Genomic DNA, 57,671 nt, shown 5'->3' on the forward strand with positions numbered 1-57,671 from the left:
GTTTCGTTGTTTCCGGTGAACTCCACGAGAGTAGCGCCAACGGTGGTTCACTTGGCGACGAAGACGAGATCAGTGGGAGTACCGCTGAGGGCTACGTCTCTGGTGGTACCGACTCATACGCCTTCTCGGGTAATCTAGTCTCATTCACTCTCGACGGTGATGCCACCGTCATGCTGAACGGCGACGAAATCGACCCCGGTGCGTACAACCTCATTTCGATCACCGCTGACTCACGTGCCGACTACACGTTCTCCGTGACGAGCGGGCTCGAGAAGAGTACCGCCGGCAACGGGACGATCGATTCTGGCGACAAGATATCAGGATCGACGGCGACCGGCTACGTCAACGGCGGTACTGACGCCTACACCTTCGCCGGCGAACTCATCAACCTCGACGTCGATGGCGACGCGACGGTCAGAGTGAACGGTGAAACGATCGCCGACTCGGGACCATCGCCAGTGCTCGGTATCCACAGTGGCATCAGCGACACGAACTTCGCGACCATCGACCGGATCGAGGAGTGGCAGGACGCACAGTATCCCGTCCAGACGATCTTCATCCCGTGGAACTCGGACGAGGGGCACCTGAACTGGCTGTTCGACTATCTCCTCCCGCGGATATGGGATGCGGGGCGGATCCCGCTCATCACGTGGGAGCCGTACACGCCGGGGGCGAGCGCCGCGTCGGTCGACACGCAGGCTATCGTCGAGAACCAGGAGTACAGCGCCTACCTCGAGAGCCTCGATACCACCACACCGGACGACATCGAGGTTCGAATCGCGAACGGGGAGTACGACGACTACCTCAAGACGTGGGTCTGGCGGCTCCGGCAGTGGCTCGCGGGTCCCGACGGCGAGCAGGGCACCGACGACGACCGCCGGGCGTACATCCGCCTCGCGCACGAGATGAACGGTGACTGGTACCCGTGGTCGCCGACGGTCGGGAACTCCTCGGCGTCGAGCTACGTCGAGATGTGGCGGCACGTCCACGACCAGTTCCGGTACTCGGGGATCGACACCGCGAACATCGAGTGGATGTGGTGTGTCAACGCCGAGGACCAGGGCTCGTACACCGCCGAGGAGCTCTATCCCGGCGACGACTACGTCGATTGGCTCTCGGTCGACGGATACCAGTGGGGGACGAGTCAGGACTGGTCGAGTTGGCGCTCGCCCGATGCCGTCTTCGGGAACATGCTCGGTCGGGTCCGAAACCTCGGGGACAAACCCGTCTGTATCGCCGAGACCGCGAGCAGTTCGGCAACGAACTCCGGGTCCGACCCTGCCCGGAAAGACGACTGGATCCGCAGCGCGTTCGAGTACTTCGACGACGAAGGCGTCGACATGTGGTGCTGGTTCAACGAGGACAAGGAGACCGACTGGGCGATGTTCAACGGCAGGCACGGCACCGAGCGGGTGAGCTACGACGGCGAGCGGGTCAACGCCTACACGGCCTATCGGGAGGGTGTCGACGCCTACTCGGGAGCTGGCGCGGCAGCCTCGGGTACGACCCCGCTCACGTCCGCGTCGTTCAACGGGGAGTAGCCTCAGTACCGGGAGAAGACGGGGCGGCTCGGGAAACGGGTCTCGTCACACGGGGCTCGGTGGGGGTAACCCTCGTCACGGCCGCCCGGTCGGGTTATTCGGGATCCGGACTTGTGTCTTTTGTCCGGTCGGCGAGCCCCGCGAGCTCGTCGGCTCGGTCGGCGATATCGCTCGGGGCGAGTGGTCCGTCCTCGGTGACGACGGTGACGGTGTCGGCTGGGGTGCGGTCGAAGGTCGGGTTCGCGACGTCGATCGTCTCCTCGCCGTCGTAGACTGCGTCACGAGCCCCGTCCTCGAAGTCGGGGTCGCCGTCGTAACTGATCTTGTCGCTCGACGTGACGGCGTAGGTAGGAATACCCTCGTGAGCGGCGGCGAGAGCGAGGCCGCGCGTCCCGACCTTGTTCACGATGCTTCCGTCCGGCAGGACCGTGTCCGCACCGACGAGCACGCATTCGACGGGACGGGTCGCGAGGAGATGCGGGAGGGCCGCGTCCACCGCGAGCGTCACCGAGCGGTCGTCGGCGAGCGCTTCCGCGACACCGACACCCTCACGCGCGGGCCGTGACTCGCCGACGATCACCGATGTCCCGTCGGCCGTTCGGAGCGCGTCGAGCACCGTTCCCGACCGGGAGAGCGTGACCACGGTCCCCGAGAGCAGGGCGGCCGCCTCGCGTGCGGCCGCGGCGTCCGCTTCGAACGCGCGTTCGATGCCGTCGATGGCGGCCCGCTCGACCGCTTCAGCCGTCCCGCTCTCGTTCGCCGTAGCCATCGCGCGGTTGACCCGGTTCCGGACGACCGCCATGCTCGGGCGCGCCGCGCGGAGATCCGCAGCGAGCGCCACGAGGTCGTCCCACTCGTGTTCGCCGCTTGGGTCGTCAGCCGTCGCGAGCCCGCCGGCGCGATCCCGGAGGACGGCGAGGGCGCGGACCGAAAGCCAGGCCGACCCGTGGTCGGTGTCCGCCGCGACCGTTTCGACCGTGGGCGCGACGCGTTCGTAGGCCCGCCTGAGACCGGGGACCGTCTCGCGCCGCCGGATCTCGGTCGGAGGGACCCACTCGAATTCGACGACTTCGTCACCGGGTTCGACGGCACGCGAGTCGCACTCGAACAGAAACGGGAATGACTCGCGGGACCCCTCTCGTCCGTCCTCGATCGGGAACGGCTCGCCGGTCCGAACGGGCGAACAGTCGTTCTCCGGCCCGACCACCGACCGGATCGCGTTTCGTGCACCCCGTTGGGGGTCGTCCGAAATGGTGTCCGCGACCCCATCCCACCGTCCGGGTTCCCCGTCCGATCCGCGTGGCCGAACCAGCAGAACCTCGCCACGATTTCGGAGGAAGCAGACGGCGGAGCGGTTGGCACGGACTGACATGGGTTTTCCTACACTTCGTCCGGGTCGGTCGTAAACGGTTGGGTCGCGTCGGGGCTGGTTCGGTTCCCGGGAATGGACGAGCGATCGTCTGGAAGGTCCCCTCGGAGTACCGGAACCCATGTCGTGCATGGACAGCCTCAAGTCACGGTAGGCCCGAGTACGAACAAGGATGTACGAACACGACGTCATCGTGGTCGGCGCGGGCGGGGCCGGCCTCCGGGCGGCGGTCGCGGCGGACGAGGAGGGTGCGGACGTCGCCCTCGTCTCGAAGCTCCATCCGGTGCGCTCGCACACCGGGGCGGCGGAGGGCGGGATCAACGCCGCGCTCCGCGAGGGCGACTCGTGGGAATCGCACGCGCAGGACACGATGAAGGGGTCTGACTATCTCGGCGATGCACCCGCCATCGAGACCCTGGTCCACCAGAGTCCCGACGAGGTGATCCAGCTCGAACACTGGGGGATGGCCTTCTCGCGCGAGGACGACGGTCGGATGAGCCAGCGGCCGTTCGGCGGACTCTCCTTCCCGCGGACGACCTACGCCGGTGCCGAAACCGGCCACCACCTGCTCCACACGATGTACGAGCAGGTCGTGAAGCGAGGGATCACCGTCTACGACGAGTGGTACGTCTCGAACCTCGCCGTGACCGACCACGACGACCCGGAGGAGCGCGAGTGCCACGGCGTCGTCGCCTACGACATTCAAACCGGCGAGATCGACGCGTTCAAGGCCCGAAACGGGGTCATCCTCGCGACAGGTGGTCCGGGACAGGTCTACGATCACACCACGAACGCCATCGCCAACACCGGCGACGGTCAGGCGATGGCCTACCGCGCGGGCGTCCCGCTCGAGGACATGGAGTTCGTCCAGTTCCACCCCACGACGCTTCCGTCCACTGGCGTCCTGATCACCGAGGGCGTCCGTGGCGAGGGTGGTATCCTCTACAACTCGGAGGGCGAGCGCTTCATGTTCGAGGGTGGCTACGCGAACAACGTCGGCGAGCTCGCGAGCCGTGACGTGGTCGCACGGGCGGAACTCGACGAGATCAACGCGGGCCGTGGCTTCGAGGACGACTACGTCCACCTCGACATGCGTCACCTCGGCGAGGAGCGGATCACCGATAGGCTGGAGAACATCATCCACCTCTCGGAGGACTTCGAGGGCGTCAACCCCCTGGAGGCCCCGATGCGGGTCAAGCCGGGACAGCACTACGAGATGGGTGGCATCGAGGTCGACGAGAACGGCGAGACCTGTATCGGCGGGCTCTACGCCGCGGGCGAGTGTGCCTGTGTCTCGGTCCACGGTTCGAACCGGCTGGGCGGGAACGCCCTGCCCGAACTCATCATCTTCGGGGCGCGCGCGGGTCGCCACGCCGCGGGCAAGGAGATGAAGCCCGCGGAGATCGAGACCGGGCCCTCGGCGAGCATCGGCTCCGGCGAGGTCGATAGCCCCGTCACACCTGGTGCGGTCGACACCACCGACGACGACGTGGTGGCGGATGGCGGCACCGCCACCGACGGCGGCGCGGTCGTCGGCATGGACGAGACGGTCGAGCACGCGCTCGAAACCGAGCGCGCCCGTATCGAACGGCTGCTCGAAAAGGACGAGGGCGTCCAGCACGCCGAGGTCCGCACCGAACTCCAGAAGTCGATGACGGCGAACGTCAACGTCTTCCGGAACGAGGAGGGCCTGAAGCAGGCGCTCCGTGACATCCGGCAGGCCCGCGAGGACTACGAGGACGTCTACGTCACCGACCCCTCGCGGACCTTCAACACCGACCTCCAGCACACCATCGAGACCCGGAACCTCATCGACCTCGCCGAGGCCATCACGCTCGGCGCACTCGCCCGCACCGAGTTCCGTGGCGCGCACTGGCGCGAGGGCTACCAGGAGCGCGACGACGAGAACTGGATCAAACACACCATGCTCTCCTGGAACGAGGGCTCGCCGAACCTCTACTACGCCCCGGTGATCCTCGAAGGCGAAGAGGGCGAGTACGAGCCGGTCGAGCGGCACTACTAACACCCACCTTTTGCTGCGGTCGCTCGCGTTGCTCGCTCCCTGGCAAAATGTGGATCAAAAGCGCGTCGGGTTCCCTCCGGTCACCCTCGCGCCCGCTCACTCACTCCGTTCGTTCGCGGTACAATAAACTAACACCTCCGCAACCGCTCCGCATAGCACCGCCGAAGCCCTCCGCGCGCGCTCACTTCGTTCCCGTGAGCGAAGCGAACGGGAGCACGGAGCGCGCGAAGTCGTTCGAGAGAGCTTCGCTCTCTCGTGATGACGAAACGGCTTCGCCGTTTCGAACCACGTGCTCCGGAGTTCGCTATTCGTTCGGCCTTCGGCCTCACTCACGCGCTCCGCCCTTCATCCACCAGGCACCGCTCCGCAACTGCTACCACCACCGCGGCGGCCACCGCACCGCACCCGCCGGCCGCGCCGCCGCCATCAACCAGACGAGTTTTCGTCGCGGGCGAAAAATCCGGGGTAATGAACGACGAACTCCGCGAGCAGGTCGAGCACGAGGCCGAAAAACACGCCCTGCTCAACGCGGTCAAACACGACAGCGACGCCGACGTCGGTGCGGTCATCGGCCCCCTGATGGGCGAGAATCCCGACTTCCGCGAACACGGCGACGAAGTCCCCGGTGTCGTCGCACCGGTGGTCTCACGGGTCAACGAACTCGACACCGAGGGCCGACAGAAACGCCTCGAAGTCGTCGCGCCCGACCTCCTCGCCGAACTCCGGACCGACGACGAGGGCGACGACCATCCCCTCCCGGACCTCTCGAATGCCGAGAACTCGACCGTGCGAATGCGCCTCGCACCCAACCCCAACGGGCCCTGGCACCTCGGTCACGGCCGGATGCCCGCCGTCATCGGCACCTACAAAGAGCGCTACGACGGCTGGATGCTCTGTCGATTCGACGACACCGACCCCGAGACCAAACGACCGGACCTCTCGGCCTACGACGCCATCGTGGGCGCTATCGAGTACCTCGGTTTCGAACCCGACGAGGTGGTCAAGGCCTCCGACCGGATGGAGACCTACTACGACCACGCGCGCGAACTCATCGAGTTGGGCGGGGCCTACACCTGCTCGTGTCCCGCCGGCGAGTTCTCGGACCTGAAGAACTCCGGCGAGGCGTGTCCCCACCGCGACAAGAGTCCCCAGAAAACCCGCGAGGAGTTCGAGGCGATGGTCGACGGCGAGTACGGTGCGGGTGAGATGGTGCTTCGCGTCCGCACCGACATCACCCACAAGAACCCCGCGCTCCGCGACTGGGTCGCCTTCCGGATGGTCGATACACCGCACCCGCGCGAGGAAGCCGACCAGTACCGCTGCTGGCCGCTCCTCGACTTCCAGTCGGGCGTCGACGACCATCTTTTCGGTATCACTCACATCATCCGCGGCATCGACCTCCAGGACTCGGCGAAGCGCCAGCGCTTCCTCTACGACTACTTCGGCTGGGAGTACCCCGAGGTCGTCCACTGGGGCCACGTCCAGGTCGAAGCCTACGACGTGCAGATGAGCACCTCGACGATCAAGGAGCGCATCGACGAGGGGTCACTCGACGGCTGGGACGACCCGCGCGCACCCACGCTCGCGAGCCTCCGGCGGCGCGGCATCGAGGGCGGGGCGATCACCGACGCGATGGTCGAGCTCGGCACCTCGACCTCGAACGTCGACCTCGCGATGAGTTCGATCTACGCCGCGAACCGCGAACGGGTCGACGATGACGCCGACCGCGCGTTCTTCGTTCGTGACGGCGTCGAGAGGACCCTCGACGGCGGACCGGAGACCGGCGAGCCGCCCGTCCACCCGGACCACACCGACCGCGGCGTTCGCGAGATCCCCGTCGACGAAGCGGTTCTCGTCGAACCCGACGACCTCCCGGACGAGGGCGAGCGCGTCTGGCTGAAGGGCTACGGTTGTGTCCGACACAGCGAGAACGAATTCGAGTTCGTCGGTACCGACATCGACGTGGTCCGCGAGGAGGACGTGCCGGTGGTCCACTGGGTTCCGGCGAACGAGAACCGCCCGCTCACGCTCCGGACGATGGAGGGCGACGTCGCGGGTCACGCCGAGCCCGGTATCGGCTCCGCCGACCCCGACGACGTCGTGCAGTTCGAGCGAATCGGGTTCGCTCGGATCGACCGGCAGGGCTCGGACGAGACGGTGGCGTACTTCGCGCATCCGTAGCGGGGACGGTTTCAGTAGTTATTAATCGCTCCCGGACGGATCGTAACTCATGGAGATCATCGACCCGCACATGCACATGGTCTCGCGCTCGGCCGACGACTACCAGCGCGCGCGGATGGCCGGCGTCGAGTGCTGCATCGAACCCGCCTTCTGGAGCGGTACCGACAAGGAGTACGCGGGCTCGTTCTTCGATTACTTCGAGCAGATAATCGACTTCGAGACCCAGCGCGCGGAGCGCGCGGGTGGGATGAGTCATTATGTGACGATCGGTCTCGAACCAAAGGAGTCGAACTACCGCGAGATGGCCGAGGAAGTCCTGGAGGGGATCCCCGAGTACCTCGACCGCGAGAACGTCGTCGGGGTCGGCGAGATCGGCTTCGACCAGCAGACGGATGCTGAAGAATGGGCGCTCCGCGAGCAGTTGCGGATGGCCGACGAGCGCGAACTCCCGGTCATCATCCACACCCCACACACCGACAAACTCTCCGGCACCGAGCGGATCGTGGAGGTCATCGAGGACGAGGGCGTGACCCAGGAGCGGATCGTGATCGACCACAACACGGCCGAGACCATCGAGACCTCCCTGACGACCGACTGCTACGTCGGCTTCACGCTCTACCCCGGGAAGATCGAGGACGAGGCCGCGATCGACCTCCTCGAGGAGTACGGCACCGACAAGATGCTGTTCAACAGCGCCGCCGACTGGGACCCCTCGGACCCCCTCGCGGTCCCCAAAGCACGGGACAAGATGCTGGACCGTGGCTGGGATCGCGAGGACGTCAAGAAGGTCGTCTTCGACAACCCCTACGAGTTCTTCGACCAGTCGCCGAACTTCGACTACGAGCGCCCATGAAGTTCGGCTTCTCGGCCAACGCGTTCCGCGAGTATACACCTGTGGAGACCATCGAGATCGTCGCCGACGCGGGCTACGACGGGATCGAACTCCTGTTCGACCGACCCCACCTCTACCCGCCCGACACGGATTCGGAAACCGTCGAGCGGGTCCAGCAGACCCTCGCCGACAACGACCTCGCGATCAGCAACTGCAACGCGTTCATGCTGACCGCGATCGAGGGCTTTCACCACCCCTCCTACATCGAGCCGGGCACCGACTACCGGCAGCGGCGGATCGACTACACGAAGGGCGCGCTCCGGACCGCGGCGGCGCTCGACCACGACTACATCTCGATCGAGCCCGGCGGTCCGATCCCCGAGGAGAAGTCCCGCGAGTGGGCGCTGGAGACGTTCATCGAGAGCCTCGACGAGGTCATCCCGGTCGCGGAGGAGGTCGGTGTGGACCTCCACGTCGAACCCGAACCCGACCTCCTGATCGAGACGGTCGACGAGTACCTCGAGTTCGTCAACCGGATCGACCATCCTCGGATCCGCTGTAACTTCGACGCGGGCCACCTCTTCTGTGTTGGCGAGGACCCGGTCGAAGCGTTCGCCGCGCTTGCCGACTACGTCGACCACGTCCACCTCGACGACATTCCCGAGGACCGCCGGCACGAACACACCCAGCTCGGCGAAGGCGCGATGGACATCGACGGCTTCCTCGGGGCGCTCGACGACGCGGGGTACGAGGAGTTCGTGACGGTCGAGCTCTACCCCTACGAGGAGACGGCGGCCGAGACCGTCGAGGACGCGATGGCCTACCTCGAAACCCACGGGTGGGCCTGAGACGGGTGCCGCGCGGCGACCTCCGGGACCGGTTCGAGGCCTACGCGAGTCTAGTCCGGCTGCCGAACCTCTTCAGCGCGCCGCCCGACGTGGTGCTCGGCGCGGCACTGGTCGCCGCGAGCGGTGGTTCGGTGTCGATCCCCGCGCTCGCCGGCCTCGCGCTCGCCTCCGTTCTCCTCTACGCGGGCGGCACGACGCTCAACGACTATTTCGATGCTCCAGCCGATGCACGGGAGCGCCCCGAGCGCCCGATCCCAAGCGGGCGGGTCTCGCGCGCGAGCGCAGGTGTCCTCGGTGGCGGTCTGCTGACGGCCGGAGTTCTCGTCGGCTCCCTCGCGGCTGGCCCGTGGGCTGGACTGGTCGCGGCGGCGCTCGCCGGCGTCGTGCTCGCCTACGACGGCTGGTTGAAGGGGACAGGCGTTGGATTCCTCGCGATGGGCGGTGCACGCGGCCTCGACGTCGCGCTCGGGTTCGCGGCGGGCGGCTTTCGGATACCGACTTGGACCGTGTTCGTCCCGCTGGTCGTGGTCGGCTACATCGCGCTCGTCACGCGGATGGCGGCGAACGAGGCCACCACTACCGAGCGGGACGTCGTGGCGGGCGCGGCGGGCGGGGTCGTCCTCGGCGGGGCCGCGGTTGTCGCGCTGCTCGGGGTCGTTCGACCGCCGCCCGTCGAGATCTTCCTCGCGCTCGCGCTCGTCGCGGGGTTCTTCGGATGGACCGGGCAGGCGATCGGGCGGGCCTACGCGACACCCCGGCCGGACACCGTCGGGCCGGCGGTCGGGACCTGCGTGCTCGCGCTCGTCGTCCTCGACGCGGCGTTCGCGGCGGTCGCGGGGGTTCCGTGGGCGCTCGCCGCGCTCGCGTTTCTGGTTCCCGCTCTCGGCTTCTCGCGGGTCTTCGACGTCTCGTAGACCACGCCCGTCTCGGAAGGCGTTTGGGCGCGGCGACCGTTCTTCGACCATGGTCGACCTCGCGTTCTCGACGAACGCCTACACCCGTCACCCGCTCCCCGAAGCGATCGACCGCATCGCCGGCCACGGCTACGACGGCGTCGAACTCCTCGCCGACACGCCGCACGCCTTCTTCCCCGAGTTCACCGATTCGGACCGCGAGGCCACGCTCGCGGCGCTCGACGACACTGAACTACCCGTGTCGAGCGTCAACGCCAACACCGCCGCGGGCTACTACGACGACGCGCCGCCGTCCTCGTTCTTCGATCCGAGCATCGTGACCGACGACGACGAGGACCGCGAGTGGCGGATCGAGTACACGAAACGCGCCATCGAGTTCGCCGACGCCGTCGACGCGCCCGCGGTCAGCATCGGCACCGGCCGGCCGCTCGCCAACAACCCGCCCGAGCAGGCTCACGAGTACCTCCGCGACTCGCTCCACGCGATCCTCGACCACGCCGAAGAACACGACGTCCGGGTCGGGATCGAGTACGAACCCGAACTCCTCGTCGAGTGTACGGACGAGGTGCTCGCGCTGATCGGCGACGTGGGTCGGGATTCGCTCGGCGTCAACCTCGATCTGGGCCACGCGGCGGTCTATGGCGAGGATCCGGCCGAGGCGATCCGCCAGTGTGCGGGCCACATCACGGGGATCCACCTCGAAGACATCGCGGGCGGGCGACGCGGCAAACACTACCATCTGGTGCCGGGCGACGGCGACCTCGACTTCCGAGCGATGTTCGACGCGCTCGACGACGTCGGCTACGACGGGTTCGCGACGCTCGAACTCTACACCTACACCGCGAACCCCGACGAGGCCGCCGACCGGGCCGCCGACGCGCTCGCCGAGTTCCGATAGCGACCCGGCGGGCGGTCCGAAACTCCGATAACCTCAAACCCACGTCGAACGCGGTTCGGACATGGAGTTCCACGACGCGGCGAACTTCCTCTTCGGGCTTCGCCGTTACCCCCCGAGACCAGGGCTCGCGGCCACCAAGTCCCTGCTCGACCATCTCGGCGACCCCCACGAGGGACTGACGGTGGTCCAGATCGCCGGCTCGAACGGCAAGGGGAGCACCGCCAGGATGACCGAGTCGGTCCTCCGCGAGGCGGGGCTCGACGTCGGTCTCTACACCTCGCCCCACCTCGACTCGGTCCGCGAGCGGATCCGGACGAACGGCCGCCAGCTGACCGAGGCCGCGCTCGTGGAGTACGTCGAGACCGTCCGGCCGTACGTCCTCGACCGCGCGGCCGCGGGGACGTCGCCCACCTTCTTCGAGACGGTGACGGGGCTCGCGCTCTGGGCGTTCGCTCGAAACGAGGTCGACGTCGCGGTCCTCGAGGTCGGCATCGGCGGGCGCTACGACGCCACCAGCGTGACCGACCCCCTCGTGAGCGCGGTGACCAGCGTGACGCTCGAACACACCGACGTCCTCGGCGACACCGTCGAGGCGATCGGACGCGACCTGGCCCACGTCGCACCCGCCGACGGCCGACTCGTGACCGCCGCCGACGGCGACGCGCTCGCGGGGATCGAGGCACAGGCCGACGAGGTGGTTCGAGTCGGCGACGGCGGGGCCGTCGAGGTGTCCTACGGCGGCCGAACGGGGATCGAGGGACGCGTGCGGCTCTCCGGTTCGGACTGGCGCGTCGAAACCCCGATTCCACTGGTCGGCGCACACCAGGCCGACAACGCCGGCGTCGCGACGCTGCTCGCGAGACAGGTCTCGTCGGCGCTCGACGTTGACCTTCCGACGGACACCGTCGAGCGCGGGCTCCGCACCGCCCACTGGCCCGGCCGGTTCGAGGTCATGGAACGCGAGCCCTTGGCGGTGCTCGACGGAGCCCACAACCCCGGTGCGTGCGAGCGGCTCGCGAGCACCTTGGCGGAGTTCGACTACGACGACCTCCACCTCGTCTTCGGCGCGCTCGCGGACAAGGACCACGGGGGGATGGTCGAGGGGCTCCCGACCCCCGACAGCGTCGTGGCCTGCCGGCCCGACGTCGACCGGGCCGAGGACAACGCGGTGCTCGCGGGGGTCTTCGAGGACGTCACCGGGATCGACGTCGAGACGACCAGCGACGTCACCGACGCGCTCGCGAACGCGCTCGCGCGGGCGAACCCCGACGACTGCGTGCTGGTCTGTGGCTCGCTCTACACCGTTCGGGAGGCCAGAACCCGCTGGAGCCGGCTCGACGTTCCGAAGGACGTCGACGACGTGGCCGACGCCCGGCAGGCGCTTCGGGAGACCCACGTCACCGACCCCGGCGTCTACCGGATGCGCGGCAAGGCGGTCCACCGAACCCTGAAGACCCGTGTTCGGCCGCGGCAGGCCCAGTACTTGAAGGAGGAGCTCCTCTCGCTCGGTGGCGAGTGTGCGATCTCGGGGCTCAACGACCAGAACGAGGAGTTCCTCGACGTCCTCCTGATGGGCACCCTCGCGCAGTTCAAGCGGCTCACCCGGAAGCTCGACGCCCAGCCCTACGGCCTCGGGCCGCTGGCCGAGGGCATCGCCGACGCGCTTTCGCTGGCGGACGAGGGTGGGAACCGGAGCTACCCGTGGGACGACCGAACCGCTGTGATGGGCATCCTGAACGTCACCCCCGACAGCTTCCACGACGGCGGCGAGTTCGACACCACCGAGCGCGCCGTCGCGCGCGCCGAGGAGATGCTGGCGAACGACGTCGACGTCATCGACGTCGGCGGCGAGAGCACGCGACCCGGTGCGGACGAGGTTCCGGTCGCGGACGAGCGCGACCGGGTGGTGCCCGTCATCGAGCGGCTCGCGGATCTCGATGTCCTCGTCTCTATCGACACTCGGAAGGCGTCGGTGGCGCGCGCGGCGCTCGACGCCGGCGCGGACATCGTGAACGACGTCTCGGGGCTCGCCGACCCCGAGATGCGGTTCGTGGTGGCCGAGTACGACTGTCCCGTGGTGGTGATGCACAGCATCGACGCGCCGGTCGACCCCAGCACCGAAGTCGACTACGACGACGTGGTCACGGATACGCTCCGCGAGCTCCGCGAGACGATCTTGGTGGCCGAACGCGCGGGCATCGACCGTGAGAACGTCATCGTCGACCCGGGGGTCGGTTTCGGGAAGAGTAGAACCGAAAGCTTCGCCGTGCTCGGTCGGCTCGGCGAGTTCCGCGCGCTCGGTTGCCCGATACTGTTCGGTCACTCCCACAAGTCGATGTTCGACCTCGTGGGACGCGACGCCGACGAGCGCCTCCAGGCGACGGTGGCGGCGAGCGCGGTGGCCGCCGAACGCGGTGCCGACATCCTGCGGGTTCACGACGTCGCGGAGACCGTGGCGGCGGTCCGGGTCAGCGAGGCCGCGAACGACCCCGACGCGTTCACCACCGATTGAAGCACTCGGCGAGCGCGCCGTCGGCGGGCGGCAACAGCGCTTTCCACCACCGACCCGACCGTCGAGCATGGCCTTCGAACCCGTCGATCTCGACCACGTCGCGCTCCGCGTCGGCGACCTCGACGACGCGCTCGCGTTCTACCACGACCGCCTCGGGCTCGCCGTCCGGGACCGGGACGCCTTCGAACGCGACGAGGTCCCGTTCGTGGCGGTCGCCGCCGGCGGCCGACACCTCCACCTCGTGCCGACCGACGAGCCCTTCGACGTCGACGGCGAGCACGTCTGTCTGTTGCTCCGATCCGACGAGACCGACACCCGCGAGGCGATGGCGACGCTGCTCGACGAGCTCCGCGAGGCGGGCGTGACGGTCGAGTCGGGCGAGCCCCACGAACGGCTCGGGGCCTACGGTCGCGACTGGGCGGCCTACGTTCGCGACCCCGACGGCCGCCGGGTCGAACTCAAACTCCACTGAGACGGGCCGAATCCGTCCCGATCCTCCCCGTACGATCTAGCTACCTAGTGATATTCGTTACAATAGCAACCCGCATTGTCCTATGTAGATGACGTTCGCAACACAGTCGGTCCGGACCGAAAGAAACGTTACCGAGGTCTGTCACGCCCTGCTGGACGGCCGTTCGGACGACATCCTCGTGGTCGGCCCGTCGCCGGCGGTCATCGACGGTCTCCTCGACGCCCTCGACGACCACACCGACCCACCCACGATACGCCTGCTCGCGGCCGAGTCGGTGCTGAAGACGTTCGTGCGTGACTTCACGGACGCGGCGACCCTCGCGGACTTCGTCGCCACCGACGTGGTCTCGCTGAGCGTCTCGGCGGACCTCTTCGATGGCCCGCTCGTGCTGACCGACGACGAGGTGGTGTCGGTCGTCTCCACCGAGAACCGGAGTGCGATCCTGAGCACCGACGACGAGACGTTCGCCGCGACCGCCCGGGAGGAGTACACCGCGTGCTGGGAGAACGCCGAGCCGTTCAGCCTCCGAACCCCGCCGCTCTCGCGCGTCCACGAGACCATGAACGAGGAGTTCGGCTCCGAGACCACGGCGGACTTCGAGCGGATGCGCGCCTCGCTCGCCCGCGACGACGCCTCGGGCGATCTCGACGAGGTGGACATCAGCCTGCTCGCCGCGGCGAAGAACGAGGTGCTCCTCTACGACCTCAGTACGTGGGGCGAGAGCGTCGGTCTCGCCAGTCGCGCGACCTTCTCACGGAAGAAGACCCAGTTCGAGGACGCCGGCCTGATAGAGACCGAGAAGGTCCCGATCGACGTGGGCCGGCCACGGCTCCGGCTCCTGCTCGGGGACGACCGCCTTCGCGACGCCACCGACTTGGTCGCGACCGCCGAGGAGCTGCTCGCGGACGCCGACGTCTGAGGACGCACTGATTCGTTCGGTCCGATATCCTTCGAGCGCCGTCAGACCTGGCCGTAACCCTGGAGCGAGAGCCAGACCGACCCGACCACCAGCACGAGCCCGACGACGACGACCGCCCAGTCGACGGTGTCGAACGCCGGTTTGTCGTAGAACGTCCGGTCGCGTCGCGGGTCGAACCCACGGGCTTCGAGCGCCATCGCCTGGGTCTGGACCGACCGGACCGCGGTCATGAACACCGGGACGATCAGCGGGATGTAGGCCCGGAATCGGGCGATCGGGTTCGTCCCGCTCACCTCGTGGCCGCGGGCGGCCTGGGCCTGCCGGACGGTACCGGTCGCGCCGAGGAAGGTCGGGAACAGCCGGAGGGCGGTCCCGACCGCGAAACAGAAGGCGTAGGGGAGCCCCAGCGACCGGAGGCCGGTGACGATCTCCTCGTTCGAGGTGGTCGTGATGAACAGCAGCCCACCGAGGATGAACGCCACGATGCGTTCGCTCCGCCCGAGCGCGAACAGGAGCTCGTAGGTCGTGACGGCGAACCACGGGGTCTGGAGCACGACGGTGTCACCAGGTGGGGTGAACGCCGGCCAGAGCACGAACCCGACGAGGAACACCGCGACGATCACGAACGAGAGGCGCTTGACGTTGCGCCACCCGCCGGCGTACACCAGCGCGGCGAACAGCGCGACGAGTGGGACGGCGACCACGACGGGGTTCCCGAAGACGTAGGCGGTCGTGAGCACGCCGACCAGCAACGCGAGCATCGACCGGGCGTTGAGGCGGTGGAGCATCGTGGGTTTGTCGACGTAGAGCGAGGTCGAGCCGCTCATTCGAGGCCCCCGTCGTTCGCCGTTCCCCGCGGTGTACTGTCGGCCGAGACCGCGTTCTCGCCGCCGAGCCCGGCCACCACCTCGTCGACCGAGAGCGCCGGCAGGTCGCCCTCCCCCGCGAGCCGGTTCGAGAGCGCGACCGGTTGCGGGGACTTGAGGTCCCAGCGTTCGAGCGCGTCGGCGTCGGCGAACAGCTCACGGGTCGGGCGGTCGGCGACCTTCTCGCCGTCGGCCATCACCACCGTTCGGGGCGCGTACCGTGCCACCGTACCCATACTGTGGGTCACCATCACCAGCGTGAGCCCCTCCTCGCGGTTCAGCCGGGCCGCGAGGTCGAGGAACTGGCGTTGCTGTGCGGCGTCGAGCCCCGTCGTGGGTTCGTCGAAGACGATGACCTCGGGGTCGGTGGCGAGGATGCTCGCGAGCGCGACCCGCTGGCGTTGGCCCTTCGAGAGGCTGAACGGGTCGGCCTCCTCCAACCCGTCGAGTTCGACGGTCTCGATCGCGCGCTCGACTCGCCGGTCGAGGTCCTCGCCCTCCAGCCCGAAGTTCTCCGGGCCAAACCGAACCTCCTCGGCCACCGAGGTCGCGAAGATCTGGTGGTCGGGGTTCTGGAAGACGTAGCCGACCGACCGACCGACCTCGCCCATCGAGAGCGCGGAGACGTCGCGGTCGCGCCACCGCGCGCTCCCCGAATCCGGGGCGAGCAGGCCATTGAAGTGTTTCGCGAGGGTGGTCTTCCCGCTGCCGTTGTGGCCGACGATGGCGACCACCTCGCCCTCGCGGACCGTGAGGTCCACGCCGTCGACCGCCCGGACGACGCCCTGGTCGGTGTCGTAGGTATGCACGAGGTCGTCGAACTCGAAGACCGGGTCGCCGAGGGAGCCGCCGGTGCCGGCCGGCGCGCCCGGAAGCGAGCCGTCGCGGGTCGCGGGCGGGGTCCATTCGAGGTCGCTCCCGGCGACGCACTCGACCGCCTCCTCGACCGCCAGCGGGTTCTCGTCCGTCCAGCCCACCCGGTCGAACACGTCGACGACGGCGGGAACGCCGACACGCGCCTCGCGGAGCGCGTCGGCGTCGGTGAACACCTCGCGCGCGGTGCCGTGACGGAAGACCCGGCCACCGCGAAGGAGCACCGCCCGGTCGGCGAGCAACGCCTCCTCGATCTTGTGGGTCACCAGCACGATGTCGCTCGGGCTGCCCGCCTCGCCCGCGTGGTCGGCGAGCGAACGGACCACCGAGAGGGTGTCGCGGCTGCCGCCGGGGTCCAGGTCGCTCGTGGGTTCGTCGAGGAGCAGGAGGTCCGGGTGGTTCGCCATCACGCCGGCGAAGACGAGGCGCTGTTTCTGCCCGCCCGAGAGGGTGTCGGGCGAGCGGCGGCGGTCGAGGTCGGAGAGCCCCATCAGGTCGAGCGAGCGCTCGATACGGTCGCCGATCTCTTCGGGCGGGACCGCGAGGTTCTCGGGCCCGAAGGCCACCTCCGCCGAGATGCTCGTCCCGAAGAGCTGGTCCTCGTAGTCCTGGAGCACCATTCCGACTACCTCGGCCATCTCGCTGACACGGGCCTCGGTGGCGTCGCGACCGAGCACCGTGACGTCGCCCGAGAACGAGCCCGTGATGAAGTCGGGGATAATCGAGTTGAGGGTACGGAGGAGGGTGGACTTCCCACCGCCGCTCGCACCCATCACGACGGTAAACGAACCGGGGGCGAAGTCGAGGCTCGTGCCGCGGAGCACCGGCCCGCCGCGTTCGTCGGGGTCCGGTGCCGAATCGTCGGCGAAGGTCGCGGCATCCGGCAGGTCCACGCCCTGCTCGTAGGCGAAGACCACGTCTTCGAGCCGGGCTGCGGGGTCGGTTTCGTCGGTCGCTTCTCCCATTCTTATGGTTCGCTCGCTTCCCACACGGTTAAACGCAATTTTTTAGCTCACGATCGACGAGAGTCGTTCACCCGAGATCGCCGCGAAGGCGAACGCGAGAACGAGCCCGACCGCGCCGAGCACCAGCTGGACGGTCGACCCCGGAGGTGCGACGAACGTTCCGACCGCGATCCAGACGAACGCGACGACGAGGAGCCCGACGGCGGCGAGCTGCGTTCGCGAACTGCTCACGTTCGGGAGGTCCTCATTTCGCATCACGTCGGGGTAGAGGAGACCGAGGTCCTTGACCCGGCCCCAGAGCAGGAAGAGCAGGATCGGCCCGAGGATCGCCGACGTGAGGAAGTTGTTGATGCCGATCGAGACGCTGATCGCCGGGAAGGGCGCGAGGCCGAGGGTGTCGAGTCCCCACGCGATGGTCGACGCGGTGAGCGCCGAGGCGACCGCCGCGATGACGACGTACTCGGCGAGCTGTTTGCCGGTGTTCGTACGGAAGTTCGGTTCGTTGCCGCTCGACAGCGGCCCGAGGCTCCCCCAGAGCTTGTAGCCGATCATCCCGTAGAAGAAGTTGCCGATGAACCCGAAGATGCTCCCCGGCGAGAGCGTCCCGCCGAAGATATCGCCGATCAGGTTGCCGATCGCCGACCCCCAGGCCGCCGCGGGGCCGAACATCAGCCCGAAGATCACCGGGAACACGTTCGCGGGGCGAACGCTGACGAAGCCTGGGATGATCTGAAACGCCTTGAACGGGATCAGGATCGCGGCGTAGACGGCCGCCACCACCGCGACCAACATGATCATTCGGGTATCACGCCACATCGTGAATGCTTCTCGCATTATACGACGGTCCTCGAAGACGCTACGCTTAAAATATTTGCTTTCGCTTGGATGCCTGATCGCTTTCGCGCCGTATTCCGTCACATTCGACACAGCACTAGGGGAGCCTGATGATCCACGACGGACCGGGCGTCCCCGCCGACGACGGAGCGGTAGGTCTATTTCCCGCCCGCGAGTCGGCCGCGGTATGCAGACCATCGTGCTCGCGGCCGGCGAAGGCACCCGGATGCGACCGCTCACCGCCCACACCCCGAAACCGATGCTCCCGGTGGCCGACCGCCCGCTGTGTGCCCACACCGCCGACGCCGCGGTCGCGGCCGGCACCGACGAACTGATCTTCGTAGTCGGCTACGAGGCCGATGCCGTGCGCGAGCACTTCGGCGAGGAGTACCGCGGGGTGCCCGTCGCGTACGCCACCCAGGACGAGCAGTTGGGCACCGCCCACGCCGTCCGGGCGGCGCGCGAACACCTCGACGGCGAGTTCGCGGTGCTCTACGGCGACGACCTCTACGACCCCGCGAGCATCGAGGCGCTGTTCGCCTCGCGCCCCGGGATCGCGGCCTACCGCGCCGAGAACCCCTCGAACTACGGCGTGCTCGACACCGACGGCGACCGCGTCGTGGGCGTCACCGAGAAGCCGGAGGACCCCGAGACGGACCTCGTGAGCGCGGGCGCGTGCGTGCTGCCCGGCGAGGCCCGCGAGTGGCTCGACGTCGAGAAGAGCGCGCGCGGCGAGTACGAACTCACCGACGTGCTCGATAGGGTGTTCGCCGAGTATGAGGTCTCCTACACCCCGCTCGACCGCTGGATGGGGGTCGGCCGACCGTGGGAGCTCCTGACGGCGAACGAGTGGAAGCTCGCCGACCTCGAAGGACGCGTCGAGGGTGACGTCAGCGAGCGCGCGGAGCTCCGCGGGCCGGTCGTCGTGGAGGAGGGCGCGGCGATCGAACCCGGCGTGGTGGTCGAGGGACCGGCAATCATCCGGTCGGGTGCCCACGTCGGCCCGAACGCCTACGTCCGGGGCGCAACGCTGCTCGGCGAACGCGTTCGAGTGGGGCACTCCGTCGAGATCAAGAACTCAGTGGTGATGGCCGAGACCCACGTTCCCCACCTCTCCTACGTCGGCGACAGCCTGCTCGGTCGCGAGGTCAACTTCGGGGCTGGTACGACAGTAGCGAACCTCCGTCACGACGATGAACCCGTCGAACAGACGGTGAAGGGCGACCGGGTCTCCACGGGTCGACGGAAGTACGGCGTCGTGGTCGGCGACGGCGCGAAAACCGGCATTCACACCACACTCCACCCGGGTGTGGTGCTCTCGGCGGGGGCGCGAACGATGCCCAACGAGACGGTGGACCGCGACCGATAGACCGGGGTTCGACCGCTCTCAGTCCTCGACCTCGCCGTCCTCCCAGCCCTCGGAGAAGACCTGGTCCTCGGGGATATCGAGGTCCGCGAGGTGGTCCTTGGTGTCGACGACCATCTGGGGCACCCCACAGACGTAGAAGTGCCTGTCGAGGTCGTCGAGCACGTCCTCGACGTGGTCCTGGACGTGCCCGGTGCGACCGTCCCAGTCCTCCTCGGAGAGCGAGAAGGTGAGCGAGAGGTTGTCGTGTTCGCTCGCGAGCTGGTCGAGCGTCTCCGGTACATGAGGTTCTCCTGGTTCTTCTCGCCGTAGAGGAAGTGGGCCTCGCCGGTTCCCTCTTCGAGATACTGCTTCAGCATCGCCATCATCGGGGTGATCCCCGTCCCCGTCGAGACGAAGACGACGTCCTCGTCGGTGTCCCGGAGCGAGAGCTCGCCGTGGAACTCGGCGAGCGTGATGGTGTCGCCCGGGTCACGGTCGTGCATGTAGACCGAGGCGGTGCCGTCGTCGTAGCGCTTGATCGCGAGGGTGATCGCGTCGTTTCCGGGCGTGTTGGTCGCGGTGTAGGGTCGCGAGACCTCCGCGTCCTCGTCCTCGTCGGGGTCCGCCTGCTCGAACTCGACGTTCGTGTGCTGGCCGGGTTCGAACTCGAAGGGCTCGTCGCGCTCGACGACGAACTGCTTCACCCGGGGCGTCATTTGATGCACCGACGTGATGGTTGCCTCGAACGACATGGGAGCACCTCGCCGTGTATCGTTGTAAGCCCCGGGCTTGCGGTACGCGTGACCGAGTTCGCTCGATCCCTCCACGACCACGCCGGCCCGAAGTGGTGGAGTTATGCGGGCCGACTCCCTCGATAGCCCATGGTCGACCCAGTCTCCGACGTGGCCGAGGACACCGAAGAAACCGCGCCGACGTGTGCGACCTGCGGCGAGATGATCCTCAACAAGCCGACCCACCGTGTGACGACCGAGATCGCGGACGGAGCCGTGGTGACCACCCACTTCTGCGACGAGGACTGTCTCTCCGCGTACGAGGGCTGAATCAAACGCCGGACCACCCGTTCGACCCGACCGCGCCGCCGACACCGCAGCCGTATCCCGACCGGGCCATCGTGGACGGGCGGGCTACAGCCGACCGATGAGACGTTCGACGAGGCTCCGTTCGGTGGAGCGTTCGGCGATCACCACCGAACACGACACCCCGTCGACGACGTCGAACCGGAGCGAGTCCGAGACGAGCCGCGAGAGGACGCCCGCTTCGGTCGCCCCCAGCACCAACAGCGAGTGGTCCGCGACGACCCGCCGGATCACGGGGCCGACGTCGCCGGCTTCCACCACCCGCTCGGCGTCCGCGAGGTCGTGCTCGGTCGCCCACTCGTCGAGGAACGCCTCGCCCGCCTCGCGGTCGGCCGGCGTATCGACGACGCGAAGCAGTGTGACCGAGGAGCCCTTGCTCGACCGGTAGGCCCGCGCGACCTCGGCGCTCAGCTCGGGGGAGGGACCGTCGCCGACCGGCACCAGCACCCGCGAGGCGTCGGTGCCGCGGTCGTTGAGCACGAGGAAGTCCGCCTCGTGGTAGTGGGTGAGCTCGTCGAGCGGGCGCTCGGTGCGGGCGTCGGCCCAGGGCCGGTCCGAGCCCCAGCCCATCACCACGAGGTCGGCGCACATCCGGTCGGCGGCGTCGAACACCTCCTCGAACGACCGCCGTGAGACGATGGTCGAGGTCTCGGTCGCGACCTCGTAGGACTCGGCGAGCTCGCGGAGCGGTTCCATCCGGTCGGTCGAGTTGGCGACGATCCGCTCGCGGTCGGCGACCCGGTAGCTCGCAGGGGTGTCGGGCGTCTGGATGATGTGGACGACGTGAACCACCGCGTCGTCGTGGCGGCTGGCGAGCCGGCAGGCGAGGTCGACCACCGGCGCTTCGGTTCGCGGGTTGCCGATCGGCACCAGCACCCGGTAGGTCCCGTCGTCGGCGACCGTCGCGCTGGTGTCGACCATCGAGACGTACGACCGACCGGCGAACCCGCCAAGCAGCCACTCGCGGACCGAGAGCTGTCGTTGTGCGCCCTCGAACCGAGCGGCGTCGCGGCGCTCGGCGGAGGTCTGGAAGTAGTTGACCGCCGTCACCAGGACGATCCCGCCGACGGTGTTGCCGAGCAACACCGGGATCACGAACTGCGTCAGCCCGGCGACGAGTTCGAGGTTCCCCGCGAGCACGAGGTAGAGCATCTCGGTGAACGAGACCACGACGTGGAAGAGGTCCCCCATGGGTATCGCGAGGAAGGCGAGGTAGACCACGACGAGCCGGGAGATGGTGTCGCGCGAGGCGTAGACCACCCAGACCACGCCCGCGACGATCAGCCCGGCGAAGACCGCCTTCGAGAACAGCGCGGGGGCCGGCGTGTCGATGCCGTGCTGGGCGTGTTCGAGCGCCGCCTGGGTCGCCGCGGGCGAGAATACCCCGCCCCACGTCAGCGCGACCGCGCCCAGCCCGCCGCCGGTGAGGTTCCCCGCGAGTACGATCGTCCAGTGACGGAGGAGCCGGGGGAGGCTCACGAGACGTTCGAGGGTGAGCGCGACGGGAGGGAGGGTGTTCTCGGTGTAGAGCTGGTAGCCGCCGATGATGATGTAGATAAACCCCAGCGGGTAGAGCAGCGCACTCAGGACGGGGTCGTGGTCGGTCGCGGCCGTCATCGAGGAGTAGAGCAGGAAGGTGATCGTGATCGCGAAGCCCGCGGCGAGCCCGCTGAAAAACAACTCGCGCCGACCCGAGGTGACCTCCTCGTCGGCGGCGGCGATGATCCGCTGGAACACCTCGTCGGCCGAGAACCGGTCGCGCACCACGGCCCCCGCCGCCGGCACGCCGCTCCGCGAGCGGTCGATCGCGTCGCGAACCTGCCCGTCGTCGCCGGGGTCGTCTCGACTGGCCATTGCAGGTGGGTGTTCCGGCGAGAACTAAGCATTGGCGTTCGCCCCGGCCTCAATGCGGTGATTTACCATGGGGAAAATACATTACCGTACGCGTCGAAGGATGGGTGGAGTCACCACACATGTCCATGAGAGCCGTCGTCTACCAGGGCGCACACGACGTCGCGGTCGAGGACGTCGACGAACCGGAGCTCGAACACCCCAACGACATCGTGATCGACATCACGACGTCGTGTATCTGTGGCTCGGACCTCCACATGTACGAGGGGCGAACCGCGGCCGAGCCGGGGATCGTCTTCGGCCACGAGAACATGGGGATCGTCGAGGAGGTCGGCGAGGGCGTCTCCAGCCTCGAAGAGGGCGACCGTGTCGTTCTCCCGTTCAACGTCGCCTGTGGCCACTGTCGCAACTGCGAGAACGGGAAGACCGGGTTCTGTACCAACGTCAACCCCGGCTTCGCCGGCGGGGCCTACGGCTACGTCGCGATGGGACCCTACAAGGGCGGGCAGGCGGAGAAGCTTCGGGTACCCTATGCCGACTTCAACGCGCTCAAACTCCCCGAGGGCGGGAGCAACGAGGATTCGTTCGCGCTGCTCGCCGACATCTTCCCGACGGGCTGGCACGGCACCCGGCTCGCCGACCTCCAGCCAGGGGAATCGGTCGTGATCTACGGCGCGGGTCCTGTCGGATTGATGGCCGCCTACAGCGCGAAGATCCAGGGGGCTTCGGAGATCTACTCCGTGGACCGCGTCCCGAGCCGACTGGACCTCGCACGCGACCACTGCGACGCCACCCCGATCAACTTCGAGGAGGGCGACCCCGTCGAGCAGATCAAGGACATTCACGGTAGTGGCGTCGACAAGGGTGTCGACGCGGTGGGCTATCAGGCGGTGGACCCGGACAAGGAGGCCGACAGCGCCTACGACCCCGCCCGCGAGAGCCCCGCGAACGTGCTCAACAACCTGATCCGAACCGTTCGCCCGACCGGCCAGCTCGGCATCGTCGGGCTCTACGTCCCCGAGGACCCCGGCGCACCCGACGAGATGTCGGCCCAGGGTCGGCTCGGCATCGACTTCGGCCTGCTGTTCGAGAAGGGCCAGAAGCTCGGCACCGGCCAGTGTGACGTGAAGTCCTACAACCGCCAGCTCCGCGACCTCATCATCGAGGGCCGCGCCGACCCGAGCTTCCTCGTCTCCCACCGCGTGGGCCTCGACGAGGCTCCCGAGATGTACGAGCGCTTCGACAACCGCGAGGAAGGCGTCACGAAGGTCCTGCTCGAACCGTAGAACTCAAATCTCGATTTTTATCGACGACTGCGCTGGAGCGACGGCTACGGGAACAGCGAGTCCGCGACGTAGGCCGAGACGGTCCAGTTGGGCGCGTCGACCACTTGGTTCACCTTCAGGTCGACCGCGACCGAGGCGAGCACGTAGGCCTGCTCGCGCGTGAGCCCGCGTTCGGCTTCGAGGTGGTCGAGCATCCGCGAGGTCGCGAGCCGGCAGGCGTCCATGAGGTCGTCGCTGACCCCAACCGTGGCGTAGGCGGGTTCGTCTCGACCCGAGGACGTGAACGGCCCCTCGGTCTCGAACTCTGGGGCCGTGAGGTCGCGTTCCACCAATCGAAGGCGAGCGGTGACGTCCATCGGCGCTTCGATACCGGTGAGGCAGACCTCGCCGTCGCCCTGGGCGGCGTGGCAGTCGCCGATCGAGAACAGCCCGCCCGCGACCTCGACCGGGAGAAACAGTGTGCTCCCGGCGGTGAGGTGTTTGACGTCGAGGTTGCCGCCGACGTTTCGCGGCGGGGTTGTCGAGTGCGACCCCGGCTCCGCGGGCGCGAGGCCGAGGTTCCCCGGAAACGGCGCGAGCGGGACCTCGATCCCGCTCTCGAAGGGTGCGGTTCCGTCTTCCAAGTCCCAGTTGTAGCAGAACGGCTCGGGGAACTCCTCGGGGAGGAGGCCGGCTCCGCTGTCGCCGGGCGGGAAGTACGAGACACCGTGGCCGTGGTGGTCGAAATCGATCAGGTCGACCGCGAGGGTGTCGCCGGGTTCGGCTCCCTCGATGGCGACCGGACCGGAGAGTGCGTGGCCTTTCGACTCCATCGCGGCGACGTCAGCGCCGGTGGCGTCCCGCGGGAGCTGGTTGTCGGCGGCGTCGCGACACTCGAACCGGACGACCGCGCCGTCCGCGACCGTCGCGACCGGGTCGAGACCGTTGTCCCAGGTGTAGTGGATGTTCTCGTCCGTATCGGTAACGACGGTATCTGGGTTCACACCCACACGACAGCCGCCGATGTCTTCATCCTACGGGCGGGACCGCGATGCCGATCCGGCCGGTCGTCCGACCTCACCGCCGCAGTCGGTCGCGGAGCGCGGGAACGAGCGTCGCGGTGCCGAACGAGACGAGCGCGCCCGCAGCGACGAGGAGGCCGAGCCCCGAGAGCCCCGGTTCGGGTGAGGGGGGTTGGACCGTCAGATTCCGGATCTCAGGAGTTTCCGACGGAGTTCCGACCGGCTCGTCGGTACCCTGGCTCGCGGTACAGTCCGCGCCGTAGCCGACGTTTTGGGTCGTCACCCCGACGATGCTCGCCGGCCCCGCGCCGGGGAGGCGGACACAGCTATCCGCGAGCACGGAGTTCGGCCGGGAATCGGTCCCGCTGACGGCCGGGCCATCCGTCGCGCTCCCCCGTATCTCGACCCGGTCCATCCGTATCGCCTGCGGCCCCGTCGACGCCCGGTGTGGCCCCGTTCCGGGTGCGTCGATCCGGACCGCCGGCGTCCCGTCGATGTCGGTCGTCAGTCGGCAGTTGTGCAGCCGGCCGGTGCCCGCGCTCCCCTCGAAGACGACGAGACCGGGACAGCGCGCCAAACTTCTGGCCCGGACATCGAGATTTCGAAAGCGCGCGCCCTCCTTGTTGAGCGAGCCGGTCTCCGACCGCACGCCGCTCACGCCCTGGATCTCGCCGATCGTGAATCGGCCGGACTGGTCGTCGGGCCAGCGACTCGCGTCGAGGACGATCGTGGCCCCGTCGCAGAACGATTCCGCGCCGCTGATCCGGACGGCGGTGTTGTTGTTGTTGACGAAGCTGCCGCCGATCACCTGGACCGCGCCGGGGGTCCGGGAGGCGTAGAGACCGTTCTCCCAGCCGTGGAGGGTGGGTTCGACGAACTGGACCACACCCCTGTTGGCCGTGCCGACGAACGCAGCCGGCACCCCGCCGGCGACGTGGCCCGGCGGTGGGGACTCGGGCCGGACCCAGGCGTGCGAACCCGCGTTGGTGCCGCCGACCGCGCGGAGGTTCTCGATCCGGACGCTCGCCTCAGGGTTCGTCGCCACGGGGCGTACCAGCGCCTGCTGGTCGTCGCCGATGGCCTCGGCCGGCCCACGGAACGTGAGCCCGTGGGCGTCGAGGTGGTCGTCGGTCGAGAGGAGCAGCGAGACCGCGGCCCGGTCGGCGCGCTGGTCGATCGTGAACCCCTCGAACAGGCCGCGCGAATCGGTGTGAACGTTCAGCTCGCATCGAACCCCGGGGTCGACTCGAAAGACCGCCCGCGGGCCGACGATACCGAACGGCCCGGCGGGCGAGATGCTGACGTCGCCCGCGATCCGGTAGGTACCGGCGGGAAACTTCAATCGAACCCCGTCCAAGTCGCCGCCGGCGTCGGCGCGGTCGAGCGCCTCGTTCAGGGGGCCGTTCGACCCGAGCCCCAGGTACTCGACCGCGTTCACCGTCCGGTCGAGCCCGGACGACCCCGAGCGCTGGGTGACCTGGCGTTCGACCGTTGCGAGCGCGCGGTAGGCGGCCCTGGAGGGTGATCCCGGCGTTTCGAATCTCCCACGATGGGGTCGAGCGTCGTTCGTGACGGCCACCGAGTCGGGACCGGCGGTCGGTCGGGCCGCTACGGGACGGGACAGCGCACTCCCCGCGCCGACGCCGAGCCCCGCGCGCAGGAATCCCCGTTTGGTGCACTCGAAGTCCGACGACGGCTCCTCCACGATATGATACTGCTGGGGACCCGCGGCGTGATGAGCGTTATCCCCCGAAGTGGACGACGGGGACGCCGACCGCGGCGAACGAGACCAGACCGAGGCTGCCGAGGAGGTAGAGGAGTCCGACCGGGGGGAGCCAGACCATGAACCCGAGCGCGCTCGCGGCCGGCCAGCCACACGGGTAGCGAACCGCGACGAGCACGACCCAGACGAGGAGCGCCAGCACCGGACCGAGGACCGGGGTGGACGCGAGGAACAGGCTCACCGCGCCCCAGGCCACCGCACCGACCAGCGCGAGCACCAGCCCGTCGACGGGCTCGATCGCACTATCGACGAGCAAGCGAACTCCGGCGTAGATCCCCACCCCGCCGACCAGCGTGGCGACCAGAACGATGCTTACAGTATCGAGAAGCGCCACGGAAACGTCCGCCTCAGAACCCGTCGGCCAAGCTTCGGGTCCGTTCGCGCCCGAGGCTCGTCTCGCGGAGCTCCCGAACGCCGGCCGGGTCCACCTCGACCATCAGCCCCTCGTCGGTGTGTTCCTTCCGGACGGTTCGCATCGATTCGAGCGTGGTCGCCACCGTGGTGATCTCGTCCGTGCTCGACGCCCCGAGTCGGTCGAGGAGCGTGCGCTGGCTCACCGGGCCACCCGCGTCGATGAGCGTGGCGACGATCCCCTTCGCGTACGCTGGCGACGCTCGCGAGTGGTCCTCGGTTCGCGCGATCTCGTGGCGAACGATGTCCATGTCGAGCAGGTCGGCGGAGGACGGTTCGTCCGCTGGATCAGGATCCGACCCGCCGGGGCCACCAGGGTCGTCGGCGACCCTGATCGGGTCGGCTTCGCCCGTCTCGGACGCCGGTCCGTCGGCGGTCTCGTCGGTCGCTGGGACCTCGCTACCGTCGTCGGTATCGAGAGCGTTGTCGGCGTCGACCGTCCCGGCGATGTCGGCGGTGGTGGTCGTGTCGTCGGTCTTGTCGCCGGGAGCCGTATCGTCGGCTGTGGTGTCGGAGCTGGCGGTGTCGGTGCTACCGCCATTCGAAGCCTCGTCGTTCGCCTCGAAGTCGCCGAGTTCGTGGTGCGTCGGACCGTCGTCCGAGCCGGGTCGCCGACTCGCTGACGGTACACCGTCACCGGTCAGCGCGCGGGTGAACTGTTGGGCCATCTCGCTGAGGTCACGCGCCTGGGCGAGCTCGCGTTCGAGCTCCGCGATGCGCTCGTTCTTGCGTTCGAGGTCGGCTTCGAGTTTGGCGAGGCGGTTCTCGTGCTCGCGCTTCTGGTCCGATATCTCGGTGAGGTCGCCGAGCAGCCCCTCGCCGATCGACTTGAGTTCGGGGCGGTCGACGTCGCCGAGCCCCGGTGTCGAGCCCGCGTCGAAGGTCCGTTTCCGGCGGACCTGCACCCGGCGGCGGGTGCCGTCCCAGTCGGTCACGAGGATCGCCTCGCCGTCCGCGAGGTTCTGTACCGCTTCCGCGGCCTGGTTGTCGAGGACGCGCCCCACGACGGCGGTGTCGTTGTTCCAGGTGAGGCGGTGCCAGCAGAGCCAGTCACACTGGGTGATCACGTCCTTCTTGACGTTCGCCGGGCGCTGGGAGATCCCACAGAAACCGAGGCCGCGCTTGCGGCCGCGTTTGGCCACTCGGACGAGCATCTTCCCGGCCTCGGTGAGTCCTCCCGATTCCGGGATGAACTCGTGGACCTCCTCGACGAGGAGCAGGAACGGCCGTCGGGCCTCCTGTTCGCGTCGGAACAGCGCCTCGACGGTCGCCCGAACGATGTCGTGACCCCCGTCGTCGAGGTAGGCCGAGACGTCGAGGATCACCGGGACACCGCCGTCGAGCGCGAGTTCGGCGAGCTTGTCGGCGTGTTCGGTGCCGACCTGGACGTCACACTCGTCGTCGCCCCCCGCGTGGAGGACCTCGTAGCGCTCCTTCAATCCGTAATATTCGCCATCGGTGTCGACGATCATGAGCGGGTGGCCGTCGTCGAGGAGCTCCTCGGCGACCACGCTCGCGGTGTTCGACTTCCCGCCGCCGCTCTTTCCCGTGACGAACCCCCGACCGGTGAGGAGCTCGATGGTCGGGATCCGAACCTCGCCGTCGGCGTCGAGCGTGACCGTCTCCGTCGTCTCACTCGCCATTCGTCACCCCTCGTCGGAGGCGGTCCAGTGCTCCGTGCGTCTCACCCGGTCCGGGCGTGGCTCGACTCCCCATTCGTACCGGTTCTGCAACCGGCAGACACAAAATCCTAGCGGACGGGTCGACCCCACCGAGTCGACCGGAAAACACGGCGACGTGGGCACGACCGCTCGTCTCCGTACCGCGCAGGTATAAGTACGGACGGCGCGTAGCCGCCGACCGACCCCCGCCCACGATGAACGAGGACGAGCTCACGAACGCGCTGATCCGCCACCACAAACGAAGCGAGCGGGCCGCCCGTTCGCGCGGCGAGCGGGACGTCGAGACGAAGCTCTACCCCGAGGAACACTACAACCACTACGGCGACCGGGGCGTCGTCGACCTCTATCAGACCACCGGGAGGTCGAGCGGCCACCTCTACGAGGTCAAATCCGAGTCCGCGGTGCGCCACGCGACCGGCGCGAACGAGATCGTCCGGCAGTTCAACCGGATGCGCGGCCACTTCTACCCCGGCACCGACCACCCGGTTCCCGACGAGGTGCACTTCGAGCTCTGTTTCCTCCCGACCGCGCTCACCGCTCGGCACCTCGTCGAGAACGCCGAGATGTACGCCCAGTGCGTCGCGAACGACGTCTCGCGACTAGACGAGGTCGACCGGGTCGTCGCCAACGTCTGTTTTCGCCTGCCGGATCCGGAGAACGTTCGCCCGGTCGTCGCGTTCACCAGCACCTCGCGGTTCCACGGGATCACGAACGACAGTTTTCCGGCGTACGCGGTCGAGACCAACCCCGCGGTCTACGAGCGCATCCGGTCGTCGCTCGTGAGACGGTCCCCGCCGGAGTGATCAGGCGACGTCGACCACACACCGGAAGCCGATGTTCCCGGTCGAGCTGTCGGGCGTGTTCTGCGAGCGCGCCGCGACCCGGTAGCGATTGCACCACGAGCGGTGGCAGAGGTACGAGCCGCCGCGCATCACCCGTGAATCACCCTCGGGCGGACCCGTCGGGTTCGTCCGGGAGTACGCCTCGGTCGTGTGGTAGTCCGGGCTGAACCAGTCGGCACACCACTCCCAGACGTTGCCGGAGACGTTGGAGAGCCCGAACCCGTTCGGTTCGTAGGCGGTCACGGGTGCGGGCCCGAGATAGCCGTCGTCGCCGGTGTTGTGTGCCGGGAAGTCGCCCTGCCAGATGTTGCAGCGGTGCTCGCCGTCGGGCCGGAGTTCGTCACCCCACGGGTACCGCTTGCCCTCCAGCCCGCCGCGCGCGGCGTACTCCCACTCGGCCTCCGTCGGGAGGCGCTTGCCGGCCCACTCGGCGTACGCTTGGGCGTCGTTCCACGAGACGTGCGCGACGGGCTGTTTCAACCGGTCGTTCCCGACCACGCTCGAACTCGGCCCCTCGGGTCGGAGCCAGGTCGCGCCCTCGACGGCGACCCACCACGGTGCTGCCGCCACCGACTGCATCACGTGTGACTCGTCGGCGGCTGCGACGAAGTCCTCGAAGACGAACGACCAGCCGAACCGCTCGGCCTCGGTGGTGTACCCCGTCTCGCGAACGAACCGGAGGAACTCGGCGTTCGTCACGGCGAACCGGTCGACGTAGAACGGGTCGAGCGCCACCTCGCGTGCCGGCCCCTCGCCGTCCTCGGGGAAGCCGACCTCGTCGTCGGTGCCCATCGTGAACCGACCGCCGTCGAGGCGGACCATTCGCCTCGTGCGCTCGTCGTCGGCCGTCGCCGGGGCGGTTCGTTCGACGCCGTCCCGATCGGCCGCCGAGGGTCGCTCTCGCGATGACCGCTCCGGGTCACGTGAGGCCGCACAGCACGTCCGGTCGTCCCGTGCCATGGCCGCTCCTCGCGCCGCCGGAGTGAAGGGGTTACGGTCCGTCCGCCGACTCGTCCGAACACACTCGCGAACCGGCCTCGGGTCCGACGAGAGGGGTTTCGTCTGTCGACTGAACGGGATAAATAAGCCGACGAGTCGGTAGGTTGAAGGACGGCGACCGGGAGACGGTACCATGGCAACCCAGCGGCGACAGCGCTTCGTCTACGGGCAGACCGCCTGGATGCTCGCGACGGTGATCTGCCTGTCGCTGCTGGGCGCGCTCTCGCTGGAGCTCTTCTTCGTCCTCTCGCTCATCGGCTTTCTCGTCGTGGTCGAGCTCACCGCCCCGTTCGCCGTGACGCCGCGCTGGCGGTCCCGCCTCCGGTGGGTTATCCTCGCCGGGCTCGTCGTCTTCGCCTACGTCGTGATCCGACGGGTGCTCGCCATCCTCCCCCAGGGTGTGGTCTGATGGACCGGCCGGATTTCACCTATCCCCAGGTCGTGCTCGTCGGGCTCACGGTCGTCGTCGCCGTCGGCCTCGTTCTCGCGGCGACCACGTCGAGCGCGGCGTTCGGGTCGTTCAACCAAGGCTGGGATGGGGCCTCGCAGCTCCAGGACGAAGCCCGAGCCGTCGGGGCCGAGGGCGAGATCGTCAGGAACACCAGTCAGTACTCGAACGGGCCGGCGAACGGCTCCGTCGCGGTCGTGCTCTCGCCGGAGACGGGGTACGGCCCCACCGACACCGACCGTCTTCGGGCGTTCGTCCGGCGCGGCGGCACCCTCGTCGTCGCCGAGGACGTCGGACCGCACTCGAACCCGCTGCTCGCCCGGCTGGGCGCGAGCGCACGCGTGGAGGGCGACACGCTTCGCGACGAACGCTACAACTACCGCTCGCCGGCGCTGCCGGTCGCGCGGAACGTCTCGAACGTGGGCCTGCTGGCGGGTGTCGACAGCCTCACGCTCAACCACGGCACCGGCGTCGACCCCGACGGCGCGACGGTGCTCGCGAGTTCGTCCAGCGTGGCGTATCTCGACACCAACGCCAACGACGAACTCGACGACAGCGACCCGGTGGGGAGCTATCCGGTGGCGACGACCGAGTCGGTCGGAACGGGCCGAGTGGTCGTGGTCGGCGACCCGAGCCTGTTCATCAACGCGATGCTGGATCGGTCCGACAACCGGGCGTTCGTTCGGTCGCTGTTCGCCGACCACGACCGGGTCCTGTTGGACTACTCCCACGCCGGTCGGCTGCCGCCGCTCTCGGTAGCGCTGCTCGTCGTTCGGGACGCGCCACTCCTTCAACTGCTGCTCGGGAGCCTCTGTCTCGGCGTTCTCGGGCTCTGGACCCGTCCCCCGAGGGCGCTCCGGCGGCTCACCGATCGATTCGGGAGCGAGCCGGCCCCGGACCCGACCCTGGACGCCGACGAACTCTCGTCGTTCGTCCGGAGCCGGCATCCGGAGTGGGACGACGAACGGGTCGACCGGGTGATACGAGGGATTATGAGCCGGCGGGATGAGGACTAACCAATGACCGAACCGGACGAGATTTACACCGCCCTCCACGACGAGATGGGGTCGGTGCTCATCGGCAAGGAGGAGCTCGTCGAGGGGATGACGATCGCCCTCCTGACCCGCGGGCACGTGCTGCTCGAAGGGGTGCCGGGCGTCGCGAAGACCACCGTCGCCCGGCTGTTCGCCCGGGCCAGCGGGCTGGGGCACAACCGGGTCCAGCTCACCCCCGACGTGCTCCCGGCCGACATCACCGGCACCCACATCTACCGGGAGTCGACCGGCGAGTTCGAGCTCCAGCGCGGGCCCGTCTTCGCGAACCTCGTGGTGGCCGACGAGATCAACCGCGCGACGCCGAAGACCCAGAGCGCGCTGCTCGAAGCCATGCAGGAGCGCCAGGTCACGATCGACGGCGAGACCCTCGCGCTGCCGGAGCCGTTCATGCTGATCGCGACCCAGAACCCCATCGAGATGGAGGGGACCTTCGAGCTCCCCGAGGCCCAGCGCGACCGCTTCCAGTTCAAGCTCACGGCGGACCTCCCGACGAAGACCGAGGGCCGGGAGCTCCTCGATCGGTTCGATACCGACCCGACGCTCGGCCCCGACCGGATCGAACAGGTCGTCACGAGCGAGGATCTCCTCGACGCCCGCGAGACGGTGGCCGAGGTCTACGTCGACGGGACGGTGAAGGAGTACATCCTCGATGTCGTGAGCGCGACCCACGAGAACCCGCACGTCGAGTACGGCGCGTCGCCCAGGGCGAGCCTCGCCTTCCTCAACACCGCGAAGGCCCGCGCGGCCATCACCGGTCGCGACTACGTCATCCCCGACGACGTGAAGGCCCTCATCGAACCGATCCTCGTCCACCGGCTGGTGTTGAGCACCGACGCCTCGCTCAGCGACGTCTCGGTCGCGGACGTGCTCGACACCATCGCCGCCGAGACCGAACCACCCGGCGAGGACGTGGCCGAGCCACAGGCCGCGGTGAGCGACGGCGGGAAACAGGAATAAGCGCCGTCAGTCGTCCCACGAGCACGTCACGAGGTAGTCGGCGCGGTCGTCCTCGACCGACCGGACGGCGACCGACACCGGTCTGTCGAGCCCCTCCGCGAACCCGACGCCGAGAAACGACGCCACGGGGTGGTCCATCCGGTCGACCGCGCCGTACGCGCTCCCGTCGATCCCGATCGTCACGTTCCCACCCTCGCCGTCGGACGCCCCGGAGACGTCGCGCGTCGTGCTCCGCACCAGCTCGAACTCCTCGACGAGCCCGTCTGCGAGGCGGTCGGCCAGACGGTCGGCGTCGGCGGGGAGCGCCGTCGAGAGCGCCCGGCGGAACTCCTCGAACAGCGGCCCGCCGCTCGGATGGAGGCTCAGCCCGCGAGCCGCCTCGTCGTCGATGACGAACACCGAGCCGAGGGCCATCGGGTCCGGCGGCCGGTACTCGGCGTGTTGGGGGACGAACAGCCGTATCGAACTCCCCTCGACGGTCTCGGGACCCGGGAGGTAGACCCGGTCGTCCTGAAGCCCGAGTTCGTCGACGAGCGCGGCTTCGGTCGTCGCGAACGCGCTGTAGACCCCCTCGCCGACGGTCGCCGAGACGAACTGCTCCGGCGTGAGGTAGTAGGTGAGTGCGGCGGCGAACAGTCCCGTCCCGCCGAGCGCGAACAGCACGGTTCGAGAGGTGGGAAAGAGCACGCCGCCGAGCGCCGCGACCAGCCCGACCGCCGCCAGCGCGAGCGCCGTCCGGCGGTACTGGGTTCGACGGGCCCGCGCGTACTCCTCGCGGAGGCGCTGGTTCTCCTCGCGCAACACCTCGATCCGCGCCGTGCGGTCGTCGTTCGGGGATGGCTCCGCCTCCGTCGAGTCCTCATCGGCGGGCCGCGCGGCGGCCTTACTCACGCTCGACCAACCCCAGCCGAACCCGTTCGTACCGGTGGGCCGCGTAGAGGACCAGTGCGAGCCCAGCGACGAGCGCGCCGCCCGTGAGCGGGACCGAGTCCGTCGTGCGGAAGACCAGCCACGTCCAGCCACCGACGGCGACGCCCGCGACGAGCGTCGCCACGACCGAACGTACCGGCTCCGCGTGGTCGACGAGCCCGGAAACGAGGACGAGACACAACCCGGCTTCGGCGAGGGCGAAGTCGGTCACGGGGCCGTCGAACGGAAGCAGGCCGACGAGCACGACCTGTCCGAGCGCGAACGCGACCGCCGTGCCGAACAGGTACTGCCCCGCACCCACCGCGACCGCGACGAGCAGCCCGAGAGGACCGACCAGCAGAACCGTCGTCGCCGTCGCGACGAGCACCCCGAGCGCGGCGAGCGATCGCCGTACGCGCGGGTGGCGGTCGACCCCGGTGGCGCGAACGGTAGCACTCACTTCACGGGCTCCCGGAACGGTCGCTGGGAAGCGGAGCGGTTCACGTGTTCGAATCCACCCAGGACGGCTTATTTTTTGCCCTTCCCGTTACGAAAAACGGGCCGCGTTCGGGGTCGAACACCCGACACGAGCGGCGGGGCCGACCGAGCACGTCGAGCGGGTCGCCGTTCGTTCTTTTCTCCCGACCCGAAGTTTTATAGAGGTTATAGTAGATAAAACAACTGATGATATCAACGAAGCAGCTGGGCGCGATAGTGGTCGCGCTCGGTCTGCTCACCGTCGCGGTTCCGGCCTCGGGGGTCTCCTTGTTCGGCGGCGATCAGGTCGCGAACGCGGCGAGCCCACAGGCGGACGTATCGAACGGCGCGAACGCACAGGTCGAATCGACGGCGACCGACACCGCCAACGAAACGACTGCAACCGCCACTGACACGGCGACCGAAACCGCCACCGCAGCCGGCACGGCGACCGGGACGGCGTCCGGAAACGGTGACCGGACGTTGCTCGACGTCTATCAGGACGCACGGACGTCCTACGAGGGGCTCCACGACCTGAGCGCGACGGTCGAGAGCGAGACTGTAGTCTCGAACGACGCCGGGAGCCAGTCCTACAACGCGAGCGCGAACGTCTCGTACAAGGCACCCGATATGTTCCGGCTCGACGTCCTCGAACCCGAGGCCCAGGCCGGCACCATCGTGGCCTCGAACGGCACCGCCGTGATGTACTACGACCCCGCGACCGACACCACGACGGCGATCCCGGCCACGGAGCTCACCGGTGACGTCTCGCCGGCGAGCACGATGGGTGGAGCGGCGGGCGGCGTCTCGCAGGCCGACGCGATGGGCATGAACGCGAGCGCGATGGGGATGGGTGACCCCTCGGCGATGCTGGCCGACAGCGACGTGACCTACGAGGGGACCGAGATGGTCGACGGCTACACGACCGACGTGGTCGCCATCGAGAGCGAGAACGAGTCGCTCGGCTACACCGCCTCGGCGACCGTCTACCTCGACCGGGCGTCGAGCGTGCCGGTGAAGGGCGTCTCGAACGTCACCCTCACGACCGAGGGTGAGACGACCACGATCAACACCTCGTTCCTCGTGAGCGACCTCGCGGTCAACGCGGGCATCCCGAACGCCACCTTCGACCTCGCCGACGGCGACGTGACGCCGGTCGAGGAGCGGCCGATGCCCCAGAACGCGACGTACTACCAGGTGGACTTCGTGACGGGCGAGCCGATCGAGGAACTCCGGAGCGACGAGGGCTACTACACCCCCGATAGACTGGTCCGCTTCGCGCACGGCAACACCGACTCGGGCGTCACGCGCGTCTCCGACGGCGAGTTCGTGACCGACGAAACGGTGGCCGACCGGATCGAGAGCGAGGACATCGCGGTCGAGGACGACACCGCGACGATCACCTTCACCGTCAGCGAGGGCGAGCCGATCGACCTCACCCTCGCGAGTTACGAGAAGCCCGGCCCCGGCTGGAGCCCCCAGACGGAGGCCGACCAGGTGTTCGTCGACAGCGACACCGAGACCTTTGAGTCGGGAACCCACACGCTGACCGTCGACCTCCCCGACAAGAGTACGGAGGACTCGACGGTGACGACCACGGCGACAGCGACCGAGACGGAAACGACGGCGACGGCAACCGAAACGATGGAGACGGAAACGCCGACGTCGAGTGCAACGGACACGGCGGCGGCGACCGAAACCGCGACGACGACCGACACCGCAACGGCGACAGCAAGCGCCGCAGCGGCGAGTGATGCTTCGGGCGACGACCTCAACTGTGACGATTTCCCGAGCCAGGAAGCCGCACAGCAGAACCTCGAGAACAACCCGAGCGACCCGAATCAGCTCGACGGTGACGACGACGGCGACGCCTGCGAATCGGGTGTGGACTCGTAGTCACGACCCGAATCGAACGAACTGAATTTTTCGCGGAGATACACCGAATTTCGAGCGGGATCGCTCGAACGACGTTCAGTACGCACGGTTCTTCCCATCGTTCGAAACAGGACGGTCGCTCTCGTCTCGTTCGACTCTACGGGGTGGGAAACGGCGGAAGAACTATCTCATCGCTGGCAATTCGATAACGAATGAGACTCGTTCTCGATTACGGTGGCGTCCTCGCCGACCACGTCGACGAGCGGGAGTACGCACACCTGCTCGGCGTCTCCCCGGACCGGGACCCCTACCCCGGCTGGTTGGCCTACTACCTCTTTCGGACCGGGTTTCTGGACACCGAAGCCCAGTACGTCGACCTGCTGTCGACGCTGACCGGCGCGACCGAGGCGGACTGTCGCGAGTACGTCGAGCGGACGTGGCTCGATCCAGCGTTTCCGGCGGAGCGCGTGGAGCTCCTCACCGAACTGGCGACCCAGCACTCCCTCGTGTTGCTCAGCAACATGGTGAAGCCCTGGGTCGAGTCGGTGCTCCGGGACCACGGGGTCCGGGACTGTTTCGATGCCCTCCTGGTTTCGAGCGAGCTGGAACGGCCGAAGCCACATCCGCGGGGCTACGTCCGTAGCATGGAGGGGACGAACGAGACGGTCGTGATGGTCAGCGACGAGTTCAACGAGGACCTCCTGATGGCCCAGTGTCTCGGGATGACGACGGTCTGGGTCGAGAACGAGGACGACGAGGAACCGTACCGGCGACCCGACTACACCATCGAGGATTTCACAGTGCTTCCAGCGGTCCTCGATCGGATACGGCGTTCGAACTGAGCGAACGATCGTTTTCCGATCGAGGAGCGGTTCGGCGGCGAGCGCGCCGGTCGGTGGACTTCACAGGGTACGGGCCCGTCCTCAGTCGTCGGCCGGGCTCGCACCGGGTCGGTAGCTCCGACTGACGCGCTTCCACTCCCCGGTGGCGAGTCGGTAGTAGTTGAGGGCGGCCGGCACGGTGGTCTCGGCCGCGAAGGAGAGGTAGATTCCCCAGACCCCGAGCGGCGTCGTCGCGCCGAGGTAGGCCAGCGGGATCGCGACGAAGAACGTTCCGACCGCCTGGCTCGCGAACGGCCAGCGCGTGTCGCCGCTCGCGTCGAGCGGGCCGGCAGCGCCACCCGTGACCCCCTGGAAGACGATGGCGATACAGGCCGCCGAGACCATCGAGACCGCGAGCGGGATCGCGGGGCTGGTCGGGTTGTCGACGAACGCCCGGACGATCGGCTCCGAGAGGACGAACACCACGGCCGCCGAGAGCAGGTAGACGCCGACCGCGAACCGGACGATCTCGAAGCCGTAGGCCTCGGCGGTCTCCTCGTGGTTCTGGCCGAGTTCCTGACCGACGAGGCTGGAGGAGGCGAGCCCGAAGCCCCAGCCGGGCGTGTTCATCAGCCCCCAGATCCGTCTAGCGATGACGTAGGCGGCGACCACCTCGGTGCCGAAGAGACCGACGATCGCGAGCATCGGGAACTCCGCGACGGTCCAGACGAGGTTGCGACCCATCACCGGGGTGCCGATATCGACGAGCTGCGAGACGAACTCACGGTCGAGGTACGGCCCCAGGGGATCGATCCGGACGGGGAACTCGCCGATGCCGGGGAACCGGCCCGCGACGAGTCCGGTCGCGAACACACCGCAGACGACCGCGTTCGAGACTACGGTCCCGATGGCCGCGCCGACGACGCCCATCCCGAGCCCGAAGATCAGCGCCGCGTTGATGAGGCCGTTGGCGACCGCCCCCGCCGACCGGAGGATCATCGGTGTGCGGGCGTCGTTGAAGCCGATGAAGACCCGACTCCCGATGAGGTTGAGCGCCGCGAACGGCACGCCGAGCGAGACGACTTGGAGGTACGACGCGCCGAGCTCGGCCGCTCGTGGGTCGCTGGTCATGAGCCCGACGAGGTCGGGCGCGAACACCCAGAATATCGCGACGATCGGGAGGGTGAGGCCGACGACGACGGCGGTGCTCGACCGGACCGTCTGGCCGATCCCGTCGTGCTCGCCCGCGCCGTAGCGCTGGGAGACGAGTGCGATCGTGCCCGCGGCGATCCCGCCGCCGATGGCGAAGCCGAGCCCCCAGAACGGGCCGGCGAAGCCGACGCCCGCGATGCCCGCCGAGCCGACCGCGATGCCGACCATCGCGACGTCGACGGCGTTCTTCGACATTCTGGCGATGCCGGTGACGATACGAGGCCACGCGAGGTCAGTGGTCCGGCGCGCACGTTGCCGGTCGATGATCCCGAGCCAGGACAGCACGAAACCGACGGCCGAAACGAGAAACCGGATGGGGTTTGGAACGGATAGCAACACCCTCCCTACCCGATCGCGACGTAAAGGCGTTTCAGTATGATTCGTATATACTGTACAAATATGGATGAAAACTTGGTGAAATTCCGAGTTACATCCTCACACGGACCGGTTTTCTCCGATTTTATATCACGATCTATTTTGTTGTCGGTCGACACGTCTCGTCGGTCGGCGGCATCGACGGAGTTTAGGGCCGCCACCGGCTCGTGGGACCATGGTCGCACAGACGATGGATCGTGTTCCGCGATAGCCGTCCCGACCGCCGCCCGTTCTCCCGTCGATCGAGTGGTGAGCGGCGGTGACCGGCATCGCCACCTTCTCGATGGCCGGCTTCGACGGGGTCGCGCTCAAACCCACCGAGGTCGACCTCGACCGGGTCAGCCTCGACGGGGTCGAAAGGGCGGTGGTCGACTACGAGGGTCGCGAACGGGTCCCGAGTTCGGAACGACTCGCCGACCTCGCGCAGGGGACCGACCTCCGGGTCACGACGCCGGTCCGTGCCGACGGCTTCGACCCGCTGGGCGACGACCGGCTCGCGGCCCGCCTCCCCCCGAACGTGGGTCGGGTGGTCGTCGCCGGCAACCCGGCGTACCTCTCGGCGAACGAACGGAGTCGTGCGATCGCGCCACGACTCGGCGCAGCCCGCGAGCGCTCGCCGGGCGCGTGGGTCGGCACCGAGGGCGTCGAGCGGATCGCGCTCGCGGCGGGCGGCACACAGTTCGAGCTTCTCGAACCCACGACCCTCCGCGAGGTGCGAGCGCTCCGCGCGGCAGGCTTCGAGGGCGAGATAGCCGTCTACGCACCGGTCGTCTTCAGCGAGGACGAGGACGTCCTCCTCGACGCGCTCGGCGGCTACGTCTCCCGCCGGGGCTCGGTCGCGGCGTCGCTCGATGCCGCAGCCGATACGTCGGGGGCCGCCGCCGACGGCACCGCGACCGACGCGACGGCCACCGGCCGGTCGCGCTCGGTGTTGCTCTCGGCCATCGAGGGGTTCGCGCTCGCGGGCCCGCCCGAGACGGTCGACGAACGGGTCGACGAGCTCCGGGCGGCCGGCGTCGACGTCCTCGTCGGCTACCCGGCGCGCGGGCCGACCGCGTTCGGCCACTGACGGCCGACCGGCGAAGACATCTCAGGAGAGCTTCCGTCCGACCACTGGTCCCTCAGCCGCGGCCGTCGAGGTCCTCGCGGGTGTCGACATCGGCCCGGACGCCCCGGTCGTCGGTCTCGACGACCGCCCCGCGGTCGGCGTCGAGAAGCACCGGCTTCCCGCCCACGTCGCCGCGGACCGCGCGGAGCGCCGGGAAGTGCTGCTCGTCGAAGAGCACGGGGTTCCCGCGGCGGTTGTCGTGGCTCGCCGCGACCGCGTCCGCGAGGTCCGCACGATGGGTGTCGACGAGCAGGTCTACGGTTTCGGGGTCGACCCCGGGCATATCACCCGGGAGGAACACGACCGCGTTCGCCCCGACCTCGGCCGCCGCGTCCACGCCCGCCCGAACGGATGTCGAGAGCCCGCGTTCGTAGTCGGGGTTCGTCACGAATCGAAAGTCCTCGGAATCGCCCTCATTCTGGGCGAGCGCGTCCCGAACCGCCGCCGCGTCGCAGCCGAGCACCGCGACTAGACCCGAGAGCCGGGCGTCGCGGAGGGTGCGGGCCGCGTGACGGACCAGCGGCTCGCCGTCGACCTCGGCGAGGAGCTTGTTCGCCACACCGAACCGGCTGCTGGTACCCGCGGCGAGGAGCACCCCGACCACCGTCGGATCCGTCCTCCGGTCCGCATCGAGCGCGTCCCGCACCGTGGCCGGCGAGAGCCGACGGAGGTCGTTGGTCATTCGACCACCGAGTACGGGACGACCTCGATAGCTTCGCCAGATTCGAGGGATGCGTCGGTGAGCACGAAGCCGTCGGCGAGCGTGGCGCGCGTGCTCGCGGCGACGAGCCCCGCCGCGAACCGCTCCTCGTAGAGCGGGAGCGACGAATCGACGTGCCCGAGCGGCATCGCCGTCCGGCCCTCGTCCCCGACTTCGAGAACCACTGGAACGGCGTACTCGATCCCGTCGTCGGGGACCGAGACAGCGTGGGCGAGGTCGGCGGTCGTCGTCGGCATCGCTTCCCTGCTGACGAACAGCGCACGAGCGACGAGCACCGCGGCGGTGTGGGCCGCGATGGGCTTGCCCGGCAACCCGATCACCGGGGTGTCGTTCACCAGTGCCGCGGTCACGGGTCGACCGGGACGGAGCGCCACGCCGGCGAACAGCCGCTCGTGGTTGGCGAGCACGTCCGAGACGTGGTCGGCGGCCCCGACGCTCGTGCCGCCGGTGGTGAGGACGGCGTCGTGGTTGGCGGCCGCATCGGTGATGGCGCTCGCGACGGCTTCGAGGTCGTCCGGAACGGTCCTCGGGGCCGACGGCGCGCCGCCCCACCGACGGACGAGGCCGGCGAGGAAGCCCGAGTCCCGGTCGGGCTGGCGACCCTCGTGGATCTCGGTGCCGGTGGCGACGACGGCGACCGACGGCGGGCGGCGGACCCGAACCGATTCGACCCCGACGTCGGCCAGCAGCGCCGCGTATCGCGGGGCGAGCCGGTCGCCGGCCGCGAACAGCCGCTCGTCCGCCGACGCGGTGGTTCCCCGACGGATCACGTTGGTGCCGCCCGCGAGACCGGGGTCCGTGAGTCGGTCGTCCGCCACGGTCGCGTCCTCGCGCGGGACGACGGCGTCGGCCCGATCGGGGAGCGGCGCGCCGGTCGCGACCGCGACGGCCTCGTCGGGATCGGTTCGTGGGGGAGTGTCCTCGGGGGCGACGCTGCCGACGACCGTTCGCGAGCCCTCGTCGGCGGCCGTGACGGCGTAGCCGTCCATCGTGGCGTAGTCCGTCGGCGGCACGTCGCGGGGCGAGCGCACCGCCTCGGCGAGCGTTCGACCGGCGCTCTCGGCGGGTCCAACGAATTCGGTCGGGAGCGCTTCGAGGAATCCGGCCCGGCGTTCGAGGAGCCGGTCGACCGCGGTCGAGCGCGCCACCATCTCGGGTTCGACCATGACACGGTTACGGCGAACCGGCGGAATACGCTGTCGGCGTCTCCCCAGTCGTCGGACCCAGCTCGATCCGCCGTCGCCCGTGGGGACGACTCCGCCCTCGGTCGGTCGTGAGAATAAGGCGCGCCTAAACTATCAGGATCGACACTAATCTTTTTGTCTTCGAAGGCCGCAGTAGCACGAAGGCAGTGCGTCCTGCCGAGGATACCTGACATGGAATTCAATGGGACGTTCGAACTGGAGGACACCACGGTCGACGAGGTCTGGCTCGCGCTCTCGGATCCGGTGATGATCGAGAACGCGCTTCCGGGCTGTCAGTTCCTCGTGCCGGTCGAGGACGAGGACGTCGACTTCGACGCGCTCCGCGAGGAGCACGGCGATAGGGACGTCGAACCGACGTCGGACCCGGAGGTGATCGCCAACCGCGCGTTCGAGGAGGGGCAGACCTACGCCACGGTGATCGGCATCAGCATCGGGCCGGTGAACCCCACCTTCGAGACGGTGGTGACCATCGACCACCGCGAGCAGCCGGAGATGAAGGCCTCGGGCGAGGGCTCGGCGGGCGACAGCTCGTTCGAGATGAACGCCTGGATGGACCTCGACGGGACCGACGACGGTGTCGAGGTCGACTGGCGCGCCGAGGCCGAGGTGTTCGGCCGGATCGCGTCGATGGGCCAGCGCGTCATCAACCCCGCCGCGAACCAGGTCGTCAAGCGGTTCTTCTCCTCGGTTCAGAGCGAGATCCGCGACCGCGAGATCGCCGACAGCGAGGCGATCGACGCGGACGAGGGCGAGGTGGACGAGACGGCGGCGGAGACGGAGGCATCGAACGACGGCGGCATCGTCGATCGGATTCTCGGGCGGTCACGGAGTAACTGACAATGGCAGAACACGACATCGAACTCAGCGTCAACGGCACGGCACACGAACTCACCGTGGACTCGCGAACGTTGCTGGTCCACGCGCTCCGCGACGAACTCGGCTATACGGGCACGAACGTCGGCTGTGAGAGCTCGACCTGTGGAGCGTGTACGATCCACCTCGACGGCGAGGCGGTGAAGTCCTGTACCCTGCTCGCGGTCCAGGCCGACGGCCGCGAGGTCACGACCGTCGAGGGGCTCGCCGAGGACGGCACCTACGCCCCGATCCAGGAGGGCTTCCAGAAGGAACATGGCCTCCAGTGTGGGTTCTGTACGCCCGGGATGATGCTCGCGGCGAACGACCTCCTCGCACGGAACCCGGACCCGAGCGAGGAGGAGATCCGGGAGGCGATCGAGGGGAACCTCTGTCGGTGTACCGGCTATCAGAACATCGTCAACGCCGTCGAGTACGCCGCCGACCACATGGACCAGGAGGTCGTGGCCGACGGTGGCAGCGACCGTGTGGAGGGCGAGTGAGATGGGTATCGAGACCATCGAATCGAAGGACATCGACGCCGAGGCCGTGCTCGGGTCGGCGGTCGAGCGCCGCGAGGACCCCGCACTGATCACCGGCGAGGCCGAGTACACCGACGACATCCAGCGGCCGAACATGACCCACATGGCGGTCGTGCGAAGCCAGTACGGTCACGCGACGATCGAGGGCATCGACACGAGCGCGGCCGAGGAGCTCGACGGCGTGTTGGCCGTCTACACCGGCGAGGACGTCGACGTTCCGGGGATGATCCCGACCGGCTGGCAGCTCCCGAGCCTGAAGAACCCGGACCGACCGATGCTCGCGACCGACCGGGTACGCCACGTCGGCGAGGCGGTCGCCGTCGTGGTCGCGGAGGACCGGTACACCGCGAAGGACGGCGTCGACCTCGTCGACGTGGACTACGACCGCCAGGATGCGACCGTCGACCAGAGCGACGCGCTCGACGACGACGCACCGCGGGTCCACGAGGCGTTCGACGACAACGTCGCCTTCGACTTCGAGCTCGGCGACGAGGACGCCACGAACGACGCCTTCGAGAACGCGGCCCACACCGCCGAGGTCGATCTGGAGAACCAACGGGTGATCCCGAACGCGATGGAGCCGCGGGCCGCGCTCGCGGAGTACAAACCCAGTTCGGGCGACCTCGAACTCGACCTCACCACCCAGAACCCCCACCTCCATCGGTTGTTGCTCCCGGGCGTCATCGACGTCCCGGAGCACAAGATCCACGTTCGCGCGCCCGAGGTCGGCGGCGGGTTCGGGAGCAAGTCGCCGCTCTACCCGGACGAGGCGCTCGCGTCGTGGTGTTCGATGCAGGTCGAGCGACCGGTGAAGTGGACCGCGACGCGTTCGGAGACCTACCAGACCGACGCGCAGGCGCGCGCCCACCAGACGACCGGCGAGATCGCGATGGACGAGGACGGCACGATCACGGCGGTACGGGTGAACACGATCGCCAACATCGGCGCGTACCTCTCGATCTTCGCCGCGGCGATCCCCACGGTTCTGTACGCGCCGCTGCTCTCGGGTCAGTACGAGATCCCGTCGATCTACTGCAACGTGGTCGGCTCGTTCACGAACACGGTTCCCGTGGACCTCTATCGCGGCGCGGGCCGGCCGGAGGCGCTCTTCGTGGTCGAGCGGCTGATCGACCTGGGGGCGCGCGAGGTCGGCATGGACCCCGCCGAGTTCCGGCGGCACAACTTCATCGGCTCCGACGACTTCCCCTACGAGACGCCGGTGGCCGTCACCTACGACAGCGGCGACTACGAACCCGCGCTCGACAAGGCCCTCGACCTGCTCGACTACGACGACCTCCGCGAGCGCCAGGAAGAGCTTCGCGACGAGGGTCGGTATCTCGGCGTCGGCTTCTCGAGCTACATCGAGGCCTGCGGGCTCGCACCCTCGAAGATCGCGGGCTCGCTCGGTGCGCAAGCGGGCCTCTGGGAGAACGGGCTGGTCCGGATGCACCCCGGCGGGAAGGTCACGGCGTTCTGTGGCACCTCCGGACACGGTCAGGGCCACAAGACGACCTACGCCCAGATCGTGGCCGACGAGCTCGGCGTCCCCTACGACGACGTCGAGATCGTCGAGAGCGACACCGACGAGGTGCCCGAGGGCCGGGGGACCTACGGCTCGCGGTCGGCGGCGGTCGGCGGGAGCGCGCTCTCGACGAGCGCGGGGAAGGTCGTCGAGAAGGCACGGAAGATCGCCGCCCACCAGCTGGAGGCCGACGAGGCCGACATCGACTTTTCCGGTGGTGAGTTCAGCGTCTCGGGCGCACCGGACCGTTCGATGACCATCCAGGAGGTCACCCAGCAGGCCTACCTCGCCCAGGACCTCCCCGAGGGGATGGAGCCGGGGCTCGAAGAGACCGCCTTCTACGACCCCGAGAACTTCGTCTTCCCGTTCGGGACCCACGCCGCCGTGGTCGAGGTCGACCCCGAGTCGGGCGAGATCGAGTTCGAGAACTACGTCGCCGTCGACGACGTCGGCCCCCAGATCAACCCCAAGATCGTCGAGGGGCAGATCCACGGCGGGGTCGCCCAGGGCGTGGGGCAAGCACTCTACGAGGTCGCCGAGTACGACGACAACGGTAGTTTGGTAACGGGGTCGATGCAGGACTACACGGTGCCGAAGGCCGAGCACGTCCCCCACATGGAGACGGACCACACGGAGACGCCGTCGCCGCACAACCCGCTCGGCGTGAAGGGCGTCGGCGAGGCGGGCACCATCGCGGCCCCACAGGCCGTGGTGAACGCGGTCGTGGACGCGCTCGAACCGTTCGGCGTTGACCACATCGACATGCCGCTCTCGAACGAGGCGGTCTGGCAGGCGGTGAACGACAGCGCCGTCGCGGACGGCGGGCAACCGGCGGATGCGGCCGACGAGGGAGGTGCGAACTGATGTTCCCCGACGAGTTCGATTACTACGAAGCCGAAAGCGTCGCGGAGGCGGTCGAGCTGCTCGGCGAACACGCCGACGAGGAGACCGAACTCCTCGCGGGCGGTCACAGCCTGCTGCCGGCGATGAAGACGGGGCTGTCGAGCCCCGACGTGCTGATCGACATCAGCGGCATCGAAGGGATGACGGGCGTCGAGGTCGACGGCGACACGCTCGTGATCGGCGGGATGACGACCTACGGCGCGCTCCTCGAAGCCGAGGAAGTAGCCGAGCACGCCCCCGCGCTCGAAGAGGCGGTGGCGTGGGTCGGCGACGTCCAGGTCAGAAATCGTGGCACCATCGGCGGTAACCTCGCCCACGGCGACCCCGCGGCGGATCTACCTGGGGCGGCGCTCGCCTCGAACGCCACCCTCGTGGTCGAGGGGCCGGACGGCGAGCGCGAGGTGCCGGCCGACGACTTCTTCTTCGGGATGTACGCCACCGACGTCGGTCCCGACGAACTCCTCACGCGCGTGGAGATCCCGGTGGCCGACGGCGCGGTCGGCGCGTACGCGAAGAAGGCGAGTCCGTCGTCGGGCTACGCGATGGTCGGCGTGGCCGCGCTGCTCGACATCGACGGCGACACGATCGAGTCCGCCCGCGTCGCCGCCAACGGCGTGATGGACCACGGGGTCCGGCTCGAACCCGTCGAGGAGGCGCTCGTCGACGGCACGTTCGACGCCGACACCATCGAGGCCGCCGCCGACCACGCGGGCGACGACCTCGACGTGGACCTGATGATGTCGGACCTCCAGGCCTCGAACGAGTTCCGCGCCCAGCTCCTCGAAGTCTACACGAAGCGTGCGCTGACCGGCGTCCACGACGCTGCCGACCGGACGGCGGCCGACTGATCGGCGGGACCCCGGTCCGACGCGGTCCGGGCGAGCGAGGGAGCTACATTCCTTGACGACGAAGGTCTCGCTATGAGCGAACGGCCGACGGGGTTCACCGAGGCGACCGAGGCCGAGGTCGGGGCCGCGTTCGACGCCACGGGATACGTCGCCGACGACGAGATCGTGACGACGACGGCGCTGTCGCTTCGGCTCGGCAAGCCGCTGCTCGTCGAGGGCGAACCGGGGGCGGGAAAGACCGAACTCGCGAAGGTGCTCGCCGACGGCTTCGACACCGACCTCGTCCGACTCCAGTGTTACGAGGGACTGACCGCCGAGAGCGCGCTCTACGAGTGGAACTACACCAAACAGCTCCTCGCGACGCAGACGGCCGACACGGGAGAGGCCGGATCCGCTGTCGAGGATCCGAACCACTCCGTCTTCACCGAAGAGTACCTGCTCGAACGCCCACTGCTCCGGGCGCTCCGGGCCGACGGCGACCGTCCCCCAGTACTGCTGATCGACGAGGTCGACCGCGCCGACGAGGAGTTCGAGGCGCTGTTGCTCGAAGTGCTCTCCGAGTTCCAGGTCACGATCCCCGAACTCGGGACGGTCCGGGCGGCGACCCCGCCGGCGGTGGTGATCACCTCGAATCGAACGCGCGGCCTCTCGGACGCACTGAAGCGCCGGTGTCTCTTCCTCCACGTCGAGCCACCGTCGTTCGAGAAGGAGCGCGCGATCCTCGAACGGAAGGTCCCAGAACTCGACACCGCGGTGGCCGCCGAGCTCTGTGCCGCGGTCGGGCGGCTCCGCGAGGAACCCCTGTTGAAACCGCCGGGGGCGGCCGAGACCATCGACTGGGCGCGCGCGGTGGCCGCGCTGCGCGACGGCTCCGACGAACCCCTCGACCGCGAGACCGTCCGAACCACGCTCGGCTGTCTGTTGAAGGAGGTCGAGGACGTCGAGCGCGTCGACGACGACCTGCTCGGTTCGTTGCTGACCGCCGCGACGGAGGTCGACGCGTGAGCCCCGGTCGCAACGGGACCGACGGTGCCGACGGGATCGAAATCCCGCTCGCCGCCGCCAGCGATCACGTTCGCGACGAGCTCGTGCGGTTCGTCCGGGCGCTCCGGCGGGCGGGCGTGGCGGTGCCGGCGAACGCGGGCGTCACGGCCGGGCGCGCGCTCGCCGACGTGGGGCTCGACGACCCCGACCGCGTCCGGGTCGCGCTCCGGGCGAGCCTCGTCGCCGACGCGACGGACCGCCCGACGTTCGACCGGCTGTTCGAGGCGTTCTGGCGGCGGCTCGCCGCCGGTCCCGACACCGCGGACGCAGCGGGGTGGACCGACGACGGGCCCGAGGGCGGACTCGCGTCGTTCGGGGCCGAACCGGCCGCCGGTGAAGCCGGCGACGGAGGAGCACAGGACGACGAGAACGAAGCCGACGAAGCTGTCGCTGAACGCCACGTCGGAGCCGTCATCGGTCGCGAAACCACGGCTTCCGACGCCGACAGCGACGGCGCGACGACCGCACGGTACAGCCCGAACGGCCGGCGGACGGCGGTGTCGGCAGCCCACGCCAGCCACGAGTTCGGGACGGCGTTTGACACGCTCACCGAAAGCCTCGCGACGCTGTCGGGCCGGCGGTGGCGGGCGGGCGGCGACGAGCGCCCCGACGTCCGGCGCGCGCTCCGGGCCAGCGTCGCCACCGGCGGCACGGTGGTCGAGGTCCCGCGGCGACGACGCGTGCGGAGCGAGTTCCGTGCCTGTCTGCTCGTGGACGTCAGCCGGTCGGTGCTCGACGTGGTGGACCGCTCGTTCCTGCTCGAGTTCCTTCGCCACGCACACGAGGCGTGGCGCGAGGCGCGGGTGTTCTTCTTCGACGACGACCTCCGCGAGGTCACGTCGGCGTTCGGCGCACCGGACGAGCGGGCGCTCGACGCGCTCTCGCGGGCCGAGGCCGAGTGGGGCGGCGGCACCCGGATCGGCGGCTCGCTCGCCCGACTCCACGAACGCGCGTCGGACGCCGTCTCGCGCGACTCCGTCGTGTTCGTCGTCAGCGACGGGCTGGAGATGGGCGACGTCGAGACCCTCGAACGCGAGGCGGCGTGGCTCTTGCGGCGGGCGCGGGCGGTGTTCTGGTTGAACCCGCTCGCAGTCTCGCCGGAATACGAACCCACGGCGCGCGGGATGGCCGCCGCGCTACCCTATCTCGACGGGCTGTTCGCGTTCGCCGGCCCCGACGACCTCGCGGAGCTGGCGCGCCAGCTCGACCAGCAGGGCCACCACGGCCGGATCGGCTACGAGTACGACCCACGACGGGTCGAAGCGACTCACGAAGGAGGACACACCGCATGACCACGACCGACTGGAGCCTCTCGGAGACCGACGTACTGTCCCGCGTCGGCGACGCGCTCGCCGACGACCGCGACGACGTGCTCGCGACGGTGATCGACGTCGAGGGGAGCGCCTACCGACGACCGGGTGCGAAGATGCTGATCCGGCCCGACGACACCGCGGGGTCGATCACCGCGGGCTGTCTCGAAGACGAGGTCGCGCGGGTCGGCAGCGAGGTCCGCGAGTCGGGCGAGCCGCGTATCGAGACCTACGACCTCACCGGTGGCGACGACGCGCTCTGGGGTCACGGCATGGGTTGTAACGGGATCATAACCGTTCTTCTCGAACCCGTCGACGAGCGCCACCGTCCGGTGGTCGAGACGGTCGCGGCCCACGAACCGGTCGCCGTCGCCACGGTCGTCGGCGGTGCGGGGACGGTCGGCGAGCGCGCGTGGTACCGCCCCGACGAGGGCTTCGCGGGTGGGCTCGACGAACAAATTCGGGAGGCACTCGCCGGACCGGCCGCCGAACTCCTCGGCGACGGCGGGGCGGACGTCGTCGAGGTCGAGACCGACGACGGACCGATCGAGGTGTTCGTCGACGGGATCGACGTCCCGCCGCATCTCGTGGTGCTCGGGTCGGGCCCCGACGTCGTCCCGGTCGTCGACCTCGCCAAACGCGTCGACTTCCGGGTCAGCGTCGTGAGCTTCCGCGGCGCGCGCGCGAACCGGGAGCGGTTCCCGGGGGCCGATACCGTCCTGTCGAGCTCGCCGGCCGCCCTCGGTGACGACCTCTCGTTCGACGACGAGACCTACGTGGTGGTGATGACCCACAACTTCGTCGACGACGGCCTCGCGCTCGAAACCCTGCTCGACACACGGGTGCCCTACATCGGGTTGATGGGACCGCGCGAGCGCTTCGAGGAGCTCCGCGAGGAGTTCGACGACGAGGTCTCGATGACGGGCGAGGACGTCGAGCGGGTTCACACGCCGATCGGTCTCGACCTCGGCGGCGATTCGCCCTACGAGGTCGCCTACAGCATCGTCGGTGAGGTGCTCGCGGTCGCCAACGGTCGGTCCTCGGGCCACCTCTCGGCGCGTGCGGGACCGATCCACGACCGCCGCGACCTCGACGCCGGGGTCGTCCCCGAGTAGTCCCGACCGTTCCACCCTACCGGTTCCTACTGCGTGTTTCGCGAACTCGCACGCCGGCGTGCGCTCGACAGGATGGCGTCGATCCGGTCGCGCGGGCCGACCTCGAACGCCGAGACCCGTCGCAGTCGTGCGAGTTCGAGCCGGAAGGACTCGAACTCCCGGTAGCGCTCGTAGCTGGCTTCGAGGTCGGTGAGGCCGCCCGGTTCGAACAGCGCCGACGGGGTGAGGAAGACGAGCACGCGACCGTCGCCGCGGCGGGCCAGCCTGACCGTCTCGCGGAGTTCGGCCCGGTTGGCGTCGTCGGTGAAGATCACGGTCCAGACGGTGCCGCTCAGCCGGGCGAGGTGGGCGCGGGCGGTCTCGAACAGCGGGTCGCCCCTGATACGTTCGGCGTAGGTGTCGCCCGTCTCGAAGTACGGCCGAAGCGTGCGCCCGAACGTGTCGTCGCCGGAGAGGCGGACGGCGGCGCGCCGCGAGGTCGCCGGGCTGTGGCTCCCGGAGTCGCCGGCGGTCGTGGTGGCGGGGTCGGTCGCCGTGAGGTCGCGCAGTCGCCCCTCGATGAGCGAGTACTGCCCGACCGCGGGGTTGCGCCGGTCGGTGAGCCCCTCGTCGCCGACCGCGTAGTAGCCGAGCGGGTCGCCGAACGACCGGACGCTGTCGACGAACAGCAACGCGACCTGGGTGGCGTAGTCGAGCTTCGTCTCGTTCGTCGGCCCGTCGGCCATCGTCGCGCGGTGGTCGACGAGCATCGCGGTGACGATGTCGGTCTCGATCTCGTACTCGCGAACGTAGGGCTCGCCCATCCGGGCGGTCGCCTTCCAGTCGATCCGACCCGCGGCGTCGCCGGCGACGTACTCCCGGAGCTCGCCAGGATCGAGTCCGGCGTCGCGGCGACCGCTCTCGCGCTCGCCGTAGGCGGCCATCAGCGGGTCGCCGCCCTGCCCGACGTGGACGTCGTGCGGACCGCGCGGTTCGACCACCATCGTCGGCGTGGACCCGCGCGCGAAGCGCTCGGTGAAGCACCCGGCCGGGCCGAGGACCTCGATCGCCGGGGTCCCGAACTCGTAGGTCCCGGCGACCGCCCATTCGAGGAAGACCGCCGTGCTCGCGGTCGTCTCGCCCGATTCGAGCCGGACACGGCGGTCCTCGCGGTCCGTCCCGGTCGCGCTCACCGGCGGCGCGAGTTCGACGGTGACGTCGAGCGACGACGGCTCGGGCAGCCGTACGGAAAGCGTGACCGACGTCTCGCGCTCGGCGACGACACGCTCCTGGGCGAGCACCTGCTCGACGACGATCGTGTCGGCGGTCCGCCTCGTCGCCCGGACGAACCGGTACTGCTCGACCGCCAGCCACGCGCCGAGCGCGGCCGCGCCGACCAGCAGGCGCGGGTCGGCGAAGGCGACGGCGAGGCCGACGAGAACTCCGCCGGCACCGACGAACCCCCTGCCACGGCGCGTGAGTCGCATGCGCCTACCTCGATAGCGCGATAGTTCAAGCTACTGGTCGTCCGAACGGATCGTGGACCTCGACGGGTTCGGCGACCGATGTAGCACGAATCGCGATGAGAAGGGTCGTGTGCCGAGCCGTGGCGAAGTGGAGCGAGCCGCTCACTCCCCGGTGTGCTCGTCCGATCCGTCCCCAGTGACCGTCTCGGCGTCGTCGATCGCGGTGCCCGCCGTCCCCTCCGAGAGGTCGTACGGGGAGAACGCCGCGCGCTCGTAGAGTTCGGTGAGGCGACCGAGGGCGGCACCCCGACGGTCGCCGACCGCGTTCCGGGCGGCGTCGAGGAACTCCCAGTGGGTGTAAGCCCCGCCGAGCCCGAGGTCGTCCCGGAGCTTCCGCCGGGTGGCCGCGTAGGCGGTGGCGACCGCGCCCGCCCGGTCCCCCGTGAACAGCTGGTGGTTCGCGGCGTCCAGGAGCGAACCCCAGTCCTCCGTGGTCTCGCCCGTGGACGACCCCCCCTCCGCGGCGGGGTCGGTGGTCGTCGACGCCTGATCGGCGTCGGAGCCATCCCGGATTCGGACGATCGCGTAACCGAGCCCCAGCACGAGGACGACCACCGGAACGCCGACGTACCACGGGTGCTCGGCGAGGAACGCCAGGAGTTCCGCGAGGAACCTCGGTGTGGGCTGGGCGGGGACGTCGATCCGGAGCCTCGTCCGCGCGGTCGAAGCTTCGAGACTCGTCTCGACGCCGGCGTAGCGCGCGCCGATCGCGATCGGGACCGTTCCCGTGCGCCCGGCGAACAGCGACTCCGGAACCGAGACGTTCGCGTCGTAGCTCCCGTTCTCGTCGGTGGTCACCGTCGTCGTGGTGGTGTCGTTGACCGCGAGCGCCACGGACTCGTTACGGACCGCTTGGTCACCGTTGGTCGTGAGGCGACCCGCGAGGCGAACCACCGGCCCGCTCACGTTCGACCCGTTGACGGAGGTCTGCGTTGCGTTGACCGAGAGGGCCGTCGGCGTCGACCGAACGGTGAGGGGTATCGAGACGTTGTCCCGGGCGAGTGCACGGTTCTCGAGCGGGAGCGACACCCGAACGCTTCGCCGTCCATCGTTCACCTCCTTCGGTAGCCGGGCCGAGAGCCGGAAGCCGCCGTTCGACGCCGTTCGCGCGCGGGTTCCGTCCTCGAACCGGAGCTCCTCGCCGTCGACCGAGACGGCGACGGGCATCCCCCTCGCACCGATACCGTCGACGGCGAGGCTTCCGTCGACCGTCACCGGCCCACCGTAGCTCACCGCGTTCGAACCGCCGGTCGCCCGCAGGGTCGGTTCGACCTGGCGGATGTCGACGGGCACCGAGGTCTCGTTGCCGCTGTAGACCGAACGGTTTCGCGGCAGGTACTGGAGCGTCACGCGCTCGGTATCGAGCGGAGCCCGCGTCGGGCGGTACGTGAGCCGGTAGACGCCTGTGGCGTTCGTCGTCGTGGTCCCACGGATCCGTCCGTCGACCCGAATACCAACGGTCCGGTCCGCGAGGCCGGTGCCGTTCGCGGCGGCGACGCGGCCGGTCACGCGAAGCGGCTCGCTGAAGGATATCACACGGTCCGCCCCTCGCGCAGTGATCGTCGTGTTGCGGAACTGCTCGATCGAGAGCGATGCGGCGGTGGTGGTGACGTTCCGGCTCACGTTCCGGGTCGTCCGCGTCGCCGGGCTGAGGTCGCGTCCCGTTCCGTTGGCGATGGCTCCGTAGTTCCGCGTCAGGTTACCGCTCGTCCGGTTGATGTCCGTCGCCAGGGTCTGTGCCCGACGGGCCAGTCGACGCGCCCGCTGGGTATCGCTGTCGTTCCGGGCGTCGTTGTACGCCTCGACGGTGTTCCGAAACCGCCGAACCTTCGAGGCGTACTCGGTCTGGTTCTCCCTGGTGCGCTCGAACGCGTTCGTTCGGTTGTCCCCCGAGTCGCTCTCACGGGTGACGTTGACGTAGCCGCTCAGCCACTCCGGATACTCCCCGTCAGACCGATTGCAGGCGTCGTACTCGCCGACGGTGAGCCCCTCCGAGCAGTTGACGACGGTCTGACTCAGTCGACCCGAAAACCAGCTCTGGAGCTCCGAGACGTTGCCTGAGGAATCCACCGATTCGGGGTCCTCCTGCTGGACGCTCGTGTTGTTCGCCGGTGACGCGCCGTCACCGCGCTGAGGAACGATCTCGCTCGCGTCCCCCGGCGATACCGACGGAACGGCACCCGCGACCGGAGCGCCCACAGCCGCGACCAGGAGCACGCCGACCCAGACCAGCACCCCGGCACGACGGTGTGTGAAACCCACACCAACGAGTCTCAATGCCCGGATAAAACTGCTTTCCTTCGTTTCGAAAAAAAAGAGGATGAAACCCCCTACAGGTGGCGGGAGAGCTGGTCCACGAACGCGTTTCGACCACCGGGGCCGGAGGGCGACGTTTATCACGCACTATCACCGACTACTCGGGGATGACGTCGGACCCGATCGACTACGCGCGTCTCGACGAGGGGCGGGAGTGCAACTACTGGGAGCTCGACCGGACCCTCCAGTTCGAGGCGCGGCGGGTCTACCCGGACGACGAGTTCGAGTGGGCCGAGGCGCTCCTCTCGGCCTTCGGCGAGCGCCTGGGTCACGAGATGGCCGACACCGCCGACCGGATCGACGAGGCGGGCCACGAACTCCGGTCGTTCGACAAGTACGGCGACCGACTGAACGAGGTCGAGTACCACCCCTCGATGCGCGACCAGGAACGGATCGCCTACGAGGAGTTCCGGATCACGCATGACGCGTTCCACGCCCCACCCGGTCGGGAGTCACCCGTCGGGCTTTGTCACCCGCTGACGATGCAGGCGTTGCTCTCGTACGTCGACATCGGCTTTTGCTGTCCCGTCTCGATGACCACGGGGGTCGCCATCGTGCTCGATCGGTTCGACGACGGACGGCTCGACGAGTACTTCGACGGGCTGACGGCCGCGACCCTCGACGACCACATCGAAGGCGCGATGTTCCTCACCGAGGAGCAGGGCGGTTCCGACGTCGGCGCGAACGAGGTACGCGCCGAGCCGACCGACGAGGCGGGCGTCTACGAACTCCACGGCGAGAAGTGGTTCTGCTCGAACATCGACGCCGAGGGCGCGCTCGCGCTCGCGCGGACACCCGACGCGCCCGACGGTGTCGCGGGGCTCTCGCTCTTCCTCGTGCCGCGCACCAAACCCGATGGCGAGGTCAACGACTCACATTTCCGGCGGCTCAAGGACAAACTGGGAACTCTCTCCGTGCCGACCGGCGAGATCGAGTTCCAGGGCGCGGCGGCGTATCTCGTCGGCGAGGAGGGACGCGGCTTCAAGTACATGTCCGAGATGATGAACTACGAGCGCCTCACGAACGCGATGGGCGCGGTCGGCGTGATGGGACGGGCGCTGCTGGAGGCGAAGGTCCGTGCCGCACAGCGCGAAGCGTTTGGCAACCCGATCGACAAGTACCCGCTGATGCGACGCGATCTGGTGGGGATGGCCGTCGACTACGAGGCGGCCGCCGCGTTCTCGTTCGAGGCCGTACGACTCCTCGACGAACGCGAGCGGGCGGGCGACGACTCGGCGGCCTACAAACTGCTGCGGCTGTTCGTTCCGGTCGCGAAGTACAGGACCGCCCGAATGTCGGTCGAGACCACCTCGTACGCGATGGAGGTCCTCGGCGGAAACGGCTACGTCCGCGAGCACACCACCGAACGGCTCCTGCGCGACGCCCAAGTCCTCCCGATCTGGGAGGGCCCCTCGAACGTCCTCGGGCTCGACGTCCTCCGCGCGCTGAACCGCGAGAACGCCCACGAGGCGCTCCTGCCCTACGTCGAAGAGAAGCTCGACGGGGTCGACCATCCGGCGCTGGAGTCGGCGGTCGAGACGGTCGAATCGAGGTACGGGGAGCTCCAGGACGCGCTGGGAACGCTCGCGACGGAGGACGAGGCGTTCGCCCAGTACCACGCCAAGCGGCTCGCGGACCTCGTCTTCGACGTGGTGACGGGAGCGCTGTTGCTCGAAGAGGCGCAGTGGGGGATCGATACGGCGCAGGACGGTCGGAAGGCGCTCGTCGCCCGCCGGTTCGTCGAGACCCGGTTCGGCGACGCGAGCTACGGGATCGCCGCCGACGAGCGCTTCGGGATGGCCGACGAGCAGTTCACCGCGGTCGTCAAGTACGGCTCCGTCGAGCCGGCGACGCTGCTCGACGGGATGGCCCCCGCCGAGTGACGACCGCGTTCTACTTGTCTCGTCCGAGCCGACGCGCGGCGAGACCCGCGACCCCGGCGAGCGCGGCGAGGACACCGAATCCGGGACCGTCGGTCGCGGTCGTGTCGCCGCTCGCGTTCCCGCCGCTCCCGTTCGTGTCGCCGGTCGCGCTCGCCCCGGAACCATCCGTTCGCGGATTCGATGCGGTAGCTCCTGTGCTCGTTCCCCTACCGGTGGCCGTTCGGGACGTGTCGGTCGCGGCGCTCGTGCGGCGGTCCGTGACCGCGCCCGTCGTTCCCGACCCGGTCGTCGGGCCGGCCGTCGATGCCGTTCCGGCCGTCGAGCTCGTCGGTGCCGTCCCGGTCGAACCCGTTGCGGCCGTCGCGTTTTGCGTTCCCGCCGCAGTGCTGGACGCGGCCTCGCCCTCGGCGGCCGTGATCCGGTGGACCGCCCCGCCGAGGTCGCCGGCGGAGGTCAGCGCGTAGAGGTCGCCGGTCTCGTCGCGACCGATGGCGATGAGGTAGCCCTCCACCGCGCCGCTCTCGGCACCCGCGATCCGAAGCTCCGAGAAGTCCCACTGGCCGTCCTCGGTCGGGGTCGCGGCGAACAGCGACCCGCGTGGGTTCCCCTTTTGGCTGTAGTCGCCGAAGACGTACTTGCCTTCGAGCCCGGGGATCGCGTCGTTCCCGTAGATGTAGCCGCCGACCACCGAGATGCCGATGAACTCGCCGTCGCGCTGGTGGGGGTACTCGACGACCGGGTCCCGGAGGGGCTCGCCCCCGCGGACGTCGGGCGGCGTCGAGTCGGGGCACTCCTCCGGAACGTCGCTCACGTTCTCGGTTCCGAAGCAGTGGGTCCCCTCCCGGACGTTCCAGCCGTAGTTGCCACCCTTCACTACCCTGTTGACCTCCTCGTACCGACTCTGCCCGACGTCGGCGACGTAGAGCTCGCCGTTCGAGAACCCCATTCGCCAGGGGTTGCGAAAGCCCCACGCGAAGTGCTCGTCGAGACCTTCCTGTCCAACGAGCGGGTTGTCCTCGGGGATGGCGTAGGGGTTGCCGTCCGACTCGCCGTCGACGTCGATCCGGAGGACGCTCCCCAGCAGGTTCTCGGTGACGTCCTGGCCGTTACCGCCCCCGTTCGCGTCGTACCAGTCCTCGGCGTGCCCCGGTCCCATGTCCTTCGGGCTGCCGCCGTCGCCGTAGGAGGCGTAGAGGTAGCCGTCCGGACCGAAGGTTATCGCGCCGCCGTTGTGGTACGGCGTCGGTTCGTCGATGGCGAGCAGCACGCGTTCGGAGTCCGGGTCGGTGCCGGTGCCGTCCTCGTTCACGGTGAACTCGGCGAGGACCTCCGTGTGGGAGAACTCCGCCGGCGCGTCGTCGGCGAGCGGGGCGCTGTAGCGCAGGTAGAACCGCCCGTTGTCCGCGAACTCGGGGTGGAAGGCGATACCGAGCAGCCCCCGCTCGGCGGTGAGCTCGGCCAGCCGGTCGCCCACGTCGAGGAACGGCTCCTCGCGCAGTCCGTCGTCGGTGTGGACGTAGACCTGACCCGGGAGGTCGAGGACGAACCGCCGACCGTCACCCGGCGGGGCGGCGAAGTCCGTCGGCACCTCGAACCCACCGGCGATCCGGTCGAGGGCCACCGTTGGCCCCTCGGGGACCACGGGGTCGCTGTCGCTCTCGGTGGTGGTCTCGGTCACGGTCTCGTTCCCGAAGCTGATCGTCCCGCGCATCGACCCCTCGTGTGGCTCACAGACGTACTCGGCCATCGCCTCGCTCGCGGTGAACGTGAGGCTCTGGCTCTCGCCCTCCTCGCTCATCACGGACGTGCGTTCGAGGACGCCGCCGTCGTCGTCGAGCAGCGCGATGTTGTGGCCGAAGCCATCGAGGTTCGTCCACGTGACCCGATACTCCTGGCCCGCTTCGAGCCGGAGGGTCGGATTCGTCTCGTCGGCGATTTCCTCGGGGGATCGCCCCCGCCAGCCGGCGATCTCCCCACCGAGCTCGATGGTCGACGTGGTCTGTGCCCGTCCGCCCGCGCTCGCGAGATAGCCCGCCCCCGCGAGCGCGCCGGTCGCGCCGAGCAGCCGACGGCGGGAGAGCCACACGCCGTCGTCCCGGTCGTTCGCGTTCCCTCGTGTCATTAGTGATCGTTCTATCCGATGCGAGTGGACGTTCACTCAAAGTCGTACCGAAGCGAGTCGCATTGCCCCCGCCGTCGGGAGACGAAAAATTCGGCTAACGGCGACCGGGATTACGTCTGCGTTCGCGAGAGCGAGCCGTGCGCCGCGCTCGCGATCTCCTCGGCGCTCGCGCCCTCGAAGCGGTCGTCGGCGAGCAGGA

Annotated in this window: 47 protein-coding genes and 2 pseudogenes (1 of these 49 running past the window's edge); 28 read left to right on the plus strand and 21 right to left on the minus strand. The window is 68.9% G+C overall.

Features of this window, described 5'->3' with window-relative positions; all coding sequences use genetic code 11:
* Positions 1 to 1,541, plus strand: a 1,541-nt coding sequence (locus D3261_RS07465; protein ID WP_255409211.1) for a glycoside hydrolase family 26 protein, incomplete at its 5' end; no start/stop codon positions are given.
* A 94-nt stretch (positions 1,542 to 1,635) separates the two neighbouring features.
* Here D3261_RS07465 and D3261_RS07470 read toward each other — a convergent pair.
* Positions 1,636 to 2,913 (minus strand): initiation factor 2B, encoded by a 1,278-nt coding sequence (locus D3261_RS07470; protein ID WP_199693948.1) that lies wholly within the window; start codon positions 2,911 to 2,913, stop codon positions 1,636 to 1,638.
* 169 nt (positions 2,914 to 3,082) lie between these two features.
* On the opposite strand from D3261_RS07470, the gene D3261_RS07475 reads away from it, so the two are divergent.
* From D3261_RS07475 to tbsP (D3261_RS07515), 9 genes are all read left to right on the plus strand, one after another.
* Complete coding sequence (locus D3261_RS07475; RefSeq protein ID WP_120070984.1) at positions 3,083 to 4,933, plus strand: FAD-binding protein; 1,851 nt, start codon at positions 3,083 to 3,085, stop codon at positions 4,931 to 4,933.
* 468 nt (positions 4,934 to 5,401) lie between these two features.
* Positions 5,402 to 7,114: a glutamate--tRNA ligase gene (locus tag D3261_RS07480; RefSeq protein ID WP_120070987.1), complete on the plus strand. Its 1,713-nt coding sequence runs from the start codon at positions 5,402 to 5,404 to the stop codon at positions 7,112 to 7,114.
* Between the two features lie 49 nt (positions 7,115 to 7,163).
* Positions 7,164 to 7,967: a TatD family hydrolase gene (locus tag D3261_RS07485; protein ID WP_120070989.1), complete on the plus strand. Its 804-nt coding sequence runs from the start codon at positions 7,164 to 7,166 to the stop codon at positions 7,965 to 7,967.
* On the plus strand, positions 7,964 to 8,794 hold the full coding sequence (locus tag D3261_RS07490) for a sugar phosphate isomerase/epimerase (protein ID WP_120070992.1): 831 nt from the start codon (positions 7,964 to 7,966) through the stop codon (positions 8,792 to 8,794). Before D3261_RS07485 ends, D3261_RS07490 begins: the two co-directional genes overlap by 4 nt.
* A gap of 5 nt (positions 8,795 to 8,799) precedes the next feature.
* Entirely contained in the window at positions 8,800 to 9,708 is a 909-nt protein-coding gene (locus tag D3261_RS07495; RefSeq protein WP_233553929.1) for a UbiA family prenyltransferase, read from the plus strand.
* A gap of 49 nt (positions 9,709 to 9,757) precedes the next feature.
* Positions 9,758 to 10,606 (plus strand): sugar phosphate isomerase/epimerase, encoded by an 849-nt coding sequence (locus D3261_RS07500; RefSeq protein WP_120070997.1) that lies wholly within the window; start codon positions 9,758 to 9,760, stop codon positions 10,604 to 10,606.
* 61 nt (positions 10,607 to 10,667) lie between these two features.
* Positions 10,668 to 13,118: a dihydropteroate synthase gene (folP, locus tag D3261_RS07505; protein ID WP_120070999.1), complete on the plus strand. Its 2,451-nt coding sequence runs from the start codon at positions 10,668 to 10,670 to the stop codon at positions 13,116 to 13,118.
* A 67-nt stretch (positions 13,119 to 13,185) separates the two neighbouring features.
* Positions 13,186 to 13,590 (plus strand): VOC family protein, encoded by a 405-nt coding sequence (locus D3261_RS07510; RefSeq protein WP_120071002.1) that lies wholly within the window; start codon positions 13,186 to 13,188, stop codon positions 13,588 to 13,590.
* Between the two features lie 88 nt (positions 13,591 to 13,678).
* The gene (gene tbsP / locus D3261_RS07515) at positions 13,679 to 14,509 is read left to right on the plus strand and encodes a transcriptional regulator TbsP (RefSeq protein WP_120071004.1); all 831 of its coding nucleotides are present in this window, start codon (positions 13,679 to 13,681) and stop codon (positions 14,507 to 14,509) included.
* A gap of 41 nt (positions 14,510 to 14,550) precedes the next feature.
* Here the strand turns inward: tbsP (D3261_RS07515) and D3261_RS07520 are convergent, their stop codons facing one another.
* Genes D3261_RS07520 through D3261_RS07530 form a run of 3 tightly spaced genes read right to left on the minus strand, consistent with a single transcriptional unit; the run spans position 14,551 to position 18,047 of the window.
* Positions 14,551 to 15,336 carry an energy-coupling factor transporter transmembrane protein EcfT gene (locus tag D3261_RS07520; RefSeq protein ID WP_120071006.1) on the minus strand — a complete coding sequence of 262 codons (786 nt, stop codon included), beginning with the start codon at positions 15,334 to 15,336 and terminating at the stop codon, positions 14,551 to 14,553.
* Positions 15,333 to 17,213, minus strand: a complete 1,881-nt coding sequence (locus D3261_RS07525; protein WP_120071009.1) for an ABC transporter ATP-binding protein — start codon at positions 17,211 to 17,213, stop codon at positions 15,333 to 15,335. Before D3261_RS07525 ends, D3261_RS07520 begins: the two co-directional genes overlap by 4 nt.
* Positions 17,214 to 17,255: 42 nt before the next feature.
* Entirely contained in the window at positions 17,256 to 18,047 is a 792-nt protein-coding gene (locus tag D3261_RS07530; protein ID WP_233553930.1) for a QueT transporter family protein, read from the minus strand.
* A 187-nt stretch (positions 18,048 to 18,234) separates the two neighbouring features.
* Between D3261_RS07530 and glmU the strand changes: the two genes are divergently transcribed.
* A complete protein-coding gene (gene glmU / locus D3261_RS07535) occupies positions 18,235 to 19,416 on the plus strand; it encodes a bifunctional sugar-1-phosphate nucleotidylyltransferase/acetyltransferase (protein ID WP_120071012.1) in 1,182 nt (393 codons plus the stop codon).
* Between the two features lie 18 nt (positions 19,417 to 19,434).
* Here the strand turns inward: glmU and D3261_RS21030 are convergent.
* Positions 19,435 to 19,898 (minus strand): annotated as a pseudogene (locus tag D3261_RS21030) (ferredoxin--NADP reductase).
* 21 nt (positions 19,899 to 19,919) lie between these two features.
* A pseudogene (locus D3261_RS21035) lies at positions 19,920 to 20,147 on the minus strand (phenol hydroxylase); the annotation flags it as partial.
* A 129-nt stretch (positions 20,148 to 20,276) separates the two neighbouring features.
* Here D3261_RS21035 and D3261_RS07545 point away from each other — a divergent pair.
* Positions 20,277 to 20,456: a hypothetical protein gene (locus D3261_RS07545; RefSeq protein WP_120071015.1), complete on the plus strand. Its 180-nt coding sequence runs from the start codon at positions 20,277 to 20,279 to the stop codon at positions 20,454 to 20,456.
* 84 nt (positions 20,457 to 20,540) lie between these two features.
* On the opposite strand, the gene D3261_RS07550 is transcribed toward D3261_RS07545, so the two are convergent.
* The gene (locus D3261_RS07550; RefSeq protein WP_120071018.1) at positions 20,541 to 22,346 is read right to left on the minus strand and encodes a formate/nitrite transporter family protein; all 1,806 of its coding nucleotides are present in this window, start codon (positions 22,344 to 22,346) and stop codon (positions 20,541 to 20,543) included.
* Between the two features lie 125 nt (positions 22,347 to 22,471).
* Between D3261_RS07550 and D3261_RS07555 the strand changes: the two genes are divergently transcribed.
* Positions 22,472 to 23,629: a glutathione-independent formaldehyde dehydrogenase gene (locus tag D3261_RS07555; RefSeq protein ID WP_120071265.1), complete on the plus strand. Its 1,158-nt coding sequence runs from the start codon at positions 22,472 to 22,474 to the stop codon at positions 23,627 to 23,629.
* Between the two features lie 44 nt (positions 23,630 to 23,673).
* On the opposite strand, the gene D3261_RS07560 is transcribed toward D3261_RS07555, so the two are convergent.
* From D3261_RS07560 to D3261_RS07575, 4 genes are all read right to left on the minus strand, one after another.
* Positions 23,674 to 24,612, minus strand: coding sequence for an acetamidase/formamidase family protein (locus tag D3261_RS07560; protein WP_120071021.1), 939 nt, complete (start codon positions 24,610 to 24,612; stop codon positions 23,674 to 23,676).
* A 73-nt stretch (positions 24,613 to 24,685) separates the two neighbouring features.
* Complete coding sequence (locus tag D3261_RS07565; protein ID WP_120071023.1) at positions 24,686 to 26,335, minus strand: hypothetical protein; 1,650 nt, start codon at positions 26,333 to 26,335, stop codon at positions 24,686 to 24,688.
* Between the two features lie 37 nt (positions 26,336 to 26,372).
* Entirely contained in the window at positions 26,373 to 26,747 is a 375-nt protein-coding gene (locus D3261_RS07570; RefSeq protein ID WP_120071026.1) for a hypothetical protein, read from the minus strand.
* Positions 26,748 to 26,760: 13 nt separating this feature from the next.
* A complete protein-coding gene (locus D3261_RS07575; RefSeq protein ID WP_120071028.1) occupies positions 26,761 to 28,467 on the minus strand; it encodes a helicase HerA domain-containing protein in 1,707 nt (568 codons plus the stop codon).
* A 233-nt stretch (positions 28,468 to 28,700) separates the two neighbouring features.
* Here D3261_RS07575 and D3261_RS07580 point away from each other — a divergent pair, with 233 nt between their 5' ends.
* A complete protein-coding gene (locus D3261_RS07580) occupies positions 28,701 to 29,309 on the plus strand; it encodes a hypothetical protein (protein WP_120071030.1) in 609 nt (202 codons plus the stop codon).
* On the opposite strand, the gene D3261_RS07585 is transcribed toward D3261_RS07580, so the two are convergent.
* Complete coding sequence (locus tag D3261_RS07585; RefSeq protein WP_120071033.1) at positions 29,310 to 30,308, minus strand: formylglycine-generating enzyme family protein; 999 nt, start codon at positions 30,306 to 30,308, stop codon at positions 29,310 to 29,312.
* Positions 30,309 to 30,480: 172 nt separating this feature from the next.
* Between D3261_RS07585 and D3261_RS07590 the strand changes: the two genes are divergently transcribed.
* The 3 genes from D3261_RS07590 to D3261_RS07600 are packed head-to-tail and all read left to right on the plus strand — an operon-like array spanning position 30,481 to position 32,807.
* Entirely contained in the window at positions 30,481 to 30,756 is a 276-nt protein-coding gene (locus D3261_RS07590; protein ID WP_120071035.1) for a hypothetical protein, read from the plus strand.
* Complete coding sequence (locus tag D3261_RS07595; RefSeq protein WP_120071037.1) at positions 30,756 to 31,811, plus strand: DUF4350 domain-containing protein; 1,056 nt, start codon at positions 30,756 to 30,758, stop codon at positions 31,809 to 31,811. The genes D3261_RS07590 and D3261_RS07595 overlap by 1 nt, the downstream gene beginning before the upstream one ends.
* Positions 31,812 to 31,814: 3 nt before the next feature.
* Positions 31,815 to 32,807, plus strand: a complete 993-nt coding sequence (locus D3261_RS07600; protein WP_120071040.1) for a MoxR family ATPase — start codon at positions 31,815 to 31,817, stop codon at positions 32,805 to 32,807.
* A gap of 6 nt (positions 32,808 to 32,813) precedes the next feature.
* On the opposite strand, the gene D3261_RS07605 is transcribed toward D3261_RS07600, so the two are convergent.
* Together D3261_RS07605 and D3261_RS07610 are read right to left on the minus strand one after the other, a co-directional pair.
* Positions 32,814 to 33,698 carry a hypothetical protein gene (locus D3261_RS07605; protein WP_120071043.1) on the minus strand — a complete coding sequence of 295 codons (885 nt, stop codon included), beginning with the start codon at positions 33,696 to 33,698 and terminating at the stop codon, positions 32,814 to 32,816.
* A complete protein-coding gene (locus D3261_RS07610) occupies positions 33,691 to 34,176 on the minus strand; it encodes a hypothetical protein (RefSeq protein ID WP_120071046.1) in 486 nt (161 codons plus the stop codon). Before D3261_RS07610 ends, D3261_RS07605 begins: the two co-directional genes overlap by 8 nt.
* Before the next feature lie 224 nt (positions 34,177 to 34,400).
* Here D3261_RS07610 and D3261_RS07615 point away from each other — a divergent pair, with 224 nt between their 5' ends.
* The gene (locus D3261_RS07615) at positions 34,401 to 36,089 is read left to right on the plus strand and encodes a hypothetical protein (protein WP_120071049.1); all 1,689 of its coding nucleotides are present in this window, start codon (positions 34,401 to 34,403) and stop codon (positions 36,087 to 36,089) included.
* Between the two features lie 191 nt (positions 36,090 to 36,280).
* On the plus strand, positions 36,281 to 36,910 hold the full coding sequence (locus D3261_RS07620; RefSeq protein WP_120071051.1) for an HAD family hydrolase: 630 nt from the start codon (positions 36,281 to 36,283) through the stop codon (positions 36,908 to 36,910).
* A gap of 81 nt (positions 36,911 to 36,991) precedes the next feature.
* Here D3261_RS07620 and D3261_RS07625 read toward each other — a convergent pair whose 3' ends face one another.
* Positions 36,992 to 38,437, minus strand: coding sequence for an MATE family efflux transporter (locus D3261_RS07625; RefSeq protein WP_120071267.1), 1,446 nt, complete (start codon positions 38,435 to 38,437; stop codon positions 36,992 to 36,994).
* Positions 38,438 to 38,735: 298 nt separating this feature from the next.
* Between D3261_RS07625 and D3261_RS07630 the strand changes: the two genes are divergently transcribed.
* A complete protein-coding gene (locus D3261_RS07630) occupies positions 38,736 to 39,545 on the plus strand; it encodes a luciferase (RefSeq protein WP_120071053.1) in 810 nt (269 codons plus the stop codon).
* A 52-nt stretch (positions 39,546 to 39,597) separates the two neighbouring features.
* On the opposite strand, the gene D3261_RS07635 is transcribed toward D3261_RS07630, so the two are convergent.
* Complete coding sequence (locus D3261_RS07635) at positions 39,598 to 40,266, minus strand: NTP transferase domain-containing protein (protein ID WP_120071056.1); 669 nt, start codon at positions 40,264 to 40,266, stop codon at positions 39,598 to 39,600.
* Positions 40,263 to 41,471, minus strand: a complete 1,209-nt coding sequence (locus D3261_RS07640) for a molybdopterin molybdotransferase MoeA (RefSeq protein ID WP_120071059.1) — start codon at positions 41,469 to 41,471, stop codon at positions 40,263 to 40,265. Before D3261_RS07640 ends, D3261_RS07635 begins: the two co-directional genes overlap by 4 nt.
* A gap of 210 nt (positions 41,472 to 41,681) precedes the next feature.
* On the opposite strand from D3261_RS07640, the gene D3261_RS07645 reads away from it, so the two are divergent.
* The 7 genes from D3261_RS07645 to D3261_RS07675 all read left to right on the plus strand — a co-directional run bounded on the left by D3261_RS07645 (position 41,682) and on the right by D3261_RS07675 (position 49,646).
* Entirely contained in the window at positions 41,682 to 42,347 is a 666-nt protein-coding gene (locus D3261_RS07645) for a CoxG family protein (RefSeq protein WP_120071062.1), read from the plus strand.
* 2 nt (positions 42,348 to 42,349) lie between these two features.
* A complete protein-coding gene (locus tag D3261_RS07650; protein ID WP_120071065.1) occupies positions 42,350 to 42,865 on the plus strand; it encodes a (2Fe-2S)-binding protein in 516 nt (171 codons plus the stop codon).
* A 1-nt stretch (position 42,866) separates the two neighbouring features.
* Entirely contained in the window at positions 42,867 to 45,290 is a 2,424-nt protein-coding gene (locus tag D3261_RS07655) for a xanthine dehydrogenase family protein molybdopterin-binding subunit (protein WP_120071067.1), read from the plus strand.
* Complete coding sequence (locus D3261_RS07660; RefSeq protein WP_120071070.1) at positions 45,290 to 46,177, plus strand: xanthine dehydrogenase family protein subunit M; 888 nt, start codon at positions 45,290 to 45,292, stop codon at positions 46,175 to 46,177. Before D3261_RS07655 ends, D3261_RS07660 begins: the two co-directional genes overlap by 1 nt.
* Positions 46,178 to 46,249: 72 nt before the next feature.
* Positions 46,250 to 47,182, plus strand: coding sequence for a MoxR family ATPase (locus D3261_RS07665; protein WP_120071073.1), 933 nt, complete (start codon positions 46,250 to 46,252; stop codon positions 47,180 to 47,182).
* Positions 47,179 to 48,513, plus strand: a complete 1,335-nt coding sequence (locus tag D3261_RS07670; RefSeq protein ID WP_120071075.1) for a VWA domain-containing protein — start codon at positions 47,179 to 47,181, stop codon at positions 48,511 to 48,513. The genes D3261_RS07665 and D3261_RS07670 overlap by 4 nt, the downstream gene beginning before the upstream one ends.
* Positions 48,510 to 49,646 (plus strand): XdhC family protein, encoded by a 1,137-nt coding sequence (locus D3261_RS07675; RefSeq protein WP_120071078.1) that lies wholly within the window; start codon positions 48,510 to 48,512, stop codon positions 49,644 to 49,646. The genes D3261_RS07670 and D3261_RS07675 overlap by 4 nt, the downstream gene beginning before the upstream one ends.
* 26 nt (positions 49,647 to 49,672) lie before the next feature.
* Here the strand turns inward: D3261_RS07675 and D3261_RS07680 are convergent, their stop codons facing one another.
* Positions 49,673 to 51,112, minus strand: a complete 1,440-nt coding sequence (locus tag D3261_RS07680; protein ID WP_120071080.1) for a DUF58 domain-containing protein — start codon at positions 51,110 to 51,112, stop codon at positions 49,673 to 49,675.
* Positions 51,113 to 51,253: 141 nt separating this feature from the next.
* Positions 51,254 to 53,413 (minus strand): hypothetical protein, encoded by a 2,160-nt coding sequence (locus tag D3261_RS07685; protein ID WP_120071083.1) that lies wholly within the window; start codon positions 53,411 to 53,413, stop codon positions 51,254 to 51,256.
* A gap of 161 nt (positions 53,414 to 53,574) precedes the next feature.
* Between D3261_RS07685 and D3261_RS07690 the strand changes: the two genes are divergently transcribed.
* The gene (locus D3261_RS07690; RefSeq protein ID WP_120071085.1) at positions 53,575 to 55,350 is read left to right on the plus strand and encodes an acyl-CoA dehydrogenase family protein; all 1,776 of its coding nucleotides are present in this window, start codon (positions 53,575 to 53,577) and stop codon (positions 55,348 to 55,350) included.
* A 10-nt stretch (positions 55,351 to 55,360) separates the two neighbouring features.
* Here the strand turns inward: D3261_RS07690 and D3261_RS07695 are convergent, their stop codons facing one another.
* Complete coding sequence (locus D3261_RS07695; protein WP_120071088.1) at positions 55,361 to 57,472, minus strand: PQQ-dependent sugar dehydrogenase; 2,112 nt, start codon at positions 57,470 to 57,472, stop codon at positions 55,361 to 55,363.
* Positions 57,473 to 57,582: 110 nt separating this feature from the next.
* On the minus strand, positions 57,583 to 57,671 hold the 3' end of the coding sequence (tbsP, locus tag D3261_RS07700; protein WP_199693950.1) for a transcriptional regulator TbsP. Its footprint extends 748 nt past the window's final position; only the last 89 of its 837 coding nucleotides appear in the window; the start codon falls outside the window, past its right edge; its stop codon occupies positions 57,583 to 57,585.

Origin of the sequence: Halococcus sp. IIIV-5B (genome assembly GCF_003602035.1) — an archaeon.
Classification (GTDB): Archaea; Halobacteriota; Halobacteria; order Halobacteriales; family Halococcaceae; genus Halococcus; species Halococcus salsus.

Coding starts and splice junctions, on each gene's coding strand:
- D3261_RS07580 (WP_120071030.1), top strand. CDS start 28,701: ATGAACGAGGACGAGCTCACGAACGCGCTGATCCGCCACCACAAACGA.
- D3261_RS07645 (WP_120071062.1), top strand. CDS start 41,682: ATGGAATTCAATGGGACGTTCGAACTGGAGGACACCACGGTCGACGAG.
- D3261_RS07575 (WP_120071028.1), bottom strand. CDS start 28,467: ATGGCGAGTGAGACGACGGAGACGGTCACGCTCGACGCCGACGGCGAG.
- D3261_RS07640 (WP_120071059.1), bottom strand. CDS start 41,471: ATGGTCGAACCCGAGATGGTGGCGCGCTCGACCGCGGTCGACCGGCTC.
- D3261_RS07695 (WP_120071088.1), bottom strand. CDS start 57,472: ATGACACGAGGGAACGCGAACGACCGGGACGACGGCGTGTGGCTCTCC.
- D3261_RS07655 (WP_120071067.1), top strand. CDS start 42,867: ATGGGTATCGAGACCATCGAATCGAAGGACATCGACGCCGAGGCCGTG.
- D3261_RS07620 (WP_120071051.1), top strand. CDS start 36,281: ATGAGACTCGTTCTCGATTACGGTGGCGTCCTCGCCGACCACGTCGAC.
- D3261_RS07690 (WP_120071085.1), top strand. CDS start 53,575: ATGACGTCGGACCCGATCGACTACGCGCGTCTCGACGAGGGGCGGGAG.
- D3261_RS07520 (WP_120071006.1), bottom strand. CDS start 15,336: ATGAGCGGCTCGACCTCGCTCTACGTCGACAAACCCACGATGCTCCAC.
- D3261_RS07525 (WP_120071009.1), bottom strand. CDS start 17,213: ATGGGAGAAGCGACCGACGAAACCGACCCCGCAGCCCGGCTCGAAGAC.
- D3261_RS07500 (WP_120070997.1), top strand. CDS start 9,758: ATGGTCGACCTCGCGTTCTCGACGAACGCCTACACCCGTCACCCGCTC.
- D3261_RS07530 (WP_233553930.1), bottom strand. CDS start 18,047: ATGCGAGAAGCATTCACGATGTGGCGTGATACCCGAATGATCATGTTG.
- D3261_RS07665 (WP_120071073.1), top strand. CDS start 46,250: ATGAGCGAACGGCCGACGGGGTTCACCGAGGCGACCGAGGCCGAGGTC.
- D3261_RS07550 (WP_120071018.1), bottom strand. CDS start 22,346: ATGGCCAGTCGAGACGACCCCGGCGACGACGGGCAGGTTCGCGACGCG.
- D3261_RS07585 (WP_120071033.1), bottom strand. CDS start 30,308: ATGGCACGGGACGACCGGACGTGCTGTGCGGCCTCACGTGACCCGGAG.
- D3261_RS07635 (WP_120071056.1), bottom strand. CDS start 40,266: ATGACCAACGACCTCCGTCGGCTCTCGCCGGCCACGGTGCGGGACGCG.
- D3261_RS07475 (WP_120070984.1), top strand. CDS start 3,083: ATGTACGAACACGACGTCATCGTGGTCGGCGCGGGCGGGGCCGGCCTC.
- D3261_RS07485 (WP_120070989.1), top strand. CDS start 7,164: ATGGAGATCATCGACCCGCACATGCACATGGTCTCGCGCTCGGCCGAC.
- D3261_RS07675 (WP_120071078.1), top strand. CDS start 48,510: ATGACCACGACCGACTGGAGCCTCTCGGAGACCGACGTACTGTCCCGC.
- D3261_RS07510 (WP_120071002.1), top strand. CDS start 13,186: ATGGCCTTCGAACCCGTCGATCTCGACCACGTCGCGCTCCGCGTCGGC.
- tbsP (WP_120071004.1), top strand. CDS start 13,679: ATGACGTTCGCAACACAGTCGGTCCGGACCGAAAGAAACGTTACCGAG.
- D3261_RS07615 (WP_120071049.1), top strand. CDS start 34,401: ATGATATCAACGAAGCAGCTGGGCGCGATAGTGGTCGCGCTCGGTCTG.
- D3261_RS07555 (WP_120071265.1), top strand. CDS start 22,472: ATGAGAGCCGTCGTCTACCAGGGCGCACACGACGTCGCGGTCGAGGAC.
- D3261_RS07650 (WP_120071065.1), top strand. CDS start 42,350: ATGGCAGAACACGACATCGAACTCAGCGTCAACGGCACGGCACACGAA.
- D3261_RS07660 (WP_120071070.1), top strand. CDS start 45,290: ATGTTCCCCGACGAGTTCGATTACTACGAAGCCGAAAGCGTCGCGGAG.
- D3261_RS07600 (WP_120071040.1), top strand. CDS start 31,815: ATGACCGAACCGGACGAGATTTACACCGCCCTCCACGACGAGATGGGG.
- D3261_RS07595 (WP_120071037.1), top strand. CDS start 30,756: ATGGACCGGCCGGATTTCACCTATCCCCAGGTCGTGCTCGTCGGGCTC.
- D3261_RS07490 (WP_120070992.1), top strand. CDS start 7,964: ATGAAGTTCGGCTTCTCGGCCAACGCGTTCCGCGAGTATACACCTGTG.
- glmU (WP_120071012.1), top strand. CDS start 18,235: ATGCAGACCATCGTGCTCGCGGCCGGCGAAGGCACCCGGATGCGACCG.
- D3261_RS07590 (WP_120071035.1), top strand. CDS start 30,481: ATGGCAACCCAGCGGCGACAGCGCTTCGTCTACGGGCAGACCGCCTGG.
- D3261_RS07470 (WP_199693948.1), bottom strand. CDS start 2,913: ATGTCAGTCCGTGCCAACCGCTCCGCCGTCTGCTTCCTCCGAAATCGT.
- D3261_RS07545 (WP_120071015.1), top strand. CDS start 20,277: ATGGTCGACCCAGTCTCCGACGTGGCCGAGGACACCGAAGAAACCGCG.
- D3261_RS07680 (WP_120071080.1), bottom strand. CDS start 51,112: ATGCGACTCACGCGCCGTGGCAGGGGGTTCGTCGGTGCCGGCGGAGTT.
- D3261_RS07480 (WP_120070987.1), top strand. CDS start 5,402: ATGAACGACGAACTCCGCGAGCAGGTCGAGCACGAGGCCGAAAAACAC.
- folP (WP_120070999.1), top strand. CDS start 10,668: ATGGAGTTCCACGACGCGGCGAACTTCCTCTTCGGGCTTCGCCGTTAC.